Annotated in this window: 76 protein-coding genes (1 of these 76 running past the window's edge); 69 read left to right on the plus strand and 7 right to left on the minus strand. The window is 31.6% G+C overall.

Annotated features, from left to right (window positions below; translation table 11 throughout):
* From EO766_RS12145 to EO766_RS12165, 5 genes are all read left to right on the plus strand, one after another.
* Positions 1-347: the end of a hypothetical protein gene (locus EO766_RS12145; protein WP_287101151.1), read on the plus strand. The gene continues 502 nt to the left of window position 1, outside the view; only the last 347 of its 849 coding nucleotides appear in the window; its start codon lies off the left edge, out of view; the stop codon is at positions 345-347.
* 88 nt (positions 348-435) lie between these two features.
* Positions 436-1,164, plus strand: coding sequence for a dCTP deaminase domain-containing protein (locus EO766_RS12150; protein ID WP_287101154.1), 729 nt, complete (start codon positions 436-438; stop codon positions 1,162-1,164).
* Positions 1,165-1,200: 36 nt separating this feature from the next.
* A complete protein-coding gene (locus EO766_RS12155; RefSeq protein WP_287101156.1) occupies positions 1,201-1,461 on the plus strand; it encodes a hypothetical protein in 261 nt (86 codons plus the stop codon).
* Positions 1,461-2,072, plus strand: a complete 612-nt coding sequence (locus tag EO766_RS12160) for a 3'-5' exonuclease (RefSeq protein WP_287101157.1) — start codon at positions 1,461-1,463, stop codon at positions 2,070-2,072. Before EO766_RS12155 ends, EO766_RS12160 begins: the two co-directional genes overlap by 1 nt.
* Positions 2,072-3,469, plus strand: coding sequence for a DUF723 domain-containing protein (locus tag EO766_RS12165; RefSeq protein ID WP_287101251.1), 1,398 nt, complete (start codon positions 2,072-2,074; stop codon positions 3,467-3,469). Before EO766_RS12160 ends, EO766_RS12165 begins: the two co-directional genes overlap by 1 nt.
* Before the next feature lie 196 nt (positions 3,470-3,665).
* Here the strand turns inward: EO766_RS12165 and EO766_RS12170 are convergent, their stop codons facing one another.
* From EO766_RS12170 to EO766_RS12180, 3 genes are read right to left on the minus strand one after another with little or no spacing between them, the layout of a single operon-like run.
* Complete coding sequence (locus EO766_RS12170; protein WP_287101158.1) at positions 3,666-4,925, minus strand: hypothetical protein; 1,260 nt, start codon at positions 4,923-4,925, stop codon at positions 3,666-3,668.
* A 30-nt stretch (positions 4,926-4,955) separates the two neighbouring features.
* Positions 4,956-5,540 carry a hypothetical protein gene (locus tag EO766_RS12175; protein WP_287101159.1) on the minus strand — a complete coding sequence of 195 codons (585 nt, stop codon included), beginning with the start codon at positions 5,538-5,540 and terminating at the stop codon, positions 4,956-4,958.
* A gap of 9 nt (positions 5,541-5,549) precedes the next feature.
* A complete protein-coding gene (locus EO766_RS12180; RefSeq protein ID WP_287101160.1) occupies positions 5,550-6,566 on the minus strand; it encodes a hypothetical protein in 1,017 nt (338 codons plus the stop codon).
* A 146-nt stretch (positions 6,567-6,712) separates the two neighbouring features.
* On the opposite strand from EO766_RS12180, the gene EO766_RS12185 reads away from it, so the two are divergent.
* From EO766_RS12185 to EO766_RS12230, 10 genes are all read left to right on the plus strand, one after another.
* On the plus strand, positions 6,713-7,252 hold the full coding sequence (locus EO766_RS12185; RefSeq protein ID WP_287101161.1) for a hypothetical protein: 540 nt from the start codon (positions 6,713-6,715) through the stop codon (positions 7,250-7,252).
* A 100-nt stretch (positions 7,253-7,352) separates the two neighbouring features.
* Positions 7,353-8,462 carry a DUF723 domain-containing protein gene (locus tag EO766_RS12190; RefSeq protein ID WP_287101162.1) on the plus strand — a complete coding sequence of 370 codons (1,110 nt, stop codon included), beginning with the start codon at positions 7,353-7,355 and terminating at the stop codon, positions 8,460-8,462.
* Positions 8,440-9,384 (plus strand): hypothetical protein, encoded by a 945-nt coding sequence (locus EO766_RS12195; protein ID WP_287101164.1) that lies wholly within the window; start codon positions 8,440-8,442, stop codon positions 9,382-9,384. Before EO766_RS12190 ends, EO766_RS12195 begins: the two co-directional genes overlap by 23 nt.
* A 198-nt stretch (positions 9,385-9,582) precedes the next feature.
* Complete coding sequence (locus tag EO766_RS12200) at positions 9,583-9,807, plus strand: hypothetical protein (RefSeq protein ID WP_287101165.1); 225 nt, start codon at positions 9,583-9,585, stop codon at positions 9,805-9,807.
* A 47-nt stretch (positions 9,808-9,854) separates the two neighbouring features.
* Positions 9,855-10,304 (plus strand): NUDIX domain-containing protein, encoded by a 450-nt coding sequence (locus EO766_RS12205; RefSeq protein ID WP_287101166.1) that lies wholly within the window; start codon positions 9,855-9,857, stop codon positions 10,302-10,304.
* A 75-nt stretch (positions 10,305-10,379) separates the two neighbouring features.
* Positions 10,380-11,288: a hypothetical protein gene (locus EO766_RS12210; RefSeq protein ID WP_287101168.1), complete on the plus strand. Its 909-nt coding sequence runs from the start codon at positions 10,380-10,382 to the stop codon at positions 11,286-11,288.
* Positions 11,289-11,381: 93 nt separating this feature from the next.
* Positions 11,382-11,804, plus strand: a complete 423-nt coding sequence (locus tag EO766_RS12215; RefSeq protein WP_287101169.1) for a thermonuclease family protein — start codon at positions 11,382-11,384, stop codon at positions 11,802-11,804.
* 18 nt (positions 11,805-11,822) lie between these two features.
* Positions 11,823-12,713: a hypothetical protein gene (locus EO766_RS12220; protein ID WP_287101170.1), complete on the plus strand. Its 891-nt coding sequence runs from the start codon at positions 11,823-11,825 to the stop codon at positions 12,711-12,713.
* Positions 12,714-12,715: 2 nt separating this feature from the next.
* Entirely contained in the window at positions 12,716-13,285 is a 570-nt protein-coding gene (locus EO766_RS12225; protein WP_287101172.1) for a hypothetical protein, read from the plus strand.
* Positions 13,286-13,346: 61 nt separating this feature from the next.
* Positions 13,347-14,549 (plus strand): hypothetical protein, encoded by a 1,203-nt coding sequence (locus EO766_RS12230; protein ID WP_287101173.1) that lies wholly within the window; start codon positions 13,347-13,349, stop codon positions 14,547-14,549.
* Positions 14,550-14,588: 39 nt separating this feature from the next.
* Here the strand turns inward: EO766_RS12230 and EO766_RS12235 are convergent, their stop codons facing one another.
* A complete protein-coding gene (locus EO766_RS12235) occupies positions 14,589-15,227 on the minus strand; it encodes an NUMOD3 domain-containing DNA-binding protein (protein WP_287101174.1) in 639 nt (212 codons plus the stop codon).
* A 190-nt stretch (positions 15,228-15,417) separates the two neighbouring features.
* Here EO766_RS12235 and EO766_RS12240 point away from each other — a divergent pair, with 190 nt between their 5' ends.
* From EO766_RS12240 to EO766_RS12370, 27 genes are all read left to right on the plus strand, one after another.
* A complete protein-coding gene (locus EO766_RS12240; RefSeq protein ID WP_287101175.1) occupies positions 15,418-16,128 on the plus strand; it encodes an HNH endonuclease in 711 nt (236 codons plus the stop codon).
* A gap of 85 nt (positions 16,129-16,213) precedes the next feature.
* Positions 16,214-18,025, plus strand: coding sequence for an ATP-binding protein (locus EO766_RS12245; protein ID WP_287101177.1), 1,812 nt, complete (start codon positions 16,214-16,216; stop codon positions 18,023-18,025).
* 12 nt (positions 18,026-18,037) lie between these two features.
* The gene (locus EO766_RS12250; RefSeq protein WP_287101178.1) at positions 18,038-18,517 is read left to right on the plus strand and encodes a hypothetical protein; all 480 of its coding nucleotides are present in this window, start codon (positions 18,038-18,040) and stop codon (positions 18,515-18,517) included.
* 285 nt (positions 18,518-18,802) lie between these two features.
* Positions 18,803-19,396, plus strand: a complete 594-nt coding sequence (locus EO766_RS12255; protein WP_287101180.1) for a hypothetical protein — start codon at positions 18,803-18,805, stop codon at positions 19,394-19,396.
* Positions 19,397-19,466: 70 nt separating this feature from the next.
* Positions 19,467-20,132, plus strand: coding sequence for a hypothetical protein (locus EO766_RS12260; protein WP_287101181.1), 666 nt, complete (start codon positions 19,467-19,469; stop codon positions 20,130-20,132).
* Between the two features lie 165 nt (positions 20,133-20,297).
* On the plus strand, positions 20,298-20,663 hold the full coding sequence (locus EO766_RS12265; protein WP_287101182.1) for a hypothetical protein: 366 nt from the start codon (positions 20,298-20,300) through the stop codon (positions 20,661-20,663).
* A 22-nt stretch (positions 20,664-20,685) separates the two neighbouring features.
* The gene (locus EO766_RS12270; protein WP_287101183.1) at positions 20,686-20,967 is read left to right on the plus strand and encodes a hypothetical protein; all 282 of its coding nucleotides are present in this window, start codon (positions 20,686-20,688) and stop codon (positions 20,965-20,967) included.
* A gap of 67 nt (positions 20,968-21,034) precedes the next feature.
* Positions 21,035-21,430 carry a hypothetical protein gene (locus EO766_RS12275; RefSeq protein ID WP_287101184.1) on the plus strand — a complete coding sequence of 132 codons (396 nt, stop codon included), beginning with the start codon at positions 21,035-21,037 and terminating at the stop codon, positions 21,428-21,430.
* A 350-nt stretch (positions 21,431-21,780) separates the two neighbouring features.
* A complete protein-coding gene (locus EO766_RS12280; protein ID WP_287101185.1) occupies positions 21,781-21,996 on the plus strand; it encodes a hypothetical protein in 216 nt (71 codons plus the stop codon).
* Positions 21,996-22,355 (plus strand): hypothetical protein, encoded by a 360-nt coding sequence (locus tag EO766_RS12285; protein ID WP_287101186.1) that lies wholly within the window; start codon positions 21,996-21,998, stop codon positions 22,353-22,355. Before EO766_RS12280 ends, EO766_RS12285 begins: the two co-directional genes overlap by 1 nt.
* A complete protein-coding gene (locus EO766_RS12290; protein ID WP_287101187.1) occupies positions 22,348-23,079 on the plus strand; it encodes a hypothetical protein in 732 nt (243 codons plus the stop codon). The genes EO766_RS12285 and EO766_RS12290 overlap by 8 nt, the downstream gene beginning before the upstream one ends.
* A 68-nt stretch (positions 23,080-23,147) precedes the next feature.
* Positions 23,148-23,543 carry a hypothetical protein gene (locus EO766_RS12295; RefSeq protein WP_287101188.1) on the plus strand — a complete coding sequence of 132 codons (396 nt, stop codon included), beginning with the start codon at positions 23,148-23,150 and terminating at the stop codon, positions 23,541-23,543.
* Position 23,544: 1 nt separating this feature from the next.
* Positions 23,545-23,742, plus strand: a complete 198-nt coding sequence (locus EO766_RS12300) for a hypothetical protein (RefSeq protein WP_287101189.1) — start codon at positions 23,545-23,547, stop codon at positions 23,740-23,742.
* A gap of 8 nt (positions 23,743-23,750) precedes the next feature.
* A complete protein-coding gene (locus tag EO766_RS12305; protein WP_287101190.1) occupies positions 23,751-24,125 on the plus strand; it encodes a hypothetical protein in 375 nt (124 codons plus the stop codon).
* A gap of 603 nt (positions 24,126-24,728) precedes the next feature.
* Positions 24,729-24,896 (plus strand): hypothetical protein, encoded by a 168-nt coding sequence (locus EO766_RS12310; RefSeq protein WP_287101191.1) that lies wholly within the window; start codon positions 24,729-24,731, stop codon positions 24,894-24,896.
* Between the two features lie 15 nt (positions 24,897-24,911).
* Complete coding sequence (locus tag EO766_RS12315) at positions 24,912-25,181, plus strand: hypothetical protein (protein WP_287101192.1); 270 nt, start codon at positions 24,912-24,914, stop codon at positions 25,179-25,181.
* Positions 25,182-25,263: 82 nt separating this feature from the next.
* A complete protein-coding gene (locus EO766_RS12320; RefSeq protein ID WP_287101193.1) occupies positions 25,264-25,731 on the plus strand; it encodes a hypothetical protein in 468 nt (155 codons plus the stop codon).
* A gap of 2 nt (positions 25,732-25,733) precedes the next feature.
* Positions 25,734-26,207 (plus strand): hypothetical protein, encoded by a 474-nt coding sequence (locus EO766_RS12325; protein WP_287101194.1) that lies wholly within the window; start codon positions 25,734-25,736, stop codon positions 26,205-26,207.
* A 68-nt stretch (positions 26,208-26,275) separates the two neighbouring features.
* The gene (locus EO766_RS12330; protein WP_287101195.1) at positions 26,276-26,572 is read left to right on the plus strand and encodes a hypothetical protein; all 297 of its coding nucleotides are present in this window, start codon (positions 26,276-26,278) and stop codon (positions 26,570-26,572) included.
* 16 nt (positions 26,573-26,588) lie between these two features.
* A complete protein-coding gene (locus tag EO766_RS12335) occupies positions 26,589-27,077 on the plus strand; it encodes a hypothetical protein (protein ID WP_287101196.1) in 489 nt (162 codons plus the stop codon).
* A gap of 86 nt (positions 27,078-27,163) precedes the next feature.
* Positions 27,164-27,472: a hypothetical protein gene (locus EO766_RS12340; protein ID WP_287101197.1), complete on the plus strand. Its 309-nt coding sequence runs from the start codon at positions 27,164-27,166 to the stop codon at positions 27,470-27,472.
* A 2-nt stretch (positions 27,473-27,474) separates the two neighbouring features.
* Complete coding sequence (locus EO766_RS12345) at positions 27,475-27,765, plus strand: hypothetical protein (RefSeq protein WP_287101198.1); 291 nt, start codon at positions 27,475-27,477, stop codon at positions 27,763-27,765.
* On the plus strand, positions 27,753-27,959 hold the full coding sequence (locus EO766_RS12350; protein WP_287101199.1) for a hypothetical protein: 207 nt from the start codon (positions 27,753-27,755) through the stop codon (positions 27,957-27,959). The genes EO766_RS12345 and EO766_RS12350 overlap by 13 nt, the downstream gene beginning before the upstream one ends.
* A 12-nt stretch (positions 27,960-27,971) precedes the next feature.
* A complete protein-coding gene (locus tag EO766_RS12355) occupies positions 27,972-28,283 on the plus strand; it encodes a hypothetical protein (protein ID WP_287101200.1) in 312 nt (103 codons plus the stop codon).
* 73 nt (positions 28,284-28,356) lie between these two features.
* Positions 28,357-28,602, plus strand: a complete 246-nt coding sequence (locus EO766_RS12360) for a prepilin-type N-terminal cleavage/methylation domain-containing protein (RefSeq protein WP_287101201.1) — start codon at positions 28,357-28,359, stop codon at positions 28,600-28,602.
* A 256-nt stretch (positions 28,603-28,858) separates the two neighbouring features.
* On the plus strand, positions 28,859-29,071 hold the full coding sequence (locus EO766_RS12365) for a hypothetical protein (RefSeq protein ID WP_287101202.1): 213 nt from the start codon (positions 28,859-28,861) through the stop codon (positions 29,069-29,071).
* Between the two features lies 1 nt (position 29,072).
* Entirely contained in the window at positions 29,073-29,291 is a 219-nt protein-coding gene (locus tag EO766_RS12370; protein WP_287101203.1) for a hypothetical protein, read from the plus strand.
* Here EO766_RS12370 and EO766_RS12375 read toward each other — a convergent pair.
* Entirely contained in the window at positions 29,286-29,897 is a 612-nt protein-coding gene (locus EO766_RS12375; protein WP_287101204.1) for a hypothetical protein, read from the minus strand. The two genes, EO766_RS12370 and EO766_RS12375, sit on opposite strands and share 6 nt — an antisense overlap.
* Before the next feature lie 87 nt (positions 29,898-29,984).
* Between EO766_RS12375 and EO766_RS12380 the strand changes: the two genes are divergently transcribed.
* The 15 genes from EO766_RS12380 to EO766_RS12450 all read left to right on the plus strand — a co-directional run bounded on the left by EO766_RS12380 (position 29,985) and on the right by EO766_RS12450 (position 42,360).
* Positions 29,985-31,142: a DEAD/DEAH box helicase gene (locus EO766_RS12380; protein ID WP_287101205.1), complete on the plus strand. Its 1,158-nt coding sequence runs from the start codon at positions 29,985-29,987 to the stop codon at positions 31,140-31,142.
* 25 nt (positions 31,143-31,167) lie between these two features.
* Complete coding sequence (locus EO766_RS12385; RefSeq protein WP_287101206.1) at positions 31,168-31,491, plus strand: hypothetical protein; 324 nt, start codon at positions 31,168-31,170, stop codon at positions 31,489-31,491.
* 468 nt (positions 31,492-31,959) lie between these two features.
* Positions 31,960-32,265 carry a hypothetical protein gene (locus EO766_RS12390; RefSeq protein ID WP_287101207.1) on the plus strand — a complete coding sequence of 102 codons (306 nt, stop codon included), beginning with the start codon at positions 31,960-31,962 and terminating at the stop codon, positions 32,263-32,265.
* Positions 32,262-32,468 carry a hypothetical protein gene (locus EO766_RS12395; RefSeq protein WP_287101208.1) on the plus strand — a complete coding sequence of 69 codons (207 nt, stop codon included), beginning with the start codon at positions 32,262-32,264 and terminating at the stop codon, positions 32,466-32,468. Before EO766_RS12390 ends, EO766_RS12395 begins: the two co-directional genes overlap by 4 nt.
* Positions 32,469-32,668: 200 nt before the next feature.
* Entirely contained in the window at positions 32,669-33,634 is a 966-nt protein-coding gene (locus EO766_RS12400; protein ID WP_287101209.1) for a DUF723 domain-containing protein, read from the plus strand.
* Positions 33,631-35,850: an ATP-binding protein gene (locus EO766_RS12405; RefSeq protein ID WP_287101210.1), complete on the plus strand. Its 2,220-nt coding sequence runs from the start codon at positions 33,631-33,633 to the stop codon at positions 35,848-35,850. Before EO766_RS12400 ends, EO766_RS12405 begins: the two co-directional genes overlap by 4 nt.
* 10 nt (positions 35,851-35,860) lie before the next feature.
* Entirely contained in the window at positions 35,861-36,931 is a 1,071-nt protein-coding gene (locus tag EO766_RS12410; RefSeq protein WP_502697234.1) for a hypothetical protein, read from the plus strand.
* An 18-nt stretch (positions 36,932-36,949) separates the two neighbouring features.
* Entirely contained in the window at positions 36,950-37,300 is a 351-nt protein-coding gene (locus EO766_RS12415; RefSeq protein WP_287101212.1) for a hypothetical protein, read from the plus strand.
* 3 nt (positions 37,301-37,303) lie between these two features.
* Positions 37,304-37,537 (plus strand): hypothetical protein, encoded by a 234-nt coding sequence (locus EO766_RS12420; RefSeq protein ID WP_287101213.1) that lies wholly within the window; start codon positions 37,304-37,306, stop codon positions 37,535-37,537.
* 19 nt (positions 37,538-37,556) lie between these two features.
* Entirely contained in the window at positions 37,557-37,760 is a 204-nt protein-coding gene (locus tag EO766_RS12425; protein WP_287101214.1) for a hypothetical protein, read from the plus strand.
* Between the two features lie 104 nt (positions 37,761-37,864).
* Positions 37,865-38,791, plus strand: a complete 927-nt coding sequence (locus EO766_RS12430) for a DUF723 domain-containing protein (protein WP_287101215.1) — start codon at positions 37,865-37,867, stop codon at positions 38,789-38,791.
* A gap of 50 nt (positions 38,792-38,841) precedes the next feature.
* The gene (locus EO766_RS12435; RefSeq protein WP_287101216.1) at positions 38,842-40,029 is read left to right on the plus strand and encodes a hypothetical protein; all 1,188 of its coding nucleotides are present in this window, start codon (positions 38,842-38,844) and stop codon (positions 40,027-40,029) included.
* A 4-nt stretch (positions 40,030-40,033) separates the two neighbouring features.
* A complete protein-coding gene (locus tag EO766_RS12440; protein ID WP_287101217.1) occupies positions 40,034-40,969 on the plus strand; it encodes a hypothetical protein in 936 nt (311 codons plus the stop codon).
* Positions 40,970-40,981: 12 nt separating this feature from the next.
* Positions 40,982-41,146, plus strand: a complete 165-nt coding sequence (locus EO766_RS12445; protein ID WP_287101218.1) for a hypothetical protein — start codon at positions 40,982-40,984, stop codon at positions 41,144-41,146.
* 146 nt (positions 41,147-41,292) lie between these two features.
* Complete coding sequence (locus EO766_RS12450; protein WP_287101220.1) at positions 41,293-42,360, plus strand: hypothetical protein; 1,068 nt, start codon at positions 41,293-41,295, stop codon at positions 42,358-42,360.
* Here EO766_RS12450 and EO766_RS12455 read toward each other — a convergent pair.
* Positions 42,258-43,028 (minus strand): hypothetical protein, encoded by a 771-nt coding sequence (locus EO766_RS12455; protein ID WP_287101221.1) that lies wholly within the window; start codon positions 43,026-43,028, stop codon positions 42,258-42,260. The genes EO766_RS12450 and EO766_RS12455 overlap by 103 nt on opposite strands.
* 60 nt (positions 43,029-43,088) lie before the next feature.
* Here EO766_RS12455 and EO766_RS12460 point away from each other — a divergent pair, with 60 nt between their 5' ends.
* From EO766_RS12460 to EO766_RS12475, 4 genes are all read left to right on the plus strand, one after another.
* Complete coding sequence (locus EO766_RS12460) at positions 43,089-43,430, plus strand: hypothetical protein (RefSeq protein ID WP_287101222.1); 342 nt, start codon at positions 43,089-43,091, stop codon at positions 43,428-43,430.
* Between the two features lie 71 nt (positions 43,431-43,501).
* Positions 43,502-43,774, plus strand: coding sequence for a hypothetical protein (locus EO766_RS12465; RefSeq protein ID WP_287101223.1), 273 nt, complete (start codon positions 43,502-43,504; stop codon positions 43,772-43,774).
* 172 nt (positions 43,775-43,946) lie between these two features.
* Positions 43,947-44,156 carry a hypothetical protein gene (locus tag EO766_RS12470; RefSeq protein ID WP_287101224.1) on the plus strand — a complete coding sequence of 70 codons (210 nt, stop codon included), beginning with the start codon at positions 43,947-43,949 and terminating at the stop codon, positions 44,154-44,156.
* The gene (locus tag EO766_RS12475; RefSeq protein WP_287101226.1) at positions 44,156-44,713 is read left to right on the plus strand and encodes a hypothetical protein; all 558 of its coding nucleotides are present in this window, start codon (positions 44,156-44,158) and stop codon (positions 44,711-44,713) included. The genes EO766_RS12470 and EO766_RS12475 overlap by 1 nt, the downstream gene beginning before the upstream one ends.
* Positions 44,714-44,922: 209 nt before the next feature.
* On the opposite strand, the gene EO766_RS12480 is transcribed toward EO766_RS12475, so the two are convergent.
* On the minus strand, positions 44,923-45,825 hold the full coding sequence (locus EO766_RS12480) for a glycine-rich domain-containing protein (RefSeq protein WP_287101228.1): 903 nt from the start codon (positions 45,823-45,825) through the stop codon (positions 44,923-44,925).
* 96 nt (positions 45,826-45,921) lie between these two features.
* Between EO766_RS12480 and EO766_RS12485 the strand changes: the two genes are divergently transcribed.
* The 8 genes from EO766_RS12485 to EO766_RS12520 all read left to right on the plus strand — a co-directional run bounded on the left by EO766_RS12485 (position 45,922) and on the right by EO766_RS12520 (position 51,937).
* Positions 45,922-46,527, plus strand: coding sequence for a hypothetical protein (locus EO766_RS12485; protein WP_287101230.1), 606 nt, complete (start codon positions 45,922-45,924; stop codon positions 46,525-46,527).
* Positions 46,524-47,336, plus strand: coding sequence for a metallophosphoesterase (locus EO766_RS12490; protein ID WP_287101240.1), 813 nt, complete (start codon positions 46,524-46,526; stop codon positions 47,334-47,336). Before EO766_RS12485 ends, EO766_RS12490 begins: the two co-directional genes overlap by 4 nt.
* 35 nt (positions 47,337-47,371) lie before the next feature.
* Positions 47,372-47,569: a hypothetical protein gene (locus EO766_RS12495; protein ID WP_287101241.1), complete on the plus strand. Its 198-nt coding sequence runs from the start codon at positions 47,372-47,374 to the stop codon at positions 47,567-47,569.
* Between the two features lie 1,420 nt (positions 47,570-48,989).
* Positions 48,990-49,661: a hypothetical protein gene (locus tag EO766_RS12500; protein ID WP_287101242.1), complete on the plus strand. Its 672-nt coding sequence runs from the start codon at positions 48,990-48,992 to the stop codon at positions 49,659-49,661.
* 61 nt (positions 49,662-49,722) lie between these two features.
* A complete protein-coding gene (locus EO766_RS12505; RefSeq protein WP_287101244.1) occupies positions 49,723-50,358 on the plus strand; it encodes a hypothetical protein in 636 nt (211 codons plus the stop codon).
* A 116-nt stretch (positions 50,359-50,474) separates the two neighbouring features.
* Positions 50,475-51,044: a hypothetical protein gene (locus tag EO766_RS12510; protein WP_287101245.1), complete on the plus strand. Its 570-nt coding sequence runs from the start codon at positions 50,475-50,477 to the stop codon at positions 51,042-51,044.
* Between the two features lie 60 nt (positions 51,045-51,104).
* Positions 51,105-51,365, plus strand: coding sequence for a hypothetical protein (locus EO766_RS12515; RefSeq protein WP_287101246.1), 261 nt, complete (start codon positions 51,105-51,107; stop codon positions 51,363-51,365).
* A gap of 113 nt (positions 51,366-51,478) precedes the next feature.
* Positions 51,479-51,937, plus strand: a complete 459-nt coding sequence (locus EO766_RS12520; protein ID WP_287101248.1) for a hypothetical protein — start codon at positions 51,479-51,481, stop codon at positions 51,935-51,937.
* Positions 51,938-52,224 lie beyond the last annotated feature (287 nt).

Genomic DNA, 52,224 nt, shown 5'->3' on the forward strand with positions numbered 1-52,224 from the left:
GGGTTGTAATGACGGAATTGTTAAGATCAAAGGGTATGTTTGCAAGTCATAAATATCATCATTATTTGGGTTTGAATGCTGCACCAAATGTGGAGCTTCCTAGTTTGTTGATAACAGGATCACTAGATAGTTGTGATAGTAGTAATCCCGTATGGTTTGGTATCAATGGTTTCAGATATGATATTACTAATACGGACTATGCTGGTATCCAAAAGAAATATATGAGGGAGGTTGATTTTAATGAACCAAAAATTCCTCACTATAAAAAACCTCATATTCACGAAGCAATTGAATATAATATTAGAACTACATTAGATATTTTTGAAAATCCCAAAAAACATTTGTAGTAAGAGTTGTAATTATTATAAGGGAATAGTAAAATATTCTCTTATAATAAATTTATATGGATATACGATAATTATAAGGAGATAATAAATGTATATAAATCCGTTACACGCAATCCAAGAAGGTTGGATTAAATTTCCAGAATGGATGGATGAAGAGTTTAAACAAAAATGTATTCAACCAAATGCCATTGATATAACATTAGATCATGCTTACACACTAGGATTACAAACTAGATTTTGTTTATCCGAAACATCTAAACAAATGCGCAGTACTGAAAGACAAAATATGCATTCATATTTTTCAATATCAGATGAACCATTTTTTACTCTTCATACTGGTAGTACTGATATAATGTCTGATTTCTTTGTTACAGTACCAGCTGGAGTAGCAGCATTCTTAATTGTTAGATCAACTCTTAATCGTAATGGATTATGGGTAACAAGTGGATTATATGATCAAGGTTTTAGTAATAATATTGGTTTTGTAATTCATAATGATGGTCCTAATGCTTTTATTGCACCACATACAAGAGTTGCACAATTAGTATTTGTTAAATCAGAAGATTCTGGTTTATTATATAATGGAACATATAATCAAAATCAAGGCCAACATTGGTCAAATATTGATCAAGAAGTGATAGAGAATGATATTATCCGTGAAGGATTAGTTGATTTATCATCTAACAAACCATCTAGTGATGATGTTGAAGTAATTGATTTTACTCTTCCACCTAAAGATGAGATGAAAGGAACATTAGTAGAAACACTTCCTGGTAGTGAATTGGCAGATTTGGAATACTTTCAATCAAAAAAATAAAAACCAACTAACAAAAAATCAAAATAAGGAAATTTTATGAAAACAGTACCTATTAATACAGCATTATTACAATATGTAATAGCATACTTAAAAACAGATCCATCTAAAGAAGATCCAGAAGTTTTTGAAAAGACATGGAAAGTTGGTATTCAAAATGCAATTCCTGAATTGGAAGCTACATTAGAACAACAATTTCAACCACACGTAGAACCTGGATATAAACAAATTCAAAGCAATCCTCGTAGAACTGAAACTGGAATGGGACCTTTGCTTAATACTAATAGTGAGTTCCTATAATGAGTAAGTCAACACCAAGAGGTTATATAACTAGATTATTAGCATTAGATTGTGAAACTAGTGGAATTTGTAACGGTGATGATCCATCATTTAATCGAGATACAGGCGAATATTGTCAAGCCGTATCATGGGGATTGATTGTAGTAGATGCTACAACCCTCAACCCAATTGATGAATTGTATTTAGAAATCAAATGGGATGGAAAAAGTATTTGGTCACCTCAAGCAGAAAAGATACATGGATTATCAAAACAATATTTGGCAGAAAATGGTATTACAAGATCAGAAGCTGTTGAACATATTGGTAATTTAATTATTGATCATTGGGGACCTTTTTCACCTGTTCATATATTAGGACATAATCCTCATTTTGATTTAGCTTTCTTGAAAAGTGATCTTAGATCAGAAGGACTAGAAGTTAAATTCGGAAATAAAAGATTGGATACTAATTCTATAGGATTTGGTGTATATGGTACACACAATTCTGATGATCTATTTGAAACTATAGGATTACCTCCTAGAAAAGATCATAATGCATTAGATGATGCAAGAAGTGCATTAAAAGTATTTCAAACAACAAGATTAATAGCAAATACCTGTTTTGGAGATTGATGATGGGGAGTAGATATCAAGGGTTTCAACATTTACAAGAAGTAGCTGGTGATTTATTATTATCAGAGTATAATGATTATTCTAACACCAGATCTCTGTTAACTTTTAAATGTAGTGAATGTGCAGAATCGTTTGTTACTACTCCGTTTCTATATTTAAAATCCAACGACGGAAAAAGATGTATTAATTGTAAGCATAAACTTAGAGTAACCGAACAAGAATCAAGACGCGTGTTTATTGATAGATGTATTCAGATTCATGGACATTACTATGGATATAATTTGATTCCTTCTCAATTTAAAATGAAGGATAAGATCGATATAATTTGTCCTAAACATGGGGTATTTTCTCAATTAGCTGATTCACATCTTCAAGGAAGGGGATGTAATCATTGTAAGATTGACTATATAAGTCAAGCAAATAGAAGTAATAAAACGGATTTTATTTACAAAAGTAATCAAGTTCACGAGTTCAAATATAACTATGAGCAAGTTGAATATGTTAGTGCTACAACAAACGTATCAATTAAATGTCCAAAACATGGAGAATTCTTTCAACAACCACAAGTACATCTATCTGGTTCAGGGTGTCCAAAATGTGTATCGAATGTACCTATTAAAAAATTAATGAATGTTTTAGAAAGACATAATTATAATTTTTCATTGGAAAAAACTTTTCCTGATTGTGTTAGTAATTTAGGTAGAAAACTGCGATTTGATATTTATGTACCATCATTAAATTTATGTATAGAATATGATGGGCCTCATCATTTTTATCCTATTCGATATGCGGGATATATTGAGTCGGATGAACAACAAAACAATAGATTATATATACAACAACAAAACGATGATATTAAAAATAAATATTGTAACGATAATAATATTGAGTTAATAAGAATACCATACACAACTAAACATCCTGATGCATTATTGGAAAAATGGTTAGGTACTAAAGATCCGTCTAATAGATATCATTATACTTATGATATGTTATCAAGGGATGTTGTACATATTATACAATATATAAAAGGGTTTGGATATGATAAGTTTGCTGTATATGGTATAGCTAGAGGAGGAATATTGTTTTCTGTTCCTGTCTCTTATCACTTTGATAAGATATGTGAATATGGAGTTGTATCATATCAAAGATATGATGGTAACGATTCCACAGTACGATTTGACATTACCCATACTGACACTTCTATTCCTATCTTTATAATTGATGATCTAATCAGTTCAGGAATAACAATGAATAAAGTAATAAAAAGTATGCAACATAAATTTAAAAAAGCTACCATTCATCCCATAGTAGTTTTTGGTGATGAAAATCCTGATAATGTGTTCTTTGTAAGAGAACACCCCAAACAATGGATAGTATTTCCCTATGAATTATAATATAATTGATGTATTTAAAGACATCCTTAAAGGAAATCTTGAGTTTGTCTCTAAACAAGAAGCAAACTCAAGATTCGAGATATGTAAAAAATGTGAAGTTCGTAATCCAAAATTAAACATCTGCACTATTTGTGGATGTTTTCTTCCAGCCAAAACCAAGTTGAAAAAATCAACTTGTCCAATGAATCAATGGTAATTACATTTTCATTATAAAAGCCAATGCATAAAATGGTGGTAGTGTGGCAGTAGGTGGTGTACTTGTTACTGCTACAGTACTTCCTGCTCCATTACTTCCAACAGGATGTATTCCTCCAGAACCTACAATAAATCTATCTATTAAATTTGGTGTACCATTTGTTCCATCACATATATGCCATCCAGTTGGAACAGTTGATCCAGACCACATAATAATACCTCCAATAGGTACAACTTGATTAAGGGCTGTGTTAACAGATGTTGTTAATGGATCAGTTATACCTGTCATTTGACTCAATGTTACCGCACCATTTCCAACTGCAGCTGGTCCAGATAATAAAAGAGGACCACCCATTGTATCACCATCTTTGCGAACAGCCCAAGCTTTTGATACAGCAGTATTAGTAGAACCAGCATTATCAATATCAGTTTTAGATATTAATACGATTGGGCCTGTTGTTGTATCACCAGCTTTACGAACTGCCCAAGCTTTTGATACTGCAGCATTACTTGTAGCAGCATCTATAGCTGTAGTTGTAGTTAAATGAAGAACACCAGTCATTGCTGGGCTTGAGCCATTTAATTTTACAAACGCGTTTGTACCTAAAATGTCCCATTTGTTTGGTGTTACAGCACAATTCCAAAAATACATATTACTATCAACAGAATTGAAATATGTATCACCACATTTAGGATCTTGTGGTGGTTGAGTATATTTGTGTTGTAATAAAGTCCATCCAGGATAATCAGGATCTTGGTTCATAACAGAGTTGGTATAATATCTTACTTTATGAACATATTTTCGTTGCATCCATTGATGTGTAGTACAATCATATACCATTGTATTGGTATCACTAATGTTAATATTAGTTGGTATACAAGTTAATGATTCCAAATATGTATTATCAACATATGTTAAATCACAATACGGATCAATATATGAACAATCTCCTCCTGGTGGTGTATACGTTTGTCCACAAGTTGGGTTTGGTATATTAGGTGGATTCGTTGCTGGAACTATTATATAAGGTTGATACCAAATTTGACCAGTTGTTGGTCTTGCTGGAGGTGTAGATTTAGCAAAGTGTTCCATTAATGCTAAAATGTTCTGATTATAGAATTCTCCATAATTTGTTTTACCTTGACCTGGTAATTGTAATGATGTAGAATTATCAACATCAGTTGGTTTTAAGGTAATATTTGTTTTAGCACCAAGTTCACCGAAACTTGAATATTTAATATGGTAAGTGAAAAATGACATTATTGGTCTCCTAATATATAATATTTGTTATTACCATATAATGGTATCTAAATCTTGTTTACGTTTAGCAGCATATACTAAAGAACGTAATTGTTGCTTTTTATCAAAACAAGTTTGATAATGTTGACCTAATTCAGTAATTATTTCATCAACAACTCCAACAGGAATATCATTATGTATAACATTATTATAATCAACAATATTCATAGTGGTATTGAATAATTTAATGGCAAGTGTTTGTGCTGTTATTAATTGTTGAATATCAAAAATACGAGCATTCATTTTAATTCCTTTAGTTGTATATCCATTACTTAATTCAGTATTAAATGATAATGAAATATTATGTAATACAACTTGTTTATATTCATCAACTGTTAATCTAACAGTTGGATCTAATAATGCATTTTCTGTCTCATCGATTAAATCTTGAAAATCTGATACTAAAGCATCAGTTTTATTTGGTGTTCCATCTAAATATTCAATATCAACAGTATTATTCAAAATTTGAATAGCATGAATATTATCAAGATTTTTTCTTGTTGACATTTGTATAGTTACTGCTTTACCATGAGATACAACTAAATTTTGTTGTGGTAAAATAGAATATTGTGACATATTTATCCCCTAAAGTTTTATTATATATGCCAATGCATAATATGGTGGCATATAAGTAGATGCTGAAATTGTATGAAAGTGACCTTGTCCTCCACCAGTTGCACCAGTTGTTGTTCCATTATTTGCAGGTGCTCCATTTCCTCCAGGATAAAAGGTACTAAATGTAGATCCAAAAAACCCACTATGCGTATGTGATGGGATTTCTGTTTCTAATAACGTATGAGTATCAGTACGTGTTAAATTCAATGTAGTTGATCCACCAGTAGTATTAACAGGATTAGATACACTAGCACCTAATATAAATTTACCTCTCAAATCAGGTATAGGATCATTATTAGATCCATATGTACCAGTTCCATCACAAAGATGCCACCCAGTTGGAACAGTAGATCCAGACCACATAACGATAATACCTGATGGCATAGATGATTGTGCTACTAACGTTACTCTATCATCAACAGCTTGTAATTGTGTAAAAGTAACAGCTTCATTCCCTACAGTTCCAGGAACAATAGTTAGTGGAGCAGTCAATGTTGTAGTACCATCCTTTTTGATAAAATTATTACTACCTAATATAATCCAATGTCCTGGCTGAGTAGAACAATCCCAGATATATAGATTATTATCGTTTGTATTAAAATAAAGTTCACCACATTGTGGAGATGAATTTGGTGTACCTGAAATAGTTGAAATTGTTAACCATCCCACATAACTACTAAGTGTATCAATATTAGTGCTACCAAAAAATCCACTTTCTCCTACTGTACCAACATAAACTCTTAATTTAAAGTCACCTGGATTATACCAAAGTTGACCAATAGTTGGATTATTTGGAGTTGTTGCATTAGAAAAATTTTCTAATATTTGGAGGATATTGGCATTAAAAAATTCACCGTAATCTACTTTACCGTCTCCAGGTAGTGTTAATGAAGTTGATGAATCTATATCTCCTACACCAATAGAAACACTTGATTTACCATTAGTACTACCTGTACTTGCAAATCTTACATTAAATTGTCTTGACATGTGTGTAAATCTCCTTACTTATCTATTATTTATACCCTTTGTGCTTCATTTTATTATAATTAACACCGTTGATTTTAAATTCAAATTAAGGTAAAATGTAATTTACACTCATTAAAATATGGATTTTAATAATAAGGAGAAGAATAATGAAATTACCATTAATGTCATGGTCAGATAGGTTTGCATTAATTGATGCTTATCAACCAGATGATCAAACTATCTGTAGAACATTTAATTTAACAATGTCTGAATTACAGACAGCTAAAGCATTGAAACAATCAGGAACTTTTACTCCTAACCGATCATTCGATGTTAATAAATATCAACATGTTTTTGATAACGAATCAATAACTTTCAGAGATATTACACCACCAAACAGATTTGAAAATGTTGATGTCTATTCTATGTCTCCTCAAACAGCAACTAAACGTTCTTTATTACCTAAAGAACCTAAGAAAAGAGGCAGAAAAGGAAATAAAATTAATGATGCATTATTAGCTGTTACAACAACACCAGAACCAGCAGAAGAATTTGCAATCAAACATAATGTGTCTGTTGCGGTACTAAGACAAGCAAAACGATTCATTGACACAATGGATAAAGAAACTGCTGCTAAAATTGGTAAAGTAATAGTTAAACAAGATAAAACAACTAAACAATTGATGATTTGGAGAGAGGATATATAATGGCAACGTATTCATGGAGTGAAGTATTTCAATCGATAGGCAACCCTGTATAAAGCATTTCTCTTCGTTATAAATAAGATAATAAGAATGAGGAGAAGATATGAAGAAGAGTAATCTAACTGAATTTATTAATAAGGCCAATTTGAAACATAATAACAAGTATGATTATTCTTTAGTAAAATATATTAATGCTGTTTCTCCTGTTACTATTGTGTGTTTAACACATGGACAATTTAATCAAACCCCTAATTCCCATTTAACTGGAAACGGTTGTCCTGAATGTGGAGGAACTAAGAGAAGTAGCACCAGTGATTTTATAGATAGGTCTAAGTTGATACATAACAACAAATATGATTATTCTTTGGTAGAATATATTAACACTTCTACTAAAGTAAGTATACACTGTCCTATTCATGGAATATTTGAACAAACACCCAAATCACATTTGATAGGGAATGGATGCGCTAGGTGTGCCGGGGTTAGTAGAATGACCAATGATGAATTTGTAACTAGATCATGCAAGATTCATAATAATACATATGATTATTCATTGATTGAGTATACAAATACACATACAAGAGTCAAAATTAAATGTAATATACATGGAATATTTGAACAAACCCCAGCTATTCATTTAGGAGGAAGTGGATGTCCACAATGTGGACAATTTAATTCAGCAAGAAATACTAGATGTAATAATGACGAATTTGATAAAAAATTATTATCATCCAATAGAGGGGTTATCAGAGTTGGAGATTATATACAATCACATACTCCTATATTAGTAAAATGTTCTATCTGTAACCATGAATGGAAGGCTAAACCGACTAAATTATTAGGAACACATGCTACGGGATGTCCACAATGTAGAAGAGGGGTATTTGGAACATTTGTTGAATATGATGGGATTAAATTTCATTCCATATTAGAAAAAGATTGTTATATTATTATGACAGAATATTGTCAATTAACTAATCAACAGATGGAGTTACAAAAGAAATATCCACAAAGTAATACAAATCATACTTGTGATTTTTATTTACCTAAATTAAAATTGTGGATAGAAGTATCTGGAATTAAAACTGAAAAATATAAATCAAGAATGCAACAAAAAATTAACTGGGTTAATGAATTGAAAGAGAATTTCTTATTTTCGTCTAATCCTCAACAATTAAAGGAACTTTTAAATGGCACAATTTACTTGGAGTGAAACGTTTATTTCATTGGAGGGAGAGGGTGTTTCTCCTATTAGTTTACAGGGTCATCCGACTGTATATGTTAGATTTTCGAGATGTAATTTTACCTGTCAAAAATTCAATAATCCTAATAATATACCTATAACAAATGATGTATTAGGATTTGATCCGATTATGTATAAGAATATTAAAGAGTTGCCCGTGATTGCTATGGGCTGTGATAGTCTATATGCACATGATAAACGATTTGAACATCTATGGATTACAGGAGATGAAAATAAACTAGCATTAGAATTAACTAAGTTATTACCACATATGAAAAATATCGATAGTTTCAATTATAGTGAGGTTGATAGACGACAATTACTAGATATTAACAAATGGGTACACCCAGTTACGGGACTTAAATACATTTTATCATTGACTGGAGGCGAACCAACATTACATCAAAAAACGATTCCAACCTTATTAAATCATCCGTTCCTTAATGATTTAAAAATATTATTAATTGAAACAAACGGGGCAGTCCCCCTTCGAGATGCTTTTATTGATGAATTAAATAACTGGATTAGTAAGGACGAAGAACGGATGATTATTTGGAGCAATAGTCCTAAATTATCTGCTAGTGGAGAAGAATGGAGTAAAGCTATTCAACCTGAAATTATTACTAAACAACAACAGGTAACTAATTATCGACAATACTTTAAATTTGTGGCAGGACCTAGAACGGAGGATTTTGATGAAATTGAAAGGGCTATGACAGAATATAGTTCAGCTATAGGAGGTAATAATATAGTAGGAATAATGCCGATGGCTTGCACAGATGTTCAACAAAATATTATTGCAAAACAATTAGCACAAATGTGTATTGAACGAGGATATATGTATGTGGCTCGTTTACAAAATTATATTTGGAACAACGAGGTGGGTACTTAGAAATGAGTACAATGATTTATAATACATGTAAGACATGTGGTGCTAATAATGGTAGAGCTGGGTTGTTAATTAATGATGAATGTCTTAATTGTCATGATACTAGAGATACGGGTAATGTTGTAATTCATGCTAATCTTTCACGAACAATTGAAGAGATACAACGTACTATAGCTATCTTAGAGGAAATAGGAACACAAGATGAATAATATAGAAATTAAAGTAACAGGACCAGGTGGATGTATTGAGTTTGAAGCAATTATGATTGAACGATTATTTAAAGATTTGGGATATACAGTCAATGTAACAAATAATTGTCCATATGATGGAAATGAAAGTATTGATGAGTTTGTTGAACGTTGTAAAACAATTAAACACAAAATGAACATCAATCTTGTTGTTGACAATCGTCCATGGGGTGGATAGTGATAAATATTCACCCATACAAAATATTCAATTAGGAGAAAATAAAAATGACAGAAAATAAAGAACACAGAGAGAAACATTTGGTATACAGAGCAGGATTAGTTCCTTATTATAAAGATAATAATGGAACAATCTATATGATGTTCATGCGTCCGAGTGATTCTGAATTTGGTGGATTTGTTTATCAACTTGCTAAAGGTAAAGTTGAAGACGAAGATGAAACATTTTATGATGCAGCTATTAGAGAAGCCTGTGAAGAACTAGGACTTTTTAAAAGTAACATCATAAAAACCGAAGAAGTTGGTAATTTTATGGGAAGAACTATGGTCTATGTTTCAAAAGTAAAAAACAAAGAATTGTTTGGTCAACCAAGTTTTGAAACAGAATCAACAAAATGGATGACCCTAGAAGAATTTATGGATGAAGGTCGTGAATTACATAGACCAGTTGTATCTGCTGTTCATAGACAAATCCTTAGAATGGAAAGGGATGATTAATTAAATTAGCATATTGTCCACTTATTAGTATAAATACCCTTATATTATATTTAACTATATTATAAGGAGTTTATTATGGATTTAGAACAAATCAAAAAAATTGCTGGTATTACTGAATCAGCAAAACCAAAATCAAAAGGACCTGATGTTCTTTCTGAAAGCATGAGAAGAATTGCTGGTTTACCAATGTTAGTTGAAAGAGAAGAAGATGATGATTATGAAGATGATAGTGGTGATGAAGATGAAGATGTAAAAAAAGCTGAATCTGAATCAAAAAAGAAAGGTGTTAGTAAACCATTCTGGGAAGTCAATAAATTAAAATCCGATAAAAAACCTGCTCCTACTCCAAAAAAAGAAGTAGAGAAGAAAGAAGAGGAAGATGATGATGAAGATGACGAAACAGATGAAGAATACAATGCTCGTATGAAACGTAGATCTGAAAAACTTGGTACACCGTATACACCAAAAGATTCTTCTAAAAAAGCAGAAAAATCAGAACCAAAAAAAGCAGAAGCATCAACTGAAGCAAAACGTCGTGGTAAAGCACCTAATCCTTCAAGTAAATCTGGTGTATTACGTCAATGGATTATTGATCATCCAGGTGTAACTCGTGCTGAAGCATGGAAACATGCTGTTAGTGTTTTTGGTGAGAAATCTGAAGAGAATACTACTGGTATTACTAAAGCTGGTTTCTCAACTTTGTATCAAAACGCACGTGATTATCATAAATTGGGTAAAAAATTCCAAACAAAAGAGTCATGGGTAATTATGCACCCTTCTGTTAATGGTTACATCTTACATGAAAATCGTGAGATGAATCAATTTCAATGGGTATCATATTTAAGCGATAACCAAGATCCAATGGTTTTTGAGTCTGAAGAGGAAGCTAATGAAGTGGCACAATATTTGAGAGATTTTAGAAATCAAAATGTTGTTGTTGAACATGTCGTATTCGATGACGAAGATGATAATGATAACGACTAAAAATAATTGTTGATTTTTTCAACAAAAACATTTATAATCCCTATTCGAAGAGATTCGATAGGGATTTTTTTCAACATACATAAAGGAGTAGAAATGAATAAAATGTTAACTGGAGTATTACTAACATTAATGTGGATTGCAAATTCACAAGCTGATCATAATCAATGTACTGTAACTAGAGTAATTGATGGTGACACAATTATAGCTAATTGTGCTGAAAATAGAGCGTTACATGTTAAATTAACAAAAATTGATTCATATGAATCAAAACGTAACAATCGTGCATATAAACAAGCATATAATGAAAAGATTTCTGTGGATGAAGTTGTTGCACGTGGTAAAAAAGCAGCACAAATATCAACTGAATTATTAACAAATCAAGTTGTTGATATTACAGTTGACAATAAAGCACCTAAAGATCGTTATGGAAGAACATTGGGCGAAGTTATGTTAAATGGTGTTAGTGTTAATGATAAATTATTGGCAGAACATCCTGACGTATTTCTAAAATATTAATTAACATGGAGTGTTAAAATGAGTAACAAATTAAGATCCTCAATTTTCTTATCAGATTTATCCGTCGTGGATCACGGTTATATTAATGATGAAGGACAAGTTATAGGTGGTAGTTTCAATCCTGGATTTATTATAACTGGAGAAGTTGATGAAGTAGAAAAAGTTGTTGTTGACTTCTCAACAATTAAAAAAGATGTAAAGGGATTAATTGATAGACATCTTCCTGATGTACATGACAATGGTTTTGATCACAAACTTTGGTTTATTGAAGGATATTCATTAGGAGAACTCACAGAATCTGAAAACGGTGACAGATGGATTATTTCTACACCTGCAGTAGAAATTGATGTACCAACAGATGCCTTGCGATTTATTTCATTCCGTGATATTAATGTTGGATATACACCAGGATATATTGGTGATGTATTTGCAGAATACTTAGAGAAACACTTATCAGAGAAATATTCTAACATCAATATTAAAGTTGAATGTTTTAATAATGTTAATACTCATACAATCAATAAAACTCTACCTTTAAGATATTTTTCATATTCACATGGTCTTAAAGATTCAACATCATATGGTTGTCAAAATATTGCACACGGTCATTTAAGCTTCGTACAATATAAAGACAGTTTAAAGGCAGAAGAAATTGCACATGATTTAGATAATGCTGTTTTTATTAATTCTGCTAATATCTCTAATGAAACAGATGATACTATCACTATTTCATATAGAACTCCACGTGGATGGTTTAATGCAAGTTATAATAAAGAATTAAATCATATCATTGTATTAGAAACTGAAACTACTATAGAATATATTGGTGAATATGTTAAAAACAAATTCAATGTAACTGATTTTTATATAAGCGAAGGTTTGTCTAAAGGAACATATATTGGTGCATAACAATGAGAGATAATTTCACACATAGTACTTGGTCAAAGAACGTTACATGTGGAATACACGGACATACTATTAAAATAGATGTACAAGATAGAGATGGAAATCATCCATCTCTTCCTATTACTGATGGTTTATTGTCATTAATTCGAAACAAAAACATTATTAGTGTATATGACCCATTATTTAATTTAATAACAAATGGTCATATTAGTGGTCAACTATTATTAGATAATGGAAGACCTACTAACAAATTCAATACTATTGATAGTTTAGCAATTCCAAGAGGATTTGGTACTAATCGACAAATTCGATTACTTAAAATATCAAGTTTTAATCAATTTTTATATGTTCCGTTAATACATAAATCTGTTGGGATAGGGATTAAAGAATCATATTTAACTGACAATGAAAAACGATTTTATGGTAGTTTTGTCTTCACTGAATTTGAACCATTATCTAAGACAATTAGTGAGTTAGTAGCTGATACTATTAATAACGATGCTAAGTGTGCTAAGATAAACGATAAGAGTGTATCTCCTGTAATTGATTGGGAAGTAGCTGTTTGGATCAAGTAGATCCAAATTGACAATATTCTATTATTAGTAATAAATACTATATTATTATAGGAGATTACTAATGAAGTTGGAATTAATTAAAAATGCAACTATCCAATCAAAACAACTTGGTAACAAACAAGATATGATTGAGTCTGTTGCTCAAATATTGGGTACAGATAAAACAAAAAAAATATTTGAATCTTTTGATATCCAACCGAGTGATTATGATACTTGGTTGGATGTTATCAATGGTTATGCTCAAGAGGATGGTATTAATATCAGAAGTAAATCAGCATTTCAAGATGTTGCATTTGCTGTTCTTGATAATGATCCTAAACCAATTGATGATGATCTTAAAGAAGCTATTGTTAACTCATTGTGGGCTAAACAAAAAGCTGTTCAATCACATTCCAAAGTAGAAAAAGGTCTTCGTGCAAGAGAAGAAGAGGAACAATTAAAATATGCTCTTCGTAAAATGTCTGGTAGTTGTCAAGAGGATGAAGAAGAATTTTTATCTGGTGCTGGAATGGAAGAAGAGGAAGGTTTCTCTACTCCATCAGGCAAAAAAGCAACTGATTTCAAAAATTATTCAGAAAAAGAATATCGTGGAAATAGATATGATTTCGATGATTTAGATCCACGAGAATTATCTGATTATGATTCCTCTTCTGAATGGGATAGTGATGACTGGGATATCGACGTAGATCAATATCCAGAAGATAATGAGCGTGAGTTTGGAGACGAAGCTTCTGATTATGATGATTTTGTTGATCCAAGAGATCGTGAATTGAATTTTAATCGTTCTCGTGTTCAAGAACAAGAAGAAGATGTATCTTCACCATTTACTAAAGGTCAATTAGTTGTTTGTAAAAAAGATGGTGCAACATATAAAGTAGAAATTCCAGATGGTCCAGGTGATATGGTAGGTATTATGGATCATGGAAGAATTCGTATGGTTCCTAGTAAAGATCTTCAAAAACAAGCTACTGCTGAGGAAAGTGAAGAGTCTACTAGTAGACAACCTGTTGGTAAACTATCTTTCCTTCATAGTGTGTTAACAGGTGAGAAATCACAAGAACATATGAAAGAATTGCAACAACGTATTGAAAATGATGGAGCAAATACGTTTATGGCTCATCATGCGAAAGCTCCTCGTAACCCTCATCCAACCGGAAGTTATGCACATAAATCATGGAAGAAGGGGTTTGAATCTGCAGCCAAAGAAATTTGGGCACCTAAAAAAGTTGAAGTAGATATTAAAAAGAAACCGAAAAAGAAATAATATTTTAGGTGATAATTGATGGTTAGATAATTAAATTATCTAACCATCATCTAATTTAATACTCCATTGTTTTTGACATATTCCTTGTCTTTTCTGGACAGCTAATAGATTTACATAATTCACATTATGTTCTTTACACCATGATGGCAAATTATTAACTTTATATTGTTCTTGAGTTAAGATATTGGTTATTATCCAACATTTAGATGTATGTAAATTAGGTTTACCAATCATTTTTTGTTTAATATGATTAGGTCTAGATTTTCCTTTGTTTAATTTTGATAAATGTTGTTTTTGCTCTTCTGACATTGGCTTTCCTTTATTGTGTGGAATTTTTCCTTTTTTTGCTTTACTCATTTTTTCACGTGTTTCTTTTGACGGTACAGCATTTTTACCACCCGTGTTAAGATTATATCCATTAGGAGCTAAAGTATTAAATTTGGATATTAATTCAACTTCCTGTATATTTGCTTCATCTAGGGTTAAGTGTTCAACTAAAATGTTATGTGTAAACGAATCCCATCCATATTTTTGTATGGCTTTATAAAATAAATTACAACCAGATGTTTGACATTTGTGTCTAGTTGTTCTTCTTTTATAATTACAAGTTTGACCTATATATGATTTTCCTGAGGGTGAGGTGTGAATGTAAATTAAATATTTTCTTTCTTCGTTCATATGTTAATATCCAAAATAGTATCTTTGATTTAACTACTTTATAGTATTTAGACACATTTTTCAGAGAGTAAAGAACATTTTACTATAACTCAACTCAAAAATCAATAGGGTAAAAAAGAAATTCCCTATTGATTTTTTATTTTGCTTTTTATATAATAGTGTTTTCAAAATGTTGACAGAGAACTCTATCATGGATAATATTTTACCTATCGAAGACGTTATTAATGCTGCCAAAACAGTTCCTAACTATAATCGTTTTACTGTTAATGGTGTAACTTTTAGAAAGACTAGAACATTAGATGTAATTATTCAGTATGGTATTAAATGTGCCGGTTGTGGTAATATAGCGTTACACTTTACCTATAAAGATAATAAAGATTGTAAAACAGAATGTAAAATACTACGTTTGATGTTTGGTCATACCAATCCACTTGGTACTCCTGCTTATATGACCAAAGATCATATTATTCCTAGATCAAAGGGTGGTCCTGATCATCTTTCAAATTTACAACCAATGTGTAACATTTGTAATTATAAGAAAGGTGATACAATTATTGGTAAGAAACAAAAACCAAAAGAATTTGTTGCTAAATATCAAATAACGTCTTCTCATCCAATAAGAAAAGACATCAATCAGTATAAAGTATTAGAATACAAAGCATATTTAAGATGGAATACTATTATATTTCATAAAAATATGAATGTCAAAGATTGGGGTAGAGGTCTTAAGAAATTTACGAAGACTCTATCATTTCATAAACCTGACTTTGATTTTGATGCATATGAACAGGCAGTACAAGAATTAATATTTGAAGCTAAGAACCAACCAAAATTTAATTCAAACAGTAAACCAAGTTCAACTATGAATCCTGGTACTTTTTTCAAAAAACAAAATCAATAATCCGTAATTCCATCGTTGTAATTTTACTTATTTAAAGTAAAATTTAATTTCATTATTTTTATTAACTAAAACAAAAGAGGCTATAATGTCTAATTCAGCAAAAAAATCCCTAGCTGACACAGCTCCAACTGAAAGTTCGAATTCAACTGTTTTCGAGGTTGCTGATGGTGTACAATTAGCAAATCCCAATAAGTCTGGTGAACGACCTGCTTTTCAAATCACTTCGGAAAAAGAAGGTAATAAAGTTGTTACTATCTTTTCTGAACAATTGCGTCGTTTCATTTGGGATCAGATCGATGATCAAAATCTGATTACGTCACATCATCTTTATAAAGATGATGATGATGAAACAACAAAAGCAGCTAAAGATCGTATGGTTACGGTCACTGCTGACGTTGCAATCCATCAATGGATTGATTGGTATGATGAATACAGACAAAACATCTTCGATTCTCTCTATTCTCGTCACGAAGCAATTATCGACGATATCACAAAATTTGGTGAAGCATTAACTTCCCTACGTGACGAATTGGTGGCTGAAGCATCTGAAATTATGGAAAAAGGTGTTGCCAGTTTCAGCAAATTGTACTTTGCCCTTCGTCAACCAGATCTTCAATTGTGTATTGAACACGAACATACCCTAATCGCAGGTAATGTAAAATCTTGTCAATATAATCCAGGTGGTTTTTTTAATGCACCACATTTGAGAGTAGAATTGACAATTTACTCTCATAATGGTGCTAATCTAATTTGTTCATCATATTGGCACGTGATTCCACAATATACTGGTGAACTCAATATGACTGATCTTGGTCTTATCAAACTGACCGATGAAGTCAAAGAAAAGTTGATCAGTCGTGGTAAAAAATATGTTGAAATGACTAGCAAGCCTAGTTATTTGGCATATTCTGGTGAGATTGTTCGTCGTTCGTATTGGAATGATCTGCAATTCAGATCAATCGGTCGAGTTATGATTGATTTGACAGCCATGAAATCAATCGACAGCAATTATTCATTCTACTTTGCGATGGATCGTGACAGTAATCGAAGAAATCAAGATAACGGTTCAAATGTTGAGTTGTCTGATGACGTTTTCATGTGTATGTCTCCATACGTCTATGGCTTCTCATTTGCTGCCAAAATTTGGGGCGAAATGAAAGTCGAGGACTTGACAGATATCGTTTTCAGAGAAGATGCATACGACATGTTAGTTCTTCCACAAGATACCAAAGATATGTTGGCTGCATTGGTCGAAACCAACAATATCGTTGGTAAAGACTTCATCGATGGTAAAGGTGGTGGTTGTATTTTCTTGTTGGCGGGTACTCCTGGTGTTGGTAAAACATTGACAGCGGAAGCCATTGCTGAAAAACTACAACAACCATTGTATATGGTTGGTATCGGTGAATTGGGTACAAATGTTACTCAATTGGAAAAGAAACTTCGTGACATTCTGGATATTGCTTCTTCTTGGAAAGCAGTATTGTTATTGGATGAAGCAGATATTTTCATGGAAAAACGTGATGATATCAACATCGAACGGAATGCCATGGTAGGTATCTTTTTGAGATTGTTGGAATATTATCAAGGTACATTGTTCTTGACAACCAACCGTGCAAAAACAATTGATGAGGCATTCTATTCAAGGATCTCATTGGCAATCAAATATGACGATCTTGATATGTCAGCCAGAACTAAAATTTGGACTAACATTTTGAACTTGTATCAATTGCCACATATCGATGTTGAACGTTTGTCTCATTACGCCATCAACGGTCGTCAAATCAAAAATGTTACACGAATTGTAACTTCTTTGGCTGATACAAAATCAACTGTTCCAACAACAGACGATTTCGTCAAGGTTATTGATCACGTTGTGAAATTTAATATGAACTAACAGGAAATCATTATGAACAGATATGTCTATTGGTTATGTTGCATTTTATCAGCAGGAATAACTACTTATTATGTACTATCCACATTTGTCTACAAACCAAACGTACCAAATGTAAAAATAGACACATCTGTTGATTTTCGAAAACATTCATTAGATGAACAATTAACTTGGGCTTTGTGTTTTATTGATGCAAAGTCCAATGATATTCGTGATAGTGATCAGGACTTTACTTGTCCTGATCCTAAACTCGCTAAGAATTGGTTTGATGTTGTTGTAAATGAAATGCATCAATCTCAATTACCAGAAATGGTAATGTGTAGCAATCGACCAGATTTGAATAATATTGTTGTTACAATTGGAGAAGTATTTTTTGTTCGTGTTACAAGAGTAGGATCTATTACTGTTACACCTGAAAATGCTTTACCGAATACAACACAATTCGTTTGTAGTAAATTGTATGAAAAAATACATGCCCATGATACCCAAATTTAGGATTTAGCCATGAAGAAATATTATATTCCATCATACATTTATGAACCTATGCTATATCTGTGTTTTTTGATTGGTGTGAGTGGTTTTTGGATAGATACACATCGTCTTGTACCATTGTTTGGTATATTATTGATTGTCGCTTCCATTTTGATTGTGTTTATGCGATATTCGTATCGCAAACGGGAAGCGATCGAGAACGAAAAGATGAGAAAAAGAAAGTTAATACAAGCATCAAACAAATTTAATGATGTTATCTGGTACAAATAGGGAGCAAAAACGAAAAATATGTTAATGTTTATACTGTTATTAAGTATAAGCACACTTGGATATGCATTACCAGTTAATACAATATCTAAATCAGGTTGGGATAGTTTAACTGAAACACAACAAGCTGCATTGATTGCACAAATTGCAGATAATGTTTCACAAAATAATACAAAAGCACAACAAGTAGTACCAACATTACCTGAAACTGTTGATCCTAAACAAGTTGACGATTGGGTCACATTAGGTGAACATGTAGGTAAAGCATTTGGTGGAGCGGCAAAGGAATTAAATATTGCTGTTAATGATTTTATCAAGACACCAGTTGGAATGTTGGCTATGATATTAATCGTTTGGAATGTTATTGGAACAACTATCCTTCATGTATTTGGATCAATTATTATCATAATTGTTGGATTTGGTTTTTTAACGTGGCATAGACGAGTAGTTTATGGGACAAAATGTGAATATGATTCAGAGAAGAAAGATATTTTTGGTCGTTCTAGATTGATTTCAACTGAAAGTTCTGATCTGGAAGATGGTTGGAAATTTGCATATTGGGTTACTATGGTAGTTATAGTAGTAGGTTCATTAATAGTTTTATTAGCAAGATAAGTAACAAAGTCATATTCCATGGAGGGATATGACTTAAATTTTTATAGGAAGATAACAAGGATGTTATTATATGTCAACAAGGGAATTAGTTCAATACGATGGTTCTATACCAGGATTGGTATATTTGCCGTTTCTAAGTAGTGGTAAATGGAATCAATGGGCAAAGGTACGAGAAGCTGAAAATGCTTTAACATATCTTATTAATCATATTACAAATCTACCAAGAATGGTAGATAATGGAAAAGAAGGTTATTTTCCATATTATGATGCTTATTGGTTAGATGAAGAAGAAACAAAGATAGAAATCAAAATGAGTATGAAGGATAAAGTATATCCTTTAGAACTATCAAAAGGTGATGGAGCTCCAAGTGGATTATCTATTACACACGCCAAATATTATTTAACTGTTAATCGTGGATGGTTAAATCATACTCCTGATGGTCCTACTGCTGATTGGGAAGCGGTTGGAAAAATTCATTTAGTTGAGACAGAAATATTAAAAGAATATGTACAGACATGTGAACCATTACATGCTCGATATCTTCGTCCTCATAGTAATCAATCAGAAAGTAGTTGGTGTATGAATTTAGATTTTAAATTATTATATGATAAGGATGGAGATAGAGCGGACGGATGGATTTGTGATATTCCATTACTCTATGAAGGTAATGAACCAGTAGGTTATGATTTTAGATTGAGTAAAGTTATAAGAATGAGTCCGAGATTTAAAAAATAATATTCCACATAAAATCCACATTAAAAATTATTATAATACTTCACTTATTTAATAAATGAATGAATATCAATTATTATAAAAGTAATATTCATTCATTTTGTCCTCGTTGATTTTTCCCTTAATTAATGTAGAATTATCATTTATATTAATTAAGGGGAATTTATCATGCCAATATTACCGAATGATGATATTATTCTTCATGGTGTTATATTATTTCATTCTGATAATGAAACAAAATCAGATCTAATTGAATTTACTACTACCCCTATCAAAATATCACTTGCTCATTTTTATTATCTGGATCAACATATAGGTTTAGATGTAATTAATAAGTTAGAAACATCCGAAACAGAAGGTGAGATGTTATTCGGAATAATGACAGAATGGAAACATGATGATCGTCAAAAATTTTTTGATTTGTTTAATGCTCAATATGGGTGGTGTGGTTTTGAAACAACATATTTTAGTGTTTGTATCGCATTAACACCTGAAATGGCTAAAGATGGATTTGAAACTTTATATTCATATTAATTTGTAAACCAAGGAGACAACAATGTCTAAATTAATTATATTTGTACTATTATCAACAACTGTAATTGGCTGTGGAGATTATCTTGATAAACTTCAAGCTGAAAACGATATTAAACAAGCAGATTTGATATTTCAGGAAGAACGACGATTCAATGATGAACTTCATGCTATTAATGAACTCAGGAATTGTAGTATGACAATAATCAAAGGTGTAAAAATTGTTCGTTGTCCATTAAGTTCTGTCAGCGTTGAATATGGATGTGGAAAAGGTTGTGTTCAACGAGCCACAACTATCGAACAATAAATTCCTCCCAGTTGATTTTCATTTTTAACGAAGTATAATATTTTTATTTTAATATTAGGAGATTAGTATGGCTATCACTAAAGAAATGTTCCCCCAATTTCGTGCCGATTTGGCTGCCGCTTTAGTTGATGTTGAAAAAAAGTATGGTGTTAAACTTTCATTAGGTACTATTACCTACACACCAACTACTTTTACCTCCAAAATGACTGCCGTTTCCAATGATGCTACTCCTGATAATACTGAGGACGGTTCTGTCAAATGGCAAGCTGGTTTCTTGAAATCTGCTGGTCGTTATGGAATGAAAGCATCTGATCTTGGTAAGGAAGTTACAGTAAGTGGTGTCAAATATACAATTGCAGGTGCAAGACCTAAAGCAAGTAACCCAATTGTTCTGAGAAAGGCTAATGGTTCACATGTTGCATCAGCTGTTGAACCAGTTTATAAAGCATTATACGGTAATTAATCATGAAACAATTCAAAATCTTACATAACGGTATAGGGATAACAAAGTATGACAGTTAATAGACCTGGTCGTTCACCTACATATGTTGAACAATGGTTATTGTCAGATTTTTTATCTGATAAATTAAGGTTGGGTCCTGAACAAGTTATTGTTCATCATATATCAGAGAATACTCCACACCGGGTTCAACTCGAAATCGAACTAAGAAAAAAAGATGTTCACAATCGTACAAAATGTAGGTTTGTACGATATGTTCAAAAGATAAAATAATATTATCCTTTCCCTATTGACATTTATATAAAAAAGTATTACAATATTGTAATACTTTTTAAAATCTGTAAACTATTATTATGAATCCTAGACAACTATATGAAGATTTTATTCATGGTAATTCCATTGAGGACAATGACTTATTAGAGGGAATTAGATTCTTCAAAAAATTGGCTAATGATCTTTGTAAGTGTGGTCCTGTATTTAAATTAGCATTCAAAGAGACAAACAGTGTCTATATTAGATTACATGAGTTTGCTGTTGCTCGTAACCTTAAGAAACCTGGAGAATTATAATGTCATCAATTAAAAAACTGATTCAATGGCATAATATTCTTAACTACAAACATTTACCCAAGTTAGGTTATAGTATGTATACTTTTTGTCAAGTAGCAGAACAACTCGGTTATCCATATTTCTGTTGGAATGACAGAATTTATGATACAGAAACCAGAGAAGATACTGGTTATATTATAATGGAAGGACAAACAATTCATAATACAAATGAACCAGTTTCAGAAATATTGAACACTGTTGTGAAGGTAGATAACAAAACATTATGGGATTATCCATCATCACCAGATTTTAGTAATTCACATAAACAATTGCATCAAGATATTGATGACTCACTTCCACAGGATTACGACGATGATTAAAATACGACTAGAATTAGCAAGTAATGGTATTATCTATCAAGTATTAGAAATGCCAGAACAATTACGGGTTAACAAAACATTATTCTATGATATAGATAGTAACTGCAAAATTATATCATACCACGATCCAGAGATTTGTGTTAAAGACTCAACCCAAATTGAGTTCTTTCTTCGTGGTAAGTGTGATTCATTAGATAATAAAGTTCATCTTCTTACTTCCGATAAACATTTGGTTTCTATCTATAACAGAATACTTAAAGCGTTGGATTCTTTTGTTAAATCAAAAGAATACAAATCATTGATGGGTATTCCATCAGATCCAGATTATCATTCCTTATCAAGATTTGGTGTTATACCATTTGATGAACATTTAGTTATACGTTTGGAAAAAGCATATAACGCTTTGATTTATCAAGTAATTAAAATCCCTGAATGTATTCGTGGTAATTTTATATATCCTTGTTCAGCTACTAACATGGTTGTTAAATCAGTTGGTGTACCCGAACATTTGTATGGATCAAAAAGCATTTACCTTCAGGGGAATGAGTCCAAATGTGATGACAGAATATCTATCATTAATTTTGATAATGATACTGATCGTAATATATATTACGACAAATTGATTACAACATTCGTCAATTTAGTTGAAAGTAGAGAGTATAAGGATGTAGTACATGCAAAAGATGTCAAGATACCAACATCGGGCATTTATACATTTGGGTAATTGAAAATTCCTATTGACTTTTTCCCTAATTATAAGAAAATATATTTTTATTAATTAGGAGAAAAATCATGCATCAGTTTCCTATATTACAATCAGGTTTGACATCTGAAACGGATATGTTATATCATCAACAAATGAAAGAATCTATTAAAAGTCTTTCTGAATTTGAATTGAACTATATTGCAATACATTTCTGTATCCAAAGATTTCTAAAATGGAGAAATTCGTTGGTAGATGGCCAAATTGAATTGGGTGCTGACAATTTAGCTCCCCATTTGTTTGATGATCTAAGTGATTTTATTGAACGCATGGTTGATTTTAGTGTTGGTTTGTATAGTATGGATCCGGATGATGTAGATGTGGAAGAAATTGTCGAAACCATTTACTATACTGATTTTATTGCATATCAGAACAAAATTAAAAACCATATTCCAAAACAATCTGATATGTTCGAAGGTGAGTGATATGACAATTCTTGAACAAAAAGAAGATTTTAAAAAAGAAATGCTCCAATATTTGGAGCGAGGTAATACTTGGGTTGATTTATGTGAACGTTTTGTTCAACTTCCTGAAACAAAAGAACTACTACCTAAAGTATTTGAAGCAATGCAAAAAGTACTTTCAAATATTGATTATATTGAAAGTGTAATCAATCCTGAATAGGAATAAGTATGAATGCTACCTCATATGTGAAAAAAGTTTTGGATGAATTTATAGATGCAAAGGAAATAGATCTTCATACCATTTTGTGTAAAAGATTACCTCATGTAGATATGCATCCAGAAGATGCAGCTACTATGATTCAACAGATATTATCTTCAGGTTTGGATATATATGAGGTTGTATTGGATGGTATGATAATACCACATTATGTATTTGCAATCAGATTGAATAATAAGTTTTATGGATGGTATGAAGTCCAAATTAGTTATTTTAAAGAGATTGTAGTTAAAATCAAAGAAGAGGAAGAAGTGATGTTTTATCATCATATCAAACATCAACCTAATTTTATATCAATGACAAAAATTGTTTCACATTACCTATGAATAAGATAACTGGATTAGTATTAGTAATTATTGGATGTATTTGGGTATTGCATTGGTTATTATCAGCATTTGCTCATGGATTAATGTTTATAACAATAGGTTTTTCAATAATTTCTCATCACATATCAATAATAATGAGTATATTACTTATTATTTTTGGAATTAGTATATTACGTAAATAATGTGGAATCCATCGTGGTTTTTAATGAGTAAGTAAAAAGTATAAAAGTTAAATAAGTAAGCCGTGATACTCGGATGCAATCGTACAAGACCAAACTGTCGATGAAGTAGGAACCGCATTCAGGGATGAATGTTCAAGCCTTTGGTGTGAAGTCCATAAAGTCTGTCACGATGGTAAATACCGTTCTTTTCTTTCTATTTTAGTTCTCGTAGTGTCCACCTATCACATTGCGATGGTTACTTTAAACCAAATAACGCAGGGCCATGAAGCTGTAAGTTAATTATAATAATTGTTATTTAATTCAGATACGAAGTGATGAATTAAATAACAATTATTAACGCAGTTAATAATTCAAAATTTCCTATTTGATAAAATTAAATTTTACAGTATAATATTCTTTAAATTAATTAGGAGATATTATTATGGGTATTAAAACAAATTTAGAGTTAATGTATGAACTAGACAAATATCCTGAAAATGCAAGAATAAATGTCACATATAGTGACAATGTCGAAGAAGGAACTGTTGAAGTTGGATATGATGATGAATCTAATACAATTCAAATTGTTGGTTCATCTGACGATGTATAATTAGGAGATAATATTATGTGTGACAATCTTACAATTCCATGTGAATCAAATGAACTTTACCTTCTTACATATACTAGCGATGAAGGGTTAGAACCTGATGCTGTCAGTGATGATATTGAAAAACTGAAAGCTAAAGCCGTTTCAAATAATGGTGGTGATGCACTTGAATGGAAACAAGATGGAACTTACAAAATTGTTGCATATGTAGAAGTAGACGATGATGAATTTGATGAAAATGGTGAAACATCTTCATATTACTGTATCTCTACCATCGAAAAGGTTTAAGGAATATTATCATGGTATTTGAACTTTTTTGTATTGCATTTACTGGTGCAGTTTTAGCTTATGTCTTGTTTTGGGATTAATTATGACCACACAACCCAATATTGAAGTTTGGCTTGATTTAGAAGAAACTATTATCGATGATTGGGATAATGGTTTATTGGTTAATCATGGCAAAATTAAAAGATGGTTAGATAACCGTAATATAACTGAACTTCGTATTTGGTCTTTTGCTATTCACAACGATGCTGATAAGAAAGTATTTGATTTCCACATGAAAGAGATAATTGAACGAGTATTAGATCGTCCTATCATAGAAGTCCTTTCAGTCGAAGAAATGTGTCAAAAAATATCCAAAACAGAAAAAACTCATTATGATGATATCTCAGATTTCATCCAAATGAATGGCAAAATGTGGTCATTCATCAAATTTTGTTTAGGTCATAAACAAAATAAACATTTAGTCCTTATCGATGATTGTGTTCCTAACATGAGAATTGATGAATTCGATAAGAAATTGATAATTGAATTAGTGAAGGTACAAACGTTATGAATATGCAAGCATTTGTAAGATTAACATGTGAAGTATCTGATTGTACTATGGAATATAAGGATGGTAAATTAGTCATTACATTTGAACGTGAAGTAGTTTATGATCCCAATGCTACCGATGAAGGTGAACAAATGGGTGAAATACAATCCAATTTGTTGTGGGAATGTTTTGATTCGTCTCTGGAATTACTTGAAGTCAGAAGTAAAGATCAACTTCAATTAGTTGTCGATCATCACGAAAATACAGAACGTAAAGCTGTTAAATTTCAAACTGTTATTCTTGTAAGTGATGAAGATCTACAAGATTGGGCTGATCAACAATCAGGTGCAACTATCCATGAAATCCAATTAGTTGAAACAGAAATTGGTAATTTTGTTCATATTGTTCCTTTGTGGAGAGACAATTTGACAATCGAAAACATCGTTCAATACGAACAAGACTTTTATGATTATTTCGCTGATCGTATGCAAATGTAAACTTCCAGTTGATTTTCATTTAAATTACTGTAAAATTGATTTTTTAAATAAATCAAGAGGATACAGAAATGATCGTATCTACTGGAAAATTTACATATAGCAAACAAAGTAAATGTTTTGTTGCTGAAGCATCTGATATTGAGAGTGATGTACAACCATTGTTTCATCAAATATATCCAGATACTTGTGATATTGGAATAACATTGATATCACATCGATCGGAAACAGAAGTTACATATTTCTTGAATGAAACATTCAGAGATCGAGAAAATGAGGTTCAATATTGGACATTACTTCCAACTCCTGAATCAGAAAGAAAAGTGCCAACTTGTAGAGGTACATTTGTTCGTATTTTTAACGACTAATAACAAAAGGAATAATATGAATCCTGTTGATGTATTACCACAATTACTTACAAGATTAACTAATATTCGTGATCTTAATTGTGGAGGTTGTGGAGTTTTTGCTGCACATGTCGCTAAACATCTGAAAGATATCGTTCCGACTCGTGTTGCTGTATTCAATCGGGGTGAAGATATCAAAATTGATGAAATTCGACCTAAATTAAGAAATAATCATTCTTGTGTTGAATGGGCTGATCATGGAATGCGTTACGATCACGTTATGGTCGAATTTGATTATGATGGAAATACTTATCTATTTGATTCAAGAGGAATTTTTCCTGTATCAGACAAAATTGATTTAGATATGTATAAAATGACAAGATCTGGATATCTAACAATCGAAGAGATTTGTGCAATTGCTGCTAATCCATATCCATGGAATCATTGGTTTAATAGGAGTCAGATCCAAAGTTTGAAGAATAAGATTCAGTATTTTTTCAAAAAACATCGGGTTGTTGAGGCATGATATTTCCTAAATTAAAATTCCCCTATTGATTTTTTATTTTTAATAAGTATTATTATACTCATATTAAAAATAAAAGGAGAACTATCATGAACTCAAATAACGATATAACTGTAGTGGATAAATTGATCAAAATCCTTAAAAATTGCCAGATTACCACTTTTCATAGATCTCGTGGATCTGTTAAATTAAGTCATTCTCTTGAAGATACTGCTTTTTATCAAATGGCTCGATCGGCAACATCAGAACTAGCTCTCTTACCACAAAATAACGATTGGATGCCTGGTACTCCAACAGGTGATAAAACTGATTTTGGTTTATATGTATATGAACCAAATCACGATGGTGGAGATACATTAGATATTCTTATTACCCCTGACGCAATCCATTGGTGTTAATTATGAACATAGATGAATCCAATTTAGAAATTGTTGCTAATGTCCTTCGTACATCAATGATGAATGCAGGTTATTTTGATGCTTGGGATGAAATTGTAATTGATAGATATTTAGAAAAGGGTTTAGAAGAAACCATTAAGTTTGCACAACATACTGATATCTCTGTCACGTTCATTAATGATTTCCAATCAAAAGAACACGAATCATTTGAAACAAACTTCACAGAACGATCTTATCAATATATTAATAACTGGAAAGAATTAAACGAGGGGAAATATTCATGGCAAGAGTAGATGGTAAACATGTAAAAATAGGACACATCGTCGGATTTAAATCTGATGTTGAACAATGCGGTAAAATTACCAAAATTGAGGGTCAACGCCTGACCCTCGAAGCATTAGATTCTGATCACGGTTTTCATGGTGATTACATTGGTGGTAATCAGTATCATTGTGTTTTAGCCTCAGATTGTTGGTTAGAGGATTAAAGGAGAGCAGTTATGGCTCTATATCAATTTGATTTTAAATCATTCACTGTTGATGATATCAGAGAATGTCTTGAAAATTATGGATATACTACAACCGATGCTGAATTTGAAGCTGCATCTGAAGAAGGATTATTCAAATATATTGGATTTGGTGGAGGTTTTCATCGATATCTAGTTGGATTTGAAGAAGATAGTGAATATCGTATTCAGAAAATTTATCTAGAATTGGATCATATAGGTAAATTAACTGCTGATTATGGAGTTTTGATGAAATCAGGAACTCTTGATGAAATGAAAGAGTACATCGATAAAACCTTTAATTAAAATTTCCATTTGACAATTCTTTATATTTGTGTAAAATATAATTTTCTTTAATCAATTTAATAGGTATAAAAACATGAACAAACTTAAAGCATTCACCCTTATCGAACTACTAATTGTTATTGCGATTATTGGTATTATAGGTGCTATTGCAGTACCAGCATTGACTGGTAATGTATCACCATCTGTTTGGGTACAAAATGGTACCGTTTGTGAACAAGGTATGAAATGGTCAGTCAGTCAAGGATACAAAACACAAATCGTTGGTCCTAGTGGTTTACCATTAACTTGTCCTCCTGAACAAGAAGGAAAAGCAATATAAGATTACAATAGTAATCAAAACGGAATAGGGACATAATGTCCCTATTCATATTTTAGGAGATAAGAATAAAAAAAACAAATGGGTTTGATTATATATTAGGGTTTATATTGTTGGTAATAGTATTACCATCTTTATTTAAATTCGATACTAAATCTAATAGTACTAAACGTAAATTGGATTGGACTGATGGTTTGGCAGTAATAATAGTATTATCTGTCATTGGAGGTTTGGTATCAAAACATTATGGATTAATACCATGAGTACAGAAAGCATGTATGAAGAACTAAAGGAAAGATTTGAGGAAATGAAACAATCTATTCCTAAACATCCTCAATACTCATTTCTCGAATGTCTTTTTGATGATTATGAGGATATGTGTGATTTACATGATACAGAACTAGATGAGGTGGATAGTCTTTTAGACACAATTGACCTCATATTGGATTCAATCGAACAGGAGGAGGAATAAAATGAGTATCGAAGATGACCAAGCTGAACTAAGGGGTAAGTATAATAAATTAGTTGATCAAATTCAACATCATCCTGAATTTGAATATATCGATCGATTATTTGATCGATTTGATTATGTTTACAATAATAGTGAAGATAATCAAGAAAGTGATGATCAACTTAAAGAGATCTTAGAAGAAATTGATGAGACTCTTTATGATATATTAGATGATTTATAAATCAATAGAAAACATATTACTTTTCGACATATTCTCTACACCTTCTAATACCTGTAAATTATTTTCAACATGTAATCCACACACTAATGGATGACTTAATGGTATTATATGATCTACATGATGTATAATACCAGTCTCATTTGTTAATCTTACACTTTCTTTATACACACTAACAACTTTATCCATATCAACCCATAATGGAATTGCTCGTTTAACCATAGCTCTTCTTACAGCATTATAATTTTGTTGTTTATCTTTATTAACACTTCTCCACCATTTGCTATAAGCTAATTTTTGAGCTCTCTTTTCTGGTTTATTATAATATCGCGTACGGTTTCGTTTATCAGCTCCAGGATTATTTTTTCGATATCTACGAGAGGCTTCTACAACATTTTCTTTATTTTCTTGAGACCATCGTTTAATACCAGCTAATGCTGTTTCTTTATGGTTAGCATAATAAGTATAATGATTTTCTCTAGTACAAGTGCAACAAGTTGAAGAAGATACTAATTTTTTATCGATATGTCCTCTTGGACATGGTTTTCCTGTAAAAAAGTGTTTTAATCCTTGTTCTTTAGCTTCTTTTCTAGTTATAATTTGTTCCATAAAATTTCCCTATTGAATAAATTTAAAATTTGAGTATAATTAAATTTTAAATTTATTTATGACATCACGAATCGAGGCTTTCCAAATATGAATACTCAAGATATTGAATCAATTATGTCTGATGAAGATCAAGCAATAGATATGTTTGGTGGAAAGGAAGCGAGATGGTTTCAGATTGCAGCAAGAAATCAAGTTGAAGATATATTGGAACGCAATCCTATTGCTCGTATTTTAGTTCAACTTCCTACTGGAGCTGGCAAAACAATTACATCTGGATTAATTTTTTCGTCTCCTAAAATTCGTAAGATGTTGGGAGTAAAAGATGGAGAGAAATTAAGACTGTTATTTATTGCACATAAACATCGATTATTAACGCAAGCAGAACGAGTTTATGCTGAAGAATCTGGTATTGAATTAATAACACAAAGTGTTTTTTCAGATATTCCACAAGATGTAATGGATAAAGGATGGCATATTGTTTGTATTGATGAGGTTCACCATGAAGGTGCTAACACATATCAATATCATTTAGAAGTATTAGGTAATTTTCCAATCATAGGTTTAACAGCCACTCCTGATAGGGCAGATGGGTTGGTCATAAAATTTGATGAGATTATTAATCCTATCAGTCGTGAACAAGCTGTTGCTGAAGGATGGTTAGCACAAACTAATATTCATTCTTTCGTTGATGTTACATCAAGAGATAAAATTGATATCATGACTGACATCTTTACCAACTTTGCTCACGAAATGGGTCAAACTTTGGTTTTCGTTAAAACCAAAAAAGAAGTAGCATCTTTAACATTAACACTTCGTAAACTTGGTTATCAAGCAGTTGGTCTATTAGATTCATCTGGAGCAGAAGTAGATTTCTTGTTAGATCAATTCTCTGCTGGTAAAATCCAATTTATTGTTAACTGTAACTATATCTCAGAAGGGGTTGATGTTGTTGGTTGTACTGATGTTATTGGTGCTCGTCAATTTGGATCATATGCTCAATTAAATCAAATCATTGGACGGGCAGCGAGACCTGACTCTGAATGTAATTATTGGGAACTTGTTAATCCATTAAGTGGAACGAATTTGGATGCTACGGTTATTGTTGGTATTCCAGAAAGTCATCGTTTGGTATGGAAACAAGGTGAATCATGGTTACAACAAGAATTTGATTATGTGACACATAGAACAAATAAACAACTTGGAATTGCATCTGGATTGGCAATGGGTCATCGAGTAGAACATTAATAGGAGAACTGTTGTGGCAAATGTAATGTCTAAATTCAAGAAGTATAGAAACTTACCTAAGTCAAAAGGAAAGTTTGGAGCTATTGTTACATCCACAACAAATAAACCTGATAAGGGATTATTAGATGGACATTGTAATGTAACAGCTTGTCAACGACCTCATGCAATTTATTATAACAAGAGTACACAAAAGTATTATTGTCATGAATGTGCACTGGAAATCAATAGATGGAATGTTAATGATTCCGTTGAATTGTATGGTACTCCACATTTGTGTGAATTGGATGAGAAATATAAACATTTAACTAGAGATGAATTAATTGAACTAATTTTGTCTCGTGAGGAGTAAAGTATGGACATTCAAGATTATCGTGAAGTATGGATCATCATTAAAACTGCCTTTCTATATTTGTGGAGTTATCATCCATTTATTACTGTAGAACTTGTACTATTATTTGTGTTGAGTCAAGTTTGTCTTTATAAACACAAACAATCAACACATAAGGAGTAAAGTATGAATTTCTTTCAAGATGTATATGAATCTTGGGTAGCTCGTAATGCGATAACAGTTCATATGTGGAATACACATCCATATGCTTGCACTGTGTTTCTTGTTTCAGTAATTGGTTTTTATGTCTGGATTTGGAAACGTAAAAATAAATCAGGAGAGAGGTATGGACTTCATTAAAGACGTATGGACAACTTTCATTACTGATAATGAAAATACAACCCAATTGTGGGTTGATCACCCAATAGTATCAGATATAGTTATTATTACCATTGTTTTAACATACTATTTAGGTTGGAGGAAACACTAATGAAACAATCAAAAATTGGTGCAGTTAGAACTGTACTTTTACCACTCAACATTGGAATACTCGCACATTATTATGATCGTCGTGTAAATGATATCAAATTAAAAGTAGTATTAACAAAAGATGTTAGTAAATGGTCACAAGAAGAACAAAATAAGTTGTGTAATGATATCAAACAACTTGTACCTAATTGTTTAGATGTAAAAATTAAAACATCTACACAGAGTTATCGAATGTCAGGTTGGAATTATTTGGATATCTCAACTCCTTCTACAATCAAGAAAAGAAAAAAGCGGAGATATCCATGACCCCAACGGCTGAATTATTGAAATTAATAACACTTCAGGATCTTCAAGTTCAAGAAATAAAACAGCATTTGGTTAAAATAGAACAATTTGTTGATCAACAACAAAAACAAATTCAAAATCTGATAACTGCTAATCGAAATTTAGTTACAAGACTAAATCGATTGGATAAACTTCAACGTGACGACCATCAAGGGATGTGGTAATATTTTAAATATTATTATCCTTCTTTATTATTAAAAGAAATCCATTTAAAATCCAATGGATTTCTTTTATTTTAACTTCACAAATTAAAATTAATATATTTTTACATTTAATTAAAAGTATATTAATATCAAATTACCCTCAATTGACTTTTTTATTATTATATTGTATAATAACTTTACAATTATAATAATAATAAAACATGGATAACAATCTCAAACGAGATAGGTTTATATCAAAAGCTAATCGTATACATAACAACAAATACAATTATTCAGATGTTGTGTATGTGAATTCTCATACCAAAGTTACTATTATATGTGAATTACATGGTAACTTCAATCAATTACCTACTAATCATTTACAAGGACAACAATGTCCTATATGTGGTATCAACAAACGTACACAATGTTTAACAAAAACACAAGAAGCTTTTGTACTCGAATCATCTATTATACATAATAACAAATATGATTATAGTTTAGTGAAATATATAAACACTCACACTAAAGTTGATATTATTTGTCCTATCCATGGATTATTTTCACAAAAACCAAGTAATCATTTAAACTTAAAACAAGGTTGTCCTAAATGTATAGTATCACGTCGAATTAATACCAATTTATCAAAATATAATGTTTGTAATCCTAAACAGAAACACATGGTAACAGCTCTAAAATTTTTACAAGACAAAGAATGGTTAAAAGATCAATATCTTATAAAAGGCAAAACAGCATTGCATATTTCAGATGAACTCGGATTAGATAACACAGGATCGACTGTTGGAAAATGGTTATATCGACATAATATTCCAATACGACACAATGTTGGATTCTCTCAAAAATGTATACATTGGTTATCAAATATTGCACAAATTGAAAATATAGAAATTCAACATGCTGGTAACATAGGAGAATATAAAATATCAGGAACAAGATATAAAGTTGATGGATACTGTGAAGAAACAAATACGATATATGAATTTCATGGTGATTGTTGGCATGGAAATCCTATATTATTTAAATCCAGTGAATATTGTAATCCTTGGTCATCATTAACCGCTGGTGAATTATATAAACAGACAATACAAAGAGAAGAATTAATCAGACAATTAGGTTATAATTTAGTAGTAAAATGGGAAACAGATATTAATAAGGATATAAAATGAAAACTCAATTACAACAAAGAGAAGTAATAAAATCAAATGTGGGAGTAGAAAAAGAGTTTACTATAAAAGCATCACCAGCCGCGTTTTCTATTCTTTCAAGTGGATTATATGCTAATAAAATATTAGCAATAGTGCGCGAACTTTCCACAAACGCATACGATGCACATGTGGCAGCGAATAAAAAAGACATACCAATTGAAATTAAACTACCAAATTCTTTAGATGGAAGTTTCTATGTAAAAGATTTTGGAACTGGATTATCACATGAGGACATATTAACAATATACACTACATATTTTAGTTCAACTAAAGATAACAGCAATGATTACGTTGGAATGTTAGGATTAGGATCTAAATCTCCTTTTAGTTATGTTAGTAATTTTATTGTTGAATCAAGACAAGATGGTATTAATAGAATATATTCTTGTTTTAAGAATGAATTAAATCTTCCATCTATTACTCTTCTTTCAGAACTTGAAACAGAAGAAGAAAATGGAATGACTATAAGATTAACAACACAATCAAAAGATCATGAAAGCTTTAGAACAGCTGCAAGAACAGCTTTCATGTATTTTGACCCTAAACCAGTTATTATCGGTCAACCTGATTTTTCACCATATTCAGTTAAACATACATTGTCTGGTACTAATTGGAAATTAAGAGAAGCAGATTATTATTCTTACTATAAAGGTCCAAGAATTGTTCAAGGGTTTATTAGTTATCCAATTGATCATAATATTTTATCACAACATGATATATCTGATATTGTACAAGTCTTATTAAGTACTAATATAGATCTTTATGTAGATATCGGTGAAGTTGATATTGCAGCATCACGTGAGGCTCTCTCATATGATCCAAGAACAATAAGAAATCTAATTAACGCATTAGATAACGTTGCAACAGAAATTCAATTGGCTATTCAAAAACAATTTGATGAATGTACATCTGAATGGTCAGCTTGTCTATTATTGGATGACTTATTAAATAACCAAACCAATGAATTTAAAAACGTTGTTCAATCATTTGACAATGTACAGAAATTTACATGGAATAATAAACCTATTAAAACAACATATACATTTGATCCCGATTTGTTGAAAGATGCTCAAATATTATCATTTGATTTATCATATGATAAGATTAGATTAAATTTACATACAACAGAATTAGAACCTAGTATAAGAGTCAGAAAAAACCAACGGGTAATATTGGATCCTTATTATCGTTCGAGACAAGTATATAGACAATACTTGAGTAATATGAGAGGTAAAGGAATTAATAAACCACAATTATTAGTTATTAGACCCAATAAAAAACGTGATATGTTAATAGATTCATTACCTAAATTATTAGAAGTAATGGATAATCCTGAATATTTAATAACTGATCCTCTTGTTTCAACAAGACCAGTATATAATAAATCAATTAGAACACAACGAGCAAAAGAATCAAAATTATATTGGAAAGGATTTAGAACGACAAGTTCCATTTATTATCCTAAAACTATCTATAAATTTAGTCATGTTTGTTGGGATCATGAACTTATTGATGTAAGTGAAGGTGGAATATTCGTTTCAATTCATAATAGTGCTATATCTTTGAATGGTCATCAATTCTTGAGTTTTGATAAGTTTCTTGAAAATTGTATCAATCTTGATATTATTAACAGTAAGACCAAAATATATGGTTTCACAGAAAAAGAACTAAAACAAATAAAAACTCACAATTGGGTTAACTTATTTGATTTGGTTAGAGAGAACTTTAAAACAAATTATGATGTGTATGTTAATAGTTTAGTATTTAATAATTTACCAATGATTAATTACACTACTCCATATAATACATTACTTAATTATATGATAGACGAATGGAATAGATTTGAACACTATTATGATAATGATTTTGGTACATTTATAACTAAACTGAAAGATATAAAAGTAGCAGCACTTAATATAGATGGTAAATCTATTGGTCAAATAGTTGATACTCTTAAACTTGATTTGTTTTCTGTTTCATTAAAAACTAAAAGACAACAACTAATTGATGAATGGCAACATATAATATCAGTCCGTTATCCAATGTTAACCATCATTGATTGGCCATATTCCATAGATTCAATTACACAATCAAATATATTACAATTACTATCAACATATTTTAACCTCGTTGACAATTGTAATAAAATAAACGATAATACTTTACACTCTTTATAAGGACATAAACATGATCCCTTTTATTCTGACACAAAACCAAATTACTATGGTTATTGGTAATAAACCATACACCGTAAATGAAGATCATATAAACTATGAAGCAATCATATATGAAATTCGTGGAGATCAAGATCCAGATGTTCTCCTTAATCTAATTGATGTAGCTAGAACCATTCAAAATTATTTTGAACAAGAAACAAATGAATTAGTTGTTGATCTTGATGCTGGTAGAATTACTTTTAATGGAAAAGAAGTTCATTCTTTGCTTGTTACAAAAATTGTTGAAATGTATAGACAAGGATTTAATGTTAATCCAATGGTTAACTTTATGGCTAACCTTTATCAAAATCCATCCGAACGAGCAATCGACGAACTTTATGGATTTCTTGAGTATGGTAAATTACCAATTACATCTGATGGTTGTTTCTTAGCATATAAAAAAGTTAATAACGACTATACCAGTGTTCACGATAGAACATTCAAAAACGATATTGGTACCATCGTTTCTATGCCACGCGAAGACGTTGATGATAACTCATCTAGAACTTGCTCTTCTGGTCTACACTTATGTTCACATGAATACTTATCTAATTATAGTGGTGATAAAGTATTGATTCTTAAGGTAAATCCAAGAGATATTGTTTCTATTCCAACTGATTATAATAATACGAAGGCAAGGGCGTGTCAATATGAGATTATTGGTGAATTAGGACAACCTAATATTAAGGCTGCTGTTACTGAGAAAAAACCAGTATTACCTGAATTAGTTGCTGATTTGTCGGATTATGAATTACAACCACCAGTAAAAGATCAACAATATTCATCATTTTTCCAAGCTGCCTATAGTATTGGATATTATACTGGAAGAAATAAAGGTATTCAAGATAAGGAAATTGTAGAAGAAGGTGATACAGTTGTTATTGCAGATGATAACGAATGGATACTTTCTTATAAACAAGCATTAGATATTAATAAGGGATATGATCTTGGATACATAGATGGAAAAAGACATAACAAAAGACTAGTTCCAAAAATGGAATATACAGATATTACTGTTGAATGTGCAGCAGACACATATTAAATATTAATAGGTGAAGATATGGCTGAGATATATAAAATTCGTAGTGCCACCACTGGATTATATTCCAGTGGTGGTAATAGTCCTAAGTTTACCAAAACAGGTAAAGTTTGGAGAGCCAGAAATCATTTAACTTGTCATTTGAATCAGTTAGATAGACATGGTAGACATACATATGAGCAGAATAATGCTTATATCGAAACCATTGAAATTCAAGAAGTTGTTGCTTCTACTGAATCTGTCAGTGATTATATTAAAGAACGAGATAGAATTCGACAAGAACATGAACGACAATTACAACAAGCACGAGAAGAAGCTGATCGTAAAAGAAGAAAAGAACAATACGATAAACTTCATAAGGAGTTTGGATAAGTTATGAGTTGTGTTACCTTTGAATCATTTAACCAGATTGCTGTTGTTGCGGGATCAGTTGGTATTATCTTTTTCGGTTTATTGTGTATTATTGCTGTCACAATTAATGAGAGAAAGAAGAGGAGAGATAAACTTGAAAAGTTACAAAAAAGTCAAGAAGAATTAATTAAACAAATTCGATCTATAATTGAACAAACCGCTAAGATAAAAGAAAGACTAGAAGAACAGTATAAATAAACATAAACCGAGGTATTATATGAGTAATATACCAGATCCAGTACCAACAATAACTTGGAAAAACACTTTTTATAGTCAACTTAGTTTCTCATTTGAAGACCTAGCTGATTTAGCAAAGATAGTAAGATATCCTTATTTTTGTCATCATGGATCTGTATATGATTCAAATACCAAAGAAAAAGTAAGTGTAACAGAAGAAGACTTGGATTATTATTTTCTTTAATTATATTTTGTCCTCCCATTTGAAAAATTTTTGAAAATCGATTATAATTTTTTTATTAATTATTTTAATGGGAGGTATAACAATCTCGATTGTTATATTGATATATGAGACAACGACACGATAATGAATGGTTTTTGAGTAACGCTCATACTATCCACAATAGTAGGTATCAATATCCTGACTCATATTCAACCTTACATACAAAAATTAGGATATTATGTCTTATTCATGGAGAATTTCTCCAAACCCCTGCTAAACATATATATTCAAAAACGGGATGTCCCCAGTGTGCAGGAAAATATAAAGACACCCAATCATTCATTCGTCAAGCTAATTTGGTACATAATAATAAGTACCAATATCCCGATCCTTACGTAAAAGGGAATACAAAGATTAGAATTATTTGTCCGATACATGGCATATTTTATCAAACACCTATAAACCATTCAATATTGGGACATGGATGTAAATTGTGTGCAAATGAATTAAATAGAACATTAAAAGCACATTCATTGTCAGAATTTGTTGATAGATCTAATAAAATACACAATGATAAATATTCATATGATAATGTAGTATATGTCAATAACTCAACTAAAATCGATATAATATGTCCAACACATGGAATATTTCATCAACGACCAGGAGAGCACTTGAGAGGAGTAGGTTGTCCTAAATGCACATCGAGATACAGCAAACCAGCTATTAAATGGTTACAACAAATTTCAACTAACAATAATATTAACATTCAACACATGTTAAATGGTGGGGAATACAGAATTCCGAATACCAGATATTATGTTGATGGATTTTGCGTTGAAACAAATACGGTATACGAATTTTACGGAGATTATTGGCATGGAAATCCAAATATATTCGACCCCCACGAAATTAATGCTACAAATTATGTTACAATGGGCGAACTTTATCAAAGAACAGTAAAGAAAGAACAAATTATACGCGATCTAGGATATAATTTAATTTTTATATGGGAAAGCGATTATAAAAAATTACCTATTGAAAATAATTAAATTTGTAGTAAAATATAATTTTTAAAATCAAATTAATAGGAAGGAATCACATGATTCATTATGACCCATCACGAATTACGGTTGAGATTGTGCGTCTTAAATCTGTTACAACTGCTTTGGGAGGATCAATTTCAGTACTTGACGAAGAAAACTCTTCATATAGAAAGGAAGTTACCAAACGCATCAAGTGTCCTTTATCTGTAGCAAGAGCCTTCATTCAAAAACATAAAAAAACAACTAAATATTTAATTCCTGTTATCACAGCTATAGTAAAATATGATGATATCGTGCTAACTTTGGAAAGACACCCACTCGGCACATTCGGTGAAATGGAATCACTTGGGTTCGATGGTGAAATGAAAAAATGGCAACCTGATAGCGAACTCAATCTAGATCGCTATATCAATCCATTAATCTTTAAACCAACTCGTGAATGGTTCTTCGATGGTCGATATATCTATTCATTTAATAGTTTGGATATTGATAAAGAAATAGCCAATGCTCAACATCTAACCGAAGATGGTCAATTCCGTAAATTGATTTGTATGTCTATCGATACACAAGAACTTGCCAATGCAGACAAAATCACTCCAACAGAAAGAACTTGTGTAACTTTCGTTTCCAATACAGGTCAATATTCAATCTCTCCTCCAATCTGGAAAGATCTATCAACAGTTGGTGCCAATAAATTAGAAGATGATGAATCAAATCCTTCTATCAATATGTACTCATTCAATAAGATTGATGAACAAATGTCTGTCAATCTTAATTTCGCATTAGCTGCAGGTCGTAGTATTGGTTCTATGTTTGGTTATAATTTTGTTGAGCCACTTCAATTACCAAGATTGATGATTGATCTTCATACAGTCAATCTTCCAAACGTTCCTAAACAAATTCGAGCCACATATGACATTGGAATACGATTTACTCATGCAATGGCTTGGTTATTAGGTTTGCTTCGAAATGCAGATAATCTTGATAATTATATCATGATGAGATCATTAATGAAGTACTTAACACAAAAAGGTGTATATCGTAATACTGCCTTTAAAGCACAAAATGTCTTCCAAGAAGGTCATTCAGTTCAAACTGTTCCACTTAAATCAGTTGATGAATTACTTGATGAAGACAACTTTACAAGATTAAACTTGATCAATATTATCGAACAAGCAAAATCAAGTGCTCGTCGTAAATCATCTGGTACCATGAACATTGGTGGATTAATTAGTGAGGTATAAAAACATGTTGTTAACCAAACAATTATTGGAACGAGCTAATGCTTGTGAAGGCTCAATTTTGTTTTGTGAGAAACATAAATTATTTGGTCTTCCTCTTTCACTTCTTACTGAGGTGAAAGGAGATCATTCTGGATTTGTTAAATGGCTTAAATCCAGAACATTTGATGTGGATGAACAACAAAATCAAATTAAAATTAGTTGGTGGAATGGACAATGGATAATAAAACAATTTGATGAACGAGATAATCAAATTCGTGAAGAAGACAATACTGGGTTTTGGTGGACCAAACAGTATGATGAAAATAACAACGAGATCCGTTTAGATAATTCAAATGGGTTTTGGATAACTCATCTGTATGATGAAAATCAAAATCTGATTCGTTGTGATAATTCGTTTGGTGAATGGCAGACAAAACAATACGATGAACGAAATAATTTAATTCGTTCCGATCGACACAATGGTAATTGGTTCACTAACCAATATGATGATCGAAATAACAAAATACGATTCGATAATTCATATGGTAATTGGTTCACTAACCAATATGATGATCAAAACAATATAATCGGATTTACTAATTATGATGGATTTTGGTATATCAATCAATTTGATGATCGAAATAATCATATTAGTTATGAGGATTCAACTCATTATTGTTGGACCAAATATTACGATGAAAACAATAACAAAATGCGTTTTGAAGATTCGGATCAAAATTGGCACGAATATCATTACGATGAACGACATAATATTATTTCGTTCAGAGATTCCGACGGGGCTTGGTGGACACAACAATACGATGACTGTGATAATGTAATCAAATATGAATCATCATGTGGATTAGTTGAACCACATATTATCGAATATTGGCCTAACAGTCAATTGAAGAAATATGACAGTCTGGAAATTCCATTGTATATTCCTACTCAATCACAATAACAAAAGGTTTTTATGTTAGAAATTATCATTTACATTTTAGCAATAGTAGTTGCAGTTCCCGAATTGGTTATTTGGTCACTGAATACATTGTTTCAACTTCATATCGAATATACAATGGCAACTTGGTTTGCTTCTTTGGTATTAACATCCATAGTTGTTGTGAAGTTTGGTGAGTAAATATATTCATATTTACCCTATTGACTTTTTCAAAAAAGTAAGTATAATATACTTTAATAATTAAATGTTATTCAACAGATAATTAGAGTACAAAAAACAATCTTTAACACAACTATAATGTCTAATTACAGAATAGGAACCAAATTATGTCAAACGTTCATCAATTAATTCGCAACGCCCAAGTCAAAGTTAGTAAAGTCAAAAATGAAAAAGGTCACGATTGTGCCCATATTGAAGTAAATGGTCAATATGAACACACTTTTCCACCAAAAAGTCGTGTAACAAGACATCTCGATGTCATGACCCCTGAAATCCTCGAAACACGCCTTGATGGCGGTACCTACTTCTTCGTTGAAGATCAACTTGTCGATTGGAGAGATGGCCATTATAATGGCTTCATCCACACAGACGGAATGGTAGACCAATATATGGAACTACTTGGATATGTTCACAAAGAAGATTTGGCATTTGCTCATCGTCGTAAACTGGCAGATGACAAAATTCTGCTCAGATCAGTTTGGGACAAGAACGAGATTATCGTTCCTGGATATGTTAGTGGAGGAGAGTTCCATTCAGAATTGTCATTTGTCTGGAATCCGTTTGTTACCTTTATTAACAGTTCATTTGATTTAGTACGATTGATTTGTACTAATGGAATGGTAGGAGTTACATCCTTCCTCAATACAAAAATTCCATTGTTAAATCGTCAAACTGAACACTTGGATATTGCAGCTCGTCAGATCCAAAATAAAGTTAGTTCAATCGTTATCGATCGTGTTCAAATTATGGCAGATACAAGAGCTTCTGTTGGTCAATGTCTATTACTCGAGAATCATATCCTCGAACGCGTAGTTACATCAATTGAACAACAAGAACATCGTCGCTTGTTAGGTCTATTAAATGTTGTTTCTCCACAGAACCAATTGTCACACATATACAAACCGTCAGTCTTTGATAACAAAGATCTAGCGGCACAACTTCCATCTCATATCACAGAATTCGACGCGTTCAATATCGCAACTGAGCTGAGAACCCATACTACTGAATCAAGAGGTAGCTCAGATTTCAGCCTTGACAAATTTTCTAATGGATTATTGTTTAATGATAACAATCAACTCATATCAATGGGGAGCAAGTCAACACCGGCATTAGCAACATTTTCAGATCCTGATGCGGCGTTTATTGGACAACAAGATATTGTATTACTTTCATAGTAAGTACATATTTGTTTAAGTTGTTCTAATGTAGCATCACTCTTTAATCTATTCGCTAACCAAGAAATAACCACAACATTCCCCTTAACATAGCCTTTCTCTGGTATAATTCTATCCAAAGAAGGGCTATAATCATTTTTTCCAAATTCAATCCCCCACTTGAATGGTTGTCCAAATACAGGACATACTTCAGGAATGATAATATCATCTAATGTCAAATCAAATAAAACTTTCAAACGTTTTGCTCGTTGTTTAGCACTATTAAACAACGAACGTTGTAAATTTTTGTAATACTTATGTTTACTATATTTTAACCGTTCTGGTTCTGATTTATTGTTATACCAAGTTCTACTACGCTTATTTCGAACGGTTTGTTCTTCTTTGTCATAAAATCGTTTACCTGATATTACACACTGTTCTTTATTATCATGTCTATATTTTTTAACAATATCTACTCTTCGTTGTCTATATTCTGGATCTCGATCACACTTATCACGAACATATTTGGCAGCTTTAGCTTTATGTATCTCACATAAGCATCCGCTACTAGATGTTAATCGTTCTCCTATACCACCAAGAGTACATTTGGTACCTAAAAAATATCTTTTCAATCCTTTTTCTTTTGCTTCTTTTCTTGTAATTATATCCATAATAATTCCAGTTGACATCCAAAAGAAATTATAATACAATTTAAAAAGTTTTTCAACTTTAATATACTTAATACCACTATGGAATCCACTGTAAATTTTGTCAATATTAATTCCCAAATCGTTAAACTTAATGATATCGTTAAAATCGATTTGTCAAAATTTAAAAGTGAAACAATTGATGTGTATTTAATTGATAATCAAGTAATTGAGGTAACAGGATTTCCTGCTTTAGAATTAATTTGGTTAATAAAACCTAGTGTTTTAGAAGGTAAAACCAATATAAGATTTAAGAAGAATAGTTGGGTTATTCATAATTTGATAGCTCATCCATTAATGCAAATCTTAGCTTGGTTCAAAATGTATAAACAAGCAATTTGGATTCATGATATAACTGTTCCTAAACCTATAAGATTCAAATAATTTTCCCTATTGAAAATTTTGTTGAATTTTAGTATAATAAATTTAATTAAAAATTAATAGGTAGAAATATCATGTCAAGTGATCCTAACGAAATAATCCATTTTGTCGAACAAGAATGGCACTATAACCTACTGAAAAGATTTGGCTATGAACCAGATAATATTTCAGCTGTTGGATTAGTTAGAAGTTATATTTGGACACATCCAATAACTAAACATAAAATCCGATATAGTATCGGTGTAAATGCTGATTATTGGACTGATTTGGAAGTAATAGGCAAACAAGGTTATTGGTCAACTCTTGAACAACATTTAACAGATTTAGCAGGCAAAAGTAATGATTGATAAATCTACCTTACTTAATATCGAAACACCTAATAATATGTGTCCCTTTTGTCAAAAAAGCCTTTTACTGATTCGATCCCAAAATCATAAAATATGCGTAGATTGTGGTAGAAAATTTCTTTGGGAACTTAAACCAAATCAATTACCTCTTATTTTACATCAACGGTGAGTTATGAAAAGAAAAATCATACAAATTACATATGATAATAGAATTCTTATTGCTCTATGTGATGATGGAACAATATGGAAAGGATATCTTGGAGAAAGTACAGTTTGGTATCAACTTTCAGATGTTCCTCAACCAACAAAAGAAGAACAACCACAACTTGATCTCACATTAAGTATAGACCTATATAAATTGAATACTATTAAGGACAACTGATGATTAATATCAATAATATACCAATACATATTTGGCAACCAAGTCAATTAGATTTTAGTAATCTACCACATTTAAATGATGGTATACATTATTATATCAATTGCGATCTGAATCAAGATCAATATGATTCTCTTCTTGACATTGTTAAAGAGAAACTACATGAAAGCCTAAATTTATCAGAACATCTAGGTGCAGGTGTAAAATGTCTTATCAAAAATACTCCTATATTTGATCTGTCATTCAACGATTGTCAAATAAATCAACATAATATTAATGTGATTAGACCCTATATGTCTAATCAATCATTAGCTATTTGGGGAAATCTGTTTGTATTTGATGATATTGGTTATCCTTTCTTTGATAAACCTGAGAAATCAATTCATTCTAAGTTTATCGAATTAGCCAAAGAAAGAGATGCAATGATCGAGACAAATTTAATATCAGAAATTAAATTACTCGAACACCAACGAGCCATCCTTCTACAAATTGTTAATGATTTGGATAAACAAATAGAGAAACTACGATCAAATAAATTTATTCAGGAGAAACATAAATGAAACTCCTTAAAGAAACTACTACAACTTTCCCACCTAAAATTAGACATACTTATCTAACAACAAAAGATAAATCTCAATTATTAGGCTATATCCCTGTGGGACAAACAAAATTAATCAGATTCAAAATACCTAAACAATTCACCTACAGAGATAGAACTTTCCAAGAAATTAAAATGTAATCCCTCAATAATATTGAGGGATTATAATTTTTATACTGTTGTATTATAGGTACCAACAGAAAAAACATGTACATAATAATCTGTTTGTCCAATAGTAATTGTCGTTACAGTTCCTAAATTACCAAACAACACCGGTGACTTTGGATACATCTTTTGATATCTTAATATCACTGTTCCACTTCCCCCTGCCCCACTAACATTCGTACTCGCATGCGACGCTCCACCACCACCAGATCCTGTCCCATTAACACCATTTGTAGCTTGTGCTTGCCCACCATATCCATCAGCTCCTCGACCACCTACACCAGATCCTCCATTATATCCTGGATCAACAGATGAATAAACAGATCCACCTCCACCACCAGCATACCATAATGCAGTTCCAGTTATCGATGATTGTATACCAATTCCACCTACAGGCGGATACGTACTATTAGCAGCTCCACCAGCTCCACCACCACTTCCAGCATATCCAGCAATTCCACCATATTGTGGTGGAGTTGGTCCACCCGTTCCACCAAGATTACCTTGCCCTACTGTTCTCGTTCCTATTGTACCTCCACCTCCAGTTCCTCCTGATGAACCACCTGATCCTGAAGCATTTGCTCCAGAACTACCATAACCACCACCAATAGCAGTTAAAATAGTACCACCAATATTAAGAATAGAATTACTCCCATTATTACCATGAGTACTTCCTGTTCCGGAAACACTTGCTCCTCCTGTTCCAGTTGTTATACTAACAGATGTACCTTTAGCAGGAAATGCTACAGTCCCCTGTAATAATCCTCCTGCTCCACCTCCACCAGAATAATAAGCACTTCCTCCAGATCCTCCACCTCCAACAATTAAATAATCTAATGTTGATGGTAATACTCCTGGTATCAATACGTTCGCTACATCAATAGCACTTATATAATAAACAAATGTCATCCTTTTCTCCTTTCAATATGTACTTCTATTTATTATTTCCCAGTTGACTTTTTCTATTTTTTATATTATAATATCTCTCAATTTGCTTAAAAGTTTATGGATATTATTTCAAGAAAAGAAGCTAGAGAACAAGGATTAATTAGATATTTTACTGGTGTTCCATGTAAACACGGCCATATGTCTGAAAAACTTACTTCATCTGCTACTTGTCTCGAATGTATTAGACTCGACTCCGCTAAAAGTCGAAAAGAAGATTGGCCTCGCGTACATAAACATTATAAGAAATATGCCAAGACCCACAAAGAAACTTTAAATAAAATTGCACGATCATCTTATAATCGTAAAGATAAACAAGAACGAACACAAATACAATTTGATCAAAGACAATCTAGATATACTTCTTATTTGTTGTCAAGAGTAAAAGGTAGAGCTAAACATAAAGGAATTGAATTTAATATCACACTAGATGATATTGTTATTCCAACACATTGCCCTATATTAGGTATTCCATTGGATTTTAATAAAGGACATAGTAGAGATAGTACACCATCTATAGATAGAATAGATAACAAATTAGGTTATATCAAAGGAAATATTGCAGTTATAAGTATGAAAGCAAATCGTTTAAAAAGTGACGCCAGTATATCTGATGTCAGAGCCATTCTATCATATATGGAACAACATTTAGAGAACAAAGTATGAGTTATCAAAAACATCTACATTTACCCACTAATACAAAAGGACAAGATTATATCGTTGGAGATTTACATGGACATTACGATATCCTTATGGAACTATTATCTAGGATTAATTTTAATCCCGAAGTTGATAGATTGATAAGTTGTGGAGATATGATTGACCGCGGACCTGATTCACTTAAATGTGCTGAACTAATATACGAGGATTACTTTTATTGCACATTAGGAAATCATGAACTTATGATGATTCAATCCATCCTCAAAGGTAATTCCCAATATCACGAAACTTGGATATATAACGGTGGTCTCTGGCATAAAGCCTACTCAAAAGAAGAATTAACACAATTAGCTTGGGATATTGCCCATAAACCACTTATCATCTCAGTGGGCGAAAATGAAAATAGATTTAATATAACTCACGCAGAACTTGTCGCTTATAACCATTATCACGAACTTCAACTAATCGATAACTCTTGGATCGATGATTGGAAATTTAATTCCGGTCAAGAAGATGATATCCTTTGGGGTAGACAAATATTTAATGCCCATTGGTCCTATCACCAAAATAAAAGAATCTTTACAAAAAGACAATTCCATTCTAATCAATTATCTCCTACTTATGTCGGTCATACAATGACACAAAATTCCGACCTCATCCAATTTCAACAACATATCTATTTAGATACAGGTATATCTTTAGGTAATAAACTTTCTATCGCCTCCCCTACCCTTAATAAATATTTTCAATTAGATCATAAACATTTCCTAACTACTAAAAACCTTAACGACATTACTAAAATAAATACCCCATAATACAATCTAATTACATAGAAAAAGGACTTTCTATTATGAATAATAACTTACCACTCAATTCATTCATCATCGCCAAAAAACCAGAATGCCCTTGCAGAGGCGGCGGCTTTACCCAAGTTCAAGGCACTATACAAAAAATTATTTCTAATCAATCTGGTACTTGGTATTACCTCTCTTCTGGCTCAACCATTAACGCAGATTGGATTATCTCATCACAAACCCCTAATCAATAATAAAGGACTATTATTATGTTTACCATCTTCCTCTCTATCTTCATCTCCCTCATCCTAATCTTCTCCTTGAAACAAATCTCTACCTATTCAAATTTCATCAGAAACTTTATCCTAACCGCAATCTCTCCAGATGTCAAATCTAAACTTCACCCAAATTTCCACCCCATCACAAATATAGCCATCATCCATCATTTCCTTTGGACCTTAATCTGGCTACCCATTACATTTATTTCAATCATCCTTCTCATATCTAACCTCTTCTTCCAACTCCCCGATTGGTTAATTATAATCATTCCCTTCATAACCGCTTCCTCCTTAACACCAATCATTACTTTCAAAAAACCACATTGGCTTACCCAATGGTCTAATAATATTATCATCTCTACTCAATTAGTTCAATTAGATAACGTTACTAACCAATTACATCTAATCAAAAATCAACTACAACAAGTAGTCAATGATCAAATATCTTTGTCAGATTCAGAACTTAAACAATTATACTCTCAAGCCTACTTCCTTATCTCTATATCCCAATCACTTAAACATAATATAGAACTACAATCCAATAAATTATAATTGTTCCAACAGTACCATTACTTTAATACAATATCAATACGAATATCAATTAATCAATGGTACAGTATACCTATACTAGTAAATATATCAATAGTACCATACCTTTACTAGTAAACATAATTAATACATATTCACACTATATGGGGTCATCATATATCATATCAATTAATACTCTCTTATCATATTTCATCACTATACACAAATAGTTATCATATATGATAACTTCCACAGATTCCGCACTGTATAACATCATAACATAATACTATTCCCTATAGCCCATAATACCCTTCTATATCAATATATTACACTCAATTACATAATGGTCCAGTAACAATGGGGTGCATTTACACCCCTAACGGCTATTATTGGACGAACACCCACAGTTTCTGCGGCTTCTACTATGGTCGAGTTTGAATTATGGTGGTGATGAGATGGTTGTTTCTTGTATGAATAACAGGAAAAAATGTGTTTGTCACGCGGGTGAGTATAAAAGTTTTAGGGTAAAGGTAAGATTATAAAGGATTTATCATATATGATGACTATAGAATGTATCATTACCTAGTTATGATATATGATCAAACACACTACTCCAGGTCATGATATTTCATATACCTTCCTAAACTATTTTAAATAGTTATCTAACTTATTGATTTTATTGAGAAATTTTACTTTAACCAAATTGGTAATTAAAAGATTGTAAAAAATGGGTGAACAGAAAGAGTCAAAAAATGTGTTTTTCACCCGGGTGAGTATAAAAACTAACATTTGGACTGAGGTTTTCCCAGTTGATTTTTTGTAAAAAGGGAGTAATATCTTCATTTTATTAATTATATAGAGAGCCATTATGTATCAAATAATACAAGATGATAAATTTCAGTTAGAGGTAAAGACAGTTACATTGGAAGAAGCAACTGATGTATTATATCAATTGGATGATATATGGGATATGTACAATAATGGAAATAAAATACCATATTATTGGGAAGCTAAACCTACTTCCGTTATTGTATCTATGAGTGATGATACATATCTCAAATTGGGTGTATTAATAACTGATATCATGTCTAAAGTAAAGACAAAGAAGGACAAATATGATGTTAGTTTTTTAAACATATCAAAGTATAAATGGACGAGTTTAAACAAAGATGTATTACAATCAATTGGGTTAAAATATAGTAAGGATAGTATCAAATTATTTGAACTTAAACCAGGAAAGACAAAGCCAAGTGGATATGCAATGATAGAATTGCGTGAGCGTGCGGTTCATCGTGTCTTTGATATTTTGGGTCAAAAGTTTGGATATGGATCGGATGGAGAAGTTAAGTTTAAGAGTAGGAAGAAGGAACAACAAGAAGGAGTAATTAAATTGGGTAAGTTTCATAATATTAGTGTTAATGAAGTTATGAACATGGATGGTAGACTTCCATTTAGTGATGTAGCAAAGGGAAAATGTACGACAGAGGAAGGTGTAAAAGTAACATTGAATGAATTTATTAAATGGTGGAATGGAATATAAATTTTGTCCACTTGAAAATTTTTCACTTATTTAATATAATATATTTTTCAAAAATTAAAAAGTGAGGAGAGACGAGATGAGTTCAATAAAGGGTTATTTGGACAGTAAGAAGGTCAGAACGTTTAGTTTGGCTGGATTGACAACTGATATTGGTATCATCATGAAGGAATCAAAAGATGAATGTGCCATTGGTGAACAAATCTTTAAGATCATGTTAGATTATGATCAGAAGTTTGATGATGAGTTATATGCCAGGATTAGTGTAAAAAAGTTAATGGTTGAGTTATATTATATGAAATATGAATTGGATTGTGAGGTCAAGAGTCTAGTTCAAAAAGTATTGGCATATGCTCAACATTTCTGTGATGATCCTGCCTGGTCATTCTTAAAGAGTAATGAGAAGGATATAATTGATGAGGAGGGAAATGTTATACTTAAACCAATGCAAGAAGTTAGACAACAAGTGGTGGAAGGAATAACAACTAAGGTTGCTATTAAAACGGATGCAGTGACGGGTAAGACCAAAATCAAGAAAGGTGGAAAAAGGATATTATGTTTGGAAATGTATCGTAAACATGTTGTGGACGAAGGAATGTCTAATAAGGACTTTGTCAAGTTAATTATTGAAAAACTTGATTTGACGCAAGCAGGTGCAAACACATATGCCTGGAATTGTAAAGCTGGGATATGGGTTTAATTACCCAATTAATCAAAAATCCCAGTTGAAAAAGAATTAAAAATCAGTATAATAATGTTAACAATTTAAACAAATTGTTACCACTTAAATTCATCTTCAATATTAAGGAGACTATTATGTCTACAAACACAAACAATTCAACCAACAACGCATCTGATTCTGAAATCGAACAGCGTGTGGCCTACAATGAATATACATTGGAATGTGCTGCGGCTGGTACAAAACCAAAAACATTTCATCAATGGGCGAATGTTGGTAAGATGTTCTCACCAGCCGAATTGGCTAAAATGAACGGATCGGCTGCTCCTGTTGTTAAAGCTGGATCAACTGAAGTACCAAAAACAATGTTGGCTCGTCGTGTATTTGCACGTCATGCAGCAACAGGTACATTGGTACGGAAAAACATTATCAATGAGTTCCAATCAGAAGCAGGTTGCACACCAGCTGGTGCAAACACTTATTATGCCAATATCATGGCAGAATACAAAAAAGATCATGTTGGGTTTATGGCCAAACATTATGTCGCTCCTACGGCTGAAACAACTGAAGAAAGTACTTCAGTTGATCTGAAAGAAGGATTGGTATCTGAAGATCATTCAGTAGATCCAAATCTGGATTTGGATGCTGGATTTGATACCAGTGACTTCGATTCAGTTGAAGACAACGATCAAGAAGAAGCTGCTTAATCCAATCTAAAGGATGAACATTATATAATGTTCATCCTTTTTTATTTGTAGGAGGATAGTATGGCTGTTAAAATCAATAAGGTTGTGAGACATGATAGTCTCTCAATCAAAGCAACCTATCCAATGGGTTCAATTAAGTTCAAAGTAAATCGATCAGGTGAGACACTTGAATCAACTGGTTTATCAAAAGTTGAACTCAATAAGGTAGTGAAGTTGTGTAAGTTCTTGCCTGGTGAAGTAAATGGACAACGAATTGACAGATTGGAGCAAGAGTTCAAGAAGTATAATTCTGTTCAAGCATTAGCTGCATCAATTCAATAATTAATATTATAACCATTCATATGAATGGTTATATTTTATTAATCAAATAATCCACAGTTGATTAATAAAATATAAGTAGTATAATATTAACAAAAAAATGTGAGGGAATATATATGGCCTACGATGATGATTTTAATAATGTATTAGATAGTATCTTTACTAGTAGTAATTATACTGATGATATAAATGGATTATTGGATGATGAAGATCTTCCTTTAGTTAAAGGTAAATCGAGTAATATTCAGGATAACGATGATTCTGATATTATTATTGTCTCTAATCAATTTGATCCATCTGAATTTGCTGATGATGGAAGTAGTTATGGATCAGATGATGAAGAGGATATGACAGTATCTATCTCAACTATTAATAAACAAAATAAAACTATTAGTAGTCCATTTCCTAATCCAACAGGATACAAGAACAAAATGGAGCATGCAAGAGCAATATATGCTCGAGAGCGTGCAAAAGGTTTTACTAAACGGGCACACTTCATTGCTCTTTTTCAATCTGAAGCAGGATGTACACCAGCAGGTGCATCTACATATTATGCAACAATAAAGAATAGTTAGGGGGAACTAAATGAGTATTGGTCTGATTGTATTAATAGTGTTATGTTTAGTCTCTATTGGTATCTTATTATGGTTATGTTATAAAGCACCATTAGGACGAGAAGACAAAGATGGTTATCATAATCTTGATGACCAATAATTTATTAATATTATAAGTTAGCCAATAAGAATAAAATCAACTGGGAAATCCCAGTTGATTAATTATTTAATTAGGGTATAATAATTAATAATATAAGATTATATGGACATAACTTATGACCGCTAGAGCGGGGTACTATATTTGTTTA

The organism is Hydrotalea sp. AMD (assembly GCF_004100315.1).
Taxonomy (GTDB): Bacteria; Bacteroidota; Bacteroidia; order Chitinophagales; family Chitinophagaceae; genus Hydrotalea; species Hydrotalea flava.

What these genes read in the sequence shown, in the direction of transcription:
- EO766_RS12150 (WP_287101154.1), top strand. Translation starts at nt 436, where the DNA reads ATGTATATAAATCCGTTACACGCAATCCAAGAAGGTTGGATTAAATTT.
- EO766_RS12155 (WP_287101156.1), top strand. Translation starts at nt 1,201, where the DNA reads ATGAAAACAGTACCTATTAATACAGCATTATTACAATATGTAATAGCA.
- EO766_RS12160 (WP_287101157.1), top strand. Translation starts at nt 1,461, where the DNA reads ATGAGTAAGTCAACACCAAGAGGTTATATAACTAGATTATTAGCATTA.
- EO766_RS12165 (WP_287101251.1), top strand. Translation starts at nt 2,072, where the DNA reads ATGATGGGGAGTAGATATCAAGGGTTTCAACATTTACAAGAAGTAGCT.
- EO766_RS12170 (WP_287101158.1), bottom strand. Translation starts at nt 4,925, where the DNA reads ATGTCATTTTTCACTTACCATATTAAATATTCAAGTTTCGGTGAACTT.
- EO766_RS12175 (WP_287101159.1), bottom strand. Translation starts at nt 5,540, where the DNA reads ATGTCACAATATTCTATTTTACCACAACAAAATTTAGTTGTATCTCAT.
- EO766_RS12180 (WP_287101160.1), bottom strand. Translation starts at nt 6,566, where the DNA reads ATGTCAAGACAATTTAATGTAAGATTTGCAAGTACAGGTAGTACTAAT.
- EO766_RS12185 (WP_287101161.1), top strand. Translation starts at nt 6,713, where the DNA reads ATGAAATTACCATTAATGTCATGGTCAGATAGGTTTGCATTAATTGAT.
- EO766_RS12190 (WP_287101162.1), top strand. Translation starts at nt 7,353, where the DNA reads ATGAAGAAGAGTAATCTAACTGAATTTATTAATAAGGCCAATTTGAAA.
- EO766_RS12195 (WP_287101164.1), top strand. Translation starts at nt 8,440, where the DNA reads ATGGCACAATTTACTTGGAGTGAAACGTTTATTTCATTGGAGGGAGAG.
- EO766_RS12200 (WP_287101165.1), top strand. Translation starts at nt 9,583, where the DNA reads ATGAATAATATAGAAATTAAAGTAACAGGACCAGGTGGATGTATTGAG.
- EO766_RS12205 (WP_287101166.1), top strand. Translation starts at nt 9,855, where the DNA reads ATGACAGAAAATAAAGAACACAGAGAGAAACATTTGGTATACAGAGCA.
- EO766_RS12210 (WP_287101168.1), top strand. Translation starts at nt 10,380, where the DNA reads ATGGATTTAGAACAAATCAAAAAAATTGCTGGTATTACTGAATCAGCA.
- EO766_RS12215 (WP_287101169.1), top strand. Translation starts at nt 11,382, where the DNA reads ATGAATAAAATGTTAACTGGAGTATTACTAACATTAATGTGGATTGCA.
- EO766_RS12220 (WP_287101170.1), top strand. Translation starts at nt 11,823, where the DNA reads ATGAGTAACAAATTAAGATCCTCAATTTTCTTATCAGATTTATCCGTC.
- EO766_RS12225 (WP_287101172.1), top strand. Translation starts at nt 12,716, where the DNA reads ATGAGAGATAATTTCACACATAGTACTTGGTCAAAGAACGTTACATGT.
- EO766_RS12230 (WP_287101173.1), top strand. Translation starts at nt 13,347, where the DNA reads ATGAAGTTGGAATTAATTAAAAATGCAACTATCCAATCAAAACAACTT.
- EO766_RS12235 (WP_287101174.1), bottom strand. Translation starts at nt 15,227, where the DNA reads ATGAACGAAGAAAGAAAATATTTAATTTACATTCACACCTCACCCTCA.
- EO766_RS12240 (WP_287101175.1), top strand. Translation starts at nt 15,418, where the DNA reads ATGGATAATATTTTACCTATCGAAGACGTTATTAATGCTGCCAAAACA.
- EO766_RS12245 (WP_287101177.1), top strand. Translation starts at nt 16,214, where the DNA reads ATGTCTAATTCAGCAAAAAAATCCCTAGCTGACACAGCTCCAACTGAA.
- EO766_RS12250 (WP_287101178.1), top strand. Translation starts at nt 18,038, where the DNA reads ATGAACAGATATGTCTATTGGTTATGTTGCATTTTATCAGCAGGAATA.
- EO766_RS12255 (WP_287101180.1), top strand. Translation starts at nt 18,803, where the DNA reads ATGTTAATGTTTATACTGTTATTAAGTATAAGCACACTTGGATATGCA.
- EO766_RS12260 (WP_287101181.1), top strand. Translation starts at nt 19,467, where the DNA reads ATGTCAACAAGGGAATTAGTTCAATACGATGGTTCTATACCAGGATTG.
- EO766_RS12265 (WP_287101182.1), top strand. Translation starts at nt 20,298, where the DNA reads ATGCCAATATTACCGAATGATGATATTATTCTTCATGGTGTTATATTA.
- EO766_RS12270 (WP_287101183.1), top strand. Translation starts at nt 20,686, where the DNA reads ATGTCTAAATTAATTATATTTGTACTATTATCAACAACTGTAATTGGC.
- EO766_RS12275 (WP_287101184.1), top strand. Translation starts at nt 21,035, where the DNA reads ATGGCTATCACTAAAGAAATGTTCCCCCAATTTCGTGCCGATTTGGCT.
- EO766_RS12280 (WP_287101185.1), top strand. Translation starts at nt 21,781, where the DNA reads ATGAATCCTAGACAACTATATGAAGATTTTATTCATGGTAATTCCATT.
- EO766_RS12285 (WP_287101186.1), top strand. Translation starts at nt 21,996, where the DNA reads ATGTCATCAATTAAAAAACTGATTCAATGGCATAATATTCTTAACTAC.
- EO766_RS12290 (WP_287101187.1), top strand. Translation starts at nt 22,348, where the DNA reads ATGATTAAAATACGACTAGAATTAGCAAGTAATGGTATTATCTATCAA.
- EO766_RS12295 (WP_287101188.1), top strand. Translation starts at nt 23,148, where the DNA reads ATGCATCAGTTTCCTATATTACAATCAGGTTTGACATCTGAAACGGAT.
- EO766_RS12300 (WP_287101189.1), top strand. Translation starts at nt 23,545, where the DNA reads ATGACAATTCTTGAACAAAAAGAAGATTTTAAAAAAGAAATGCTCCAA.
- EO766_RS12305 (WP_287101190.1), top strand. Translation starts at nt 23,751, where the DNA reads ATGAATGCTACCTCATATGTGAAAAAAGTTTTGGATGAATTTATAGAT.
- EO766_RS12310 (WP_287101191.1), top strand. Translation starts at nt 24,729, where the DNA reads ATGGGTATTAAAACAAATTTAGAGTTAATGTATGAACTAGACAAATAT.
- EO766_RS12315 (WP_287101192.1), top strand. Translation starts at nt 24,912, where the DNA reads ATGTGTGACAATCTTACAATTCCATGTGAATCAAATGAACTTTACCTT.
- EO766_RS12320 (WP_287101193.1), top strand. Translation starts at nt 25,264, where the DNA reads ATGACCACACAACCCAATATTGAAGTTTGGCTTGATTTAGAAGAAACT.
- EO766_RS12325 (WP_287101194.1), top strand. Translation starts at nt 25,734, where the DNA reads ATGCAAGCATTTGTAAGATTAACATGTGAAGTATCTGATTGTACTATG.
- EO766_RS12330 (WP_287101195.1), top strand. Translation starts at nt 26,276, where the DNA reads ATGATCGTATCTACTGGAAAATTTACATATAGCAAACAAAGTAAATGT.
- EO766_RS12335 (WP_287101196.1), top strand. Translation starts at nt 26,589, where the DNA reads ATGAATCCTGTTGATGTATTACCACAATTACTTACAAGATTAACTAAT.
- EO766_RS12340 (WP_287101197.1), top strand. Translation starts at nt 27,164, where the DNA reads ATGAACTCAAATAACGATATAACTGTAGTGGATAAATTGATCAAAATC.
- EO766_RS12345 (WP_287101198.1), top strand. Translation starts at nt 27,475, where the DNA reads ATGAACATAGATGAATCCAATTTAGAAATTGTTGCTAATGTCCTTCGT.
- EO766_RS12350 (WP_287101199.1), top strand. Translation starts at nt 27,753, where the DNA reads ATGGCAAGAGTAGATGGTAAACATGTAAAAATAGGACACATCGTCGGA.
- EO766_RS12355 (WP_287101200.1), top strand. Translation starts at nt 27,972, where the DNA reads ATGGCTCTATATCAATTTGATTTTAAATCATTCACTGTTGATGATATC.
- EO766_RS12360 (WP_287101201.1), top strand. Translation starts at nt 28,357, where the DNA reads ATGAACAAACTTAAAGCATTCACCCTTATCGAACTACTAATTGTTATT.
- EO766_RS12365 (WP_287101202.1), top strand. Translation starts at nt 28,859, where the DNA reads ATGAGTACAGAAAGCATGTATGAAGAACTAAAGGAAAGATTTGAGGAA.
- EO766_RS12370 (WP_287101203.1), top strand. Translation starts at nt 29,073, where the DNA reads ATGAGTATCGAAGATGACCAAGCTGAACTAAGGGGTAAGTATAATAAA.
- EO766_RS12375 (WP_287101204.1), bottom strand. Translation starts at nt 29,897, where the DNA reads ATGGAACAAATTATAACTAGAAAAGAAGCTAAAGAACAAGGATTAAAA.
- EO766_RS12380 (WP_287101205.1), top strand. Translation starts at nt 29,985, where the DNA reads ATGAATACTCAAGATATTGAATCAATTATGTCTGATGAAGATCAAGCA.
- EO766_RS12385 (WP_287101206.1), top strand. Translation starts at nt 31,168, where the DNA reads ATGTCTAAATTCAAGAAGTATAGAAACTTACCTAAGTCAAAAGGAAAG.
- EO766_RS12390 (WP_287101207.1), top strand. Translation starts at nt 31,960, where the DNA reads ATGAAACAATCAAAAATTGGTGCAGTTAGAACTGTACTTTTACCACTC.
- EO766_RS12395 (WP_287101208.1), top strand. Translation starts at nt 32,262, where the DNA reads ATGACCCCAACGGCTGAATTATTGAAATTAATAACACTTCAGGATCTT.
- EO766_RS12400 (WP_287101209.1), top strand. Translation starts at nt 32,669, where the DNA reads ATGGATAACAATCTCAAACGAGATAGGTTTATATCAAAAGCTAATCGT.
- EO766_RS12405 (WP_287101210.1), top strand. Translation starts at nt 33,631, where the DNA reads ATGAAAACTCAATTACAACAAAGAGAAGTAATAAAATCAAATGTGGGA.
- EO766_RS12410 (WP_502697234.1), top strand. Translation starts at nt 35,861, where the DNA reads ATGATCCCTTTTATTCTGACACAAAACCAAATTACTATGGTTATTGGT.
- EO766_RS12415 (WP_287101212.1), top strand. Translation starts at nt 36,950, where the DNA reads ATGGCTGAGATATATAAAATTCGTAGTGCCACCACTGGATTATATTCC.
- EO766_RS12420 (WP_287101213.1), top strand. Translation starts at nt 37,304, where the DNA reads ATGAGTTGTGTTACCTTTGAATCATTTAACCAGATTGCTGTTGTTGCG.
- EO766_RS12425 (WP_287101214.1), top strand. Translation starts at nt 37,557, where the DNA reads ATGAGTAATATACCAGATCCAGTACCAACAATAACTTGGAAAAACACT.
- EO766_RS12430 (WP_287101215.1), top strand. Translation starts at nt 37,865, where the DNA reads ATGAGACAACGACACGATAATGAATGGTTTTTGAGTAACGCTCATACT.
- EO766_RS12435 (WP_287101216.1), top strand. Translation starts at nt 38,842, where the DNA reads ATGATTCATTATGACCCATCACGAATTACGGTTGAGATTGTGCGTCTT.
- EO766_RS12440 (WP_287101217.1), top strand. Translation starts at nt 40,034, where the DNA reads ATGTTGTTAACCAAACAATTATTGGAACGAGCTAATGCTTGTGAAGGC.
- EO766_RS12445 (WP_287101218.1), top strand. Translation starts at nt 40,982, where the DNA reads ATGTTAGAAATTATCATTTACATTTTAGCAATAGTAGTTGCAGTTCCC.
- EO766_RS12450 (WP_287101220.1), top strand. Translation starts at nt 41,293, where the DNA reads ATGTCAAACGTTCATCAATTAATTCGCAACGCCCAAGTCAAAGTTAGT.
- EO766_RS12455 (WP_287101221.1), bottom strand. Translation starts at nt 43,028, where the DNA reads ATGTCAACTGGAATTATTATGGATATAATTACAAGAAAAGAAGCAAAA.
- EO766_RS12460 (WP_287101222.1), top strand. Translation starts at nt 43,089, where the DNA reads ATGGAATCCACTGTAAATTTTGTCAATATTAATTCCCAAATCGTTAAA.
- EO766_RS12465 (WP_287101223.1), top strand. Translation starts at nt 43,502, where the DNA reads ATGTCAAGTGATCCTAACGAAATAATCCATTTTGTCGAACAAGAATGG.
- EO766_RS12470 (WP_287101224.1), top strand. Translation starts at nt 43,947, where the DNA reads ATGAAAAGAAAAATCATACAAATTACATATGATAATAGAATTCTTATT.
- EO766_RS12475 (WP_287101226.1), top strand. Translation starts at nt 44,156, where the DNA reads ATGATTAATATCAATAATATACCAATACATATTTGGCAACCAAGTCAA.
- EO766_RS12480 (WP_287101228.1), bottom strand. Translation starts at nt 45,825, where the DNA reads ATGACATTTGTTTATTATATAAGTGCTATTGATGTAGCGAACGTATTG.
- EO766_RS12485 (WP_287101230.1), top strand. Translation starts at nt 45,922, where the DNA reads ATGGATATTATTTCAAGAAAAGAAGCTAGAGAACAAGGATTAATTAGA.
- EO766_RS12490 (WP_287101240.1), top strand. Translation starts at nt 46,524, where the DNA reads ATGAGTTATCAAAAACATCTACATTTACCCACTAATACAAAAGGACAA.
- EO766_RS12495 (WP_287101241.1), top strand. Translation starts at nt 47,372, where the DNA reads ATGAATAATAACTTACCACTCAATTCATTCATCATCGCCAAAAAACCA.
- EO766_RS12500 (WP_287101242.1), top strand. Translation starts at nt 48,990, where the DNA reads ATGTATCAAATAATACAAGATGATAAATTTCAGTTAGAGGTAAAGACA.
- EO766_RS12510 (WP_287101245.1), top strand. Translation starts at nt 50,475, where the DNA reads ATGTCTACAAACACAAACAATTCAACCAACAACGCATCTGATTCTGAA.
- EO766_RS12515 (WP_287101246.1), top strand. Translation starts at nt 51,105, where the DNA reads ATGGCTGTTAAAATCAATAAGGTTGTGAGACATGATAGTCTCTCAATC.
- EO766_RS12520 (WP_287101248.1), top strand. Translation starts at nt 51,479, where the DNA reads ATGGCCTACGATGATGATTTTAATAATGTATTAGATAGTATCTTTACT.